A 57443-nucleotide genomic window follows, 5' to 3' on the forward strand; every position below is an offset into this window, starting at 1 on the left:
ACCCCGCCCCTCCCCCCCGGACCGCCGATCCCGACCCGGGGGCAACCGTTCCGACAGTTTTTCGCACCCCTCCGCCCCATCCCCCTGCGATTCTCTATCACTTCGTACTTGAAACATCCCTTCCCCCCGTCTCGTACCCCATCCCGGCCTCCCAGAACATGACCCCCGAACCGTCACCCCCGGCCCGGGGGCAACTATTCCGATCGCTCTAGTCTGGCCGCAGGCATGAGCAAAGGCTGCCCCGATGTCCTCACACCGGACGATCGGCGCAGCCTCAACAGCGCGCACCAAAGCTTCCCTCACGCCGGGCGCAGCGAGACCTCCCCGGAGAGCACCCGGTGCAGGCAGCCGTCTGCGTCCCGCACGAGCAGGGCCCCGTCGTCGTCCACGTCCTGGGCGACGCCTTCCAGGGTCACCTGCCCCCCCAACCCGTGCACCCTCACGGGGCGGCCCAGCGTCACCGACAGGCTACGCCAGCGGCTGAGCACCTGGGGGAACCGGCCGGCCAGCAGATCGTCGTAGGCTTGCTCGAACCGGCTCAGAATGGCCTGCACCAGGACGGCCCGGCGCACGCCGATCGCGCCCTCGAGCGCCAGCGAGGTCGCCGTCTCCCGCAGCGCCGGGGACATCTGCTCCCGCCTCAGGCCGACGTTCACGCCGATGCCCAGGACCACGAAGGCGACCCGGTCCAGTTCGGCCTCCATCTCGGTCAGGATGCCGCAGAGTTTCCGACCCTCCAGCTGAACGTCATTGGGCCACTTGATGCCCGCGGGGAGGCCGGTCATATCCCGCACGGCCTCCGTCACCGCCACGGCCGCCGCCAGCGTGATGCGGGGCGCCTCGTGGGGGGGCAGGGCCGGGCGCAGCACCAGCGACATGGCGATCGCCGCCCCGGGCGGGGTAAGCCACGACCGACCGAGGCGCCCCTTGCCCGCCGTCTGCTGGTCGGCCAGCACCAGCAGGCCCTCGGGCACGCCTTTCCGGGCAAGGTCCTTGGCCAGGTCGTTGGTGGAGCCCACCGTCTCCCGGTACTCGATGACCCGGCCCAGGCGCCGGGTGGTGAGGCCGGCGCTCACTTCCTCAGGCGTGAGCAGGTCGGGCCGGGCGATCAGCCGGTAGCCCTTGCGGGGGGCAGCCTCCACCTGGTAGCCCAGGGCCCGCAGCGCCTCCACATGCTTCCAGACGGCAGTGCGGCTCACTCCGATCCTGCGGGAGATGGCCTCTCCGCTCACCCAGCTGTCGCCCGCGGCGGCGAAGAGGGCGAGCAACTCCGCAGCGGTGTCCGTCGGCATGGTGCGATCCCCCCGGGTGCGTCCATCTGGGTGAAGTTTACCGCACCACCGCCGGGGGATCAACGTGCGGGGTCGGCCGCCGGGTGCGGACGGCGGGGCCCTGGGGCAAGGGGAGCGGCGGGCTGCCGGGTATACCCGACCCCGGCCCGGGCAAGGAACCGTGGGCTGCTGGATGCCCCGTACCTCGGACCCCCGGGCGGAACAGCCACAGCGCACGGTAACCCCGTCCTCATCCCCCCGGGCGGAACAGCCACAGCGCACGGTAACCCCGTCCTCCCCCCCCGGGCGGAACAGCCACAGCGCACGGTAACCCCGTCCTCATCCCACCGGGCGGAACACCCGCAGCGCACGGTGACCCCGTCCTCATCCCACCTTATCGGGCACGTGCAGCACCGCCACCCCGTCACTCCCGGTCCCGGGGCTGGCCCTTTGAAAGCGCAGGGCCAGCAAGCCGTCCTCATATGACGCGGCGGCCGCCGGCCGGACAGGGGCCGGCAGCGTGACGAGGCGCGAACAGTACCCGGTAAAGCGCTCGCGCTGTAAGTACAGCCCGTCGGGCAGGCGGTCGGGGAGGTACGCCTCGATGAGCAACTCGGTGGGGCCCACGAGGCTCACGCTTACCTGCTGGGGACTCGTCAACCCGGGAAGGACCGCCTCCACCACGACTTCGTGGGGCGTGACGTAGATATCCAGCGGCGGCCCCGTGCGGGCGGCGGTCCGGGCGGCGCCGCCGGCTCTCCCCCGGGGCTGCGGAACCTTTTTCGGCGGGGTCCCGGCCCGCCCCAGCTCCCGCCAGAGGTCAGCGCTGATCGCCTCGCCCAGGGCCTCCAGCTGCTCTGCGATGCGCTCGATGGCGCTACCCGTGTCGTTCAAGTCTCCCCGCCTCCCTCGGCTGCCAGTGCAGATGGACCGCCTCGGCCCGCACGCGCATGTCCAGGGTGAGCACGCCGTCCTGAAGCGACACGGCGACCTGGCCGGCGTCCACCGGCAGGGGCAGGTGGACCGTCCGGGAGAAGGGGCCGTAGGTGCGCTCGCCCAGGGCGAGGCTCTCCCGGGGCAGCGGGTGCCGGTAGGCGACCGTGCCCTCCAGCAGCACCTGCCGGTCACCCACGATGCTCACCCACAGGTCGGAGGGCCTGACCCCGGGCACCGCGGCCAGCAGGATCAGGCGATCGCCCCGGCGGACGAGGTCCACCGGCGGTCCGGCCCGTTCAGGGGGTGGTCCCTCGTGCATGGTTGTCATCTCTCTCGCTCCCTTCGGCCCGGGGCGGGGGCCAGACCTGCACGCAGCGGGTGGAGTCGTGCGGCGGCGGATTGTGCGCCGGCCCGGGCGGCGGGGACTTGGCCTCTGCAGCGGCGGGATCGGGGCGTGCCAGCGCCCGGCGGCGGCTGACCACGCTGTTGGGCAGCGCCCGGACGGCGCTTCCACCCGGTGGCGGTGCGGGCTTCACGCCCCCCTCCGCTCCTGGCGTCCCCAGTGCTTTCGCACGAGACGAACCGCCTTGAGCCGGTACGGCCTTGCCACCCTGCCGCTCCCGGTGCGCGGCGGGCGCCTCCTTGCGACTCTGGCGCCGGGACTGGCCCTCTTCGCCCGAAGCCCGCCCCCCGCTGGTCGGCGCCGCCTGTGCGGCGGAGGTACCCTCGCGGCCCTCGCCTCCGCCCCCTCCCCCGTTTCGGGGCGTGGGCGGCGCCAGCCGCAGGCTGTGCGTGATCCCGATGTTCAGTTCGCCCGCCAGCTCCTGCACGTCGATATCGCCCAGGTGGAAGGCCAGCGTCCCGACATCCAGGTGCTCCACCTGCATCTGCACCGGCGGGCGCGCCACCATCGCCTCGAGCGCCGCCGCGAGGCGGTCCAGCGTCCTGACTGCCTCATCGAGCTGCCGCAGAAGCTCCGGCACGTTGGGCAGCCCGGGGCCGCCCTCTGGGTGCGACGGACGGTGCCCGCTCATGCCGTCCCTCCTTCGGCCCCTCGCCGCCGCGGGCTGCCGCCTCCTGGTGGTCCCACCGGAAGCGGAAGGTGGCGGGGTTCGCCGGGCCCGCGGCGGCGACCGTCCCGGCCGAAAGGGGCACGCGGACGGCGCTTCCCGGCATGGTGCGGTTACCGGAACGTACCCCCGGACCCGGCTGGGTACCGGCCCCGGTACGGACCCCGACGCCAGGGCGTGTGACGGCTCCCCGCGATAACCCTCCGCCCGGTCGTGCAGCCGCCGCCTCGGGGACCCCCGCATCCGGCTGCACACCCGGCTGGGCGCCTGCGGCGGAGGGGGCACCTGCAGACAGCGAGTAGATCAGCCCCTGGTTGATCCACGCCGAAGCCCAGTCTCCCTGGATGCCGATGAACTGGTTGCTGCAGCCCCCGCCGCCGTCACCGCCCGCAACCCGGGAGAGGCCGAAGTTCACCGAACCCCCGCTCAACCCGTTCACCTGCATCAGGCCCACGTTCGCGGCTGCGGAAGCGTATCCGGGCGACCAGCAAGGGAACGGCAAGCCGGTCACCCCCCAACCTGGAACCCTGTGATGTTGGCGTAGGGGGTGTCGGACCAGTCCGCGTCGGCCAGGAGCCCGTACCAGACCCCGCCCCAAGAGCCGTCGCCCAGGAAGTCCAGGAGCGAGTTGCCCTTGCTGTTGCTGGTGGGGAACGACACGTCCGTGACGCCTGTGCCCACCACCCCGCTGGTACTCACGCCGTTCACCTTGAAGGCCCAGATGTTGATGACCGGCGCCGAGTAGCTGGGACCGAGGTTGGGCGGCACGGCGGGCGCAAAGCCGTACATCACCGACGGTCACTCCCAGCGGCCGGACCCTGTGCGGACGGGGTCAGGCCCCAGGCGCCGGCGTCGATGCCGTCGTCGTCGCCGATCCACCCGAACCCCACCGCGGCCCGGCCCAGGTCGCCCGTGACGACGCTGGCGCCCACCGTGCCCTTGCCCGACGACCCGGCGCCGCGGATGACGGTCCGGCCCACGGCGACCACGCCCGCGACGTCTGCCACCTCCACAACCCCGAAATGCAGATGATCCACCCGCCATCACCTCCGCCGACTGCGGCCCCCGCCGCTATCTCCACACTATGCGACTCGGGCATATGGTGTCTGGAAAGGGGGAAGGCGCGTGACCGTCGAGTTCCACATCCACATGATCAAGGTGAACGGCATCGAGTCCTCGTCGGCCTTCACCATCGGCACCAATCTGCTGATCGGCTTCGGCAGCCAGAGCAAGTCGCTGAGCGGCGGAAACTCCATCACCGGCGACAGCGGCCGAGCGCCGAACCTCTTCAGTGCCATCGACGACCGGGACTACATCGACACCCCCTTCTGGCAGGTGAGTCCGGGCGTGGGCGACCCCGGGATCGACCTGGCGTGAGCCGGCGCCAACGAGAGCGGAGTCCGCCAGCGCCCGGCACGGCCGCCCACCCGTCCGACCGACCCGCGCGAGCAGGAGAGCCATCGTCGACCACGCGGCGTGGGCTCTCCGCCGCGCCCCCCGGAAGCCCTGGCCCCGAGGCGCCGTTTGTAGTACACTTGGCGGGTAGACATTTCAGCATTGGAGGATATGTATGCAACCTGTGTTCGAGCGCTGCGCCGCCCAGCTCAGGGCACACCAGTACGCGGCGTGTATCGAGCAGCTCCGCGCACTGGCCCGCACCGCCCAGACTGCAGACGAGCTGCTCGTCGCCGCCCGGGTGGCGAGTGCGGCGCTCTGCTATGGTCTTGAGCTGCGCCTGGTGCGGCGTGCGGCCCGCATCGACCCTTGCCCCGCCCAGGTCACGCTCTACCTGGCGGCCACCTACCTCGAGCGCGGCCGCTACCTGGAGGCCGAGGAGATCCTCACCCCCTGGGTCGAGTCCGAAAGCTGGACCCCGGCCCAGCGGTCGGAGGCGCTCGGCCTGCTGGCCGCCTCCTACGCCGCACGTCGCCGGTTCCGGAGCGCCGCCGGGGCCATCGAGCGCGCTGCCCGGCTGGCCGCCCAGGCGGGCCCGGAGGCCGAAGGCGAGCTCACCTACATCCGCCTCTCCCTCCTCGCCTACGAGCACCGCTGGGAGGAGTGCGCCGAAGGCGTCTCACAATACCTGGAAGCGCACGGCGACGACCCCCGCCCCTACTTCCTGCTGGCCCTCTGCCTGGAGCACCTGGGCCGGGCAGACGACCTCCTGCGGACGCTGGAGACCGCCTGCGACCAGTTCCCCGAGCACCCGCGCCTCCTCCTGCAGCTTTCGTCGGCCGCCTGGACCGTGGGCCGCACCGACCAGGCCGAGCAAGTGCTGGAGCGGGTCGCGGCCATTCTCCCCAGGCACCGCGCCGCCCGCATGCTGCGCCGCGCCCGCGCGATGATGCATGAGCCCGGCAAGCGCCTTCCGGTCCCGCCCATGGTCCAGGGGCACAACCACTGCTTCCCGGCCTGTCTGGCCATGGTCCTGGCCTATTACGGCCGGCCTGCGGATCAGCGCGCCGTGGGCAGGGCCGTCATGAAAGGGCAGTCCGGCACGCCGCTCTTCCGGGCCCTCCGGTACCTGGAACAGGAGGGCTGGGTGGCCCGCACCTTCCGGGCGACCCCCGACCGCGTGAAGGCCCTCATCGACCGGGGCGTGCCGCCCATCCTGGGGATCGAATGGGCAGGCGGGGCGCACGTCCACATCTGCGTGGGCTACGACGACACGTGGCTCTACATCCAGGACCCGGGTTCTTTCAGGCGACGCCACCTGCGGCTGACCGGCTTCGACGAGGTGTACGCCCACTCCGATTACTGGGCCCTGGCGTTCGTTCCGCCGGAGTCGGCCGCCCTGCTGGACGTGCTGCCGCCCGAGGACGACGCCGCCATCCGTCGGATGCAGTCCTGCTGGGAACACCTGTCGGCAGGGCGCCGTGAGGAGGCCCGGATCCTGTTCGAAGCGATCGACCAGGGCGAGCTCACGCTTGCCCGGGCCCTCTTCCGCCTGCGGGTCTGGCCCCGCCTGGGCTCCCGCACCGGGGCCCTGGCTGCCGCAGACTGGCTGCTGGCCCACTATCCCCGGCACCGGCAGATCCGGCTGGAAGTGGCGCAGCACCTGATGCACATGGACGAGGACGACCGGGCGGCGGCCATCGTCCGGGAGCACCCGGGCCGGCTGCAGTCCGAGGCGCTGGTCATCCTCGGATCGGCCGCCCGCAGGGAGTCACTCGAGGAGGCCCGCCGGCTCTTCCGCAAGGCGGCCATCGCCGACCCGCACAGCACCACTCCCCTGCAGTGCTGGGGCCAGGTGGAAGGCCAGGCCGGCAACCTGGAGCGGGCCGAAGCGCTCTTCCTGGCGGCCTACGAGATGGAGCCCTCCCCCGGAATCGCCGCCGACCTCGCCCACCTGCGCCACCGCCAGGGGCGACCTGCGGAAGCCGTGGCGGCCTTCCGCGCGGTCCTCCGGGAGGAGCCGTTCTACCCCTGGGCCTGGTGGATGCGCGCCGAGGCCCACTGGGCGCTGGGGCAGTACCGGGCGGCCGCCCGCTGCCTGCGCATCGCCATCGCCCAGGAGCCCGACGGCGCACACCTGGTGGACAGGCTGGCCGACCTCTACCGCGACACCGGCCAGCTCGAGCGAGCCGTCGCCCTCCTCCGCTCGAGCCCCCTTCTGGCCACCTCGGCAGACCTGCAGTATTCTCTGGCGGTCCTCCTAGGGGCGCAGCACCAGTGGCCCGACGCGCTGGCGGCGGCGCAGAGCGGGATGCACCAGTTCCCGGATGACTGGCGGTTCGGCCCGTTCGCGGCCGAAGCGCTGCGCATGACCGGCCGCCGGGACGAGGGCCGTGCCCTGCTCTCCCGGCTCGTTCGCGAGCGTCCGGACCACGCCTACATCCGGGCCCGCTTCGGTCGCTTCCTGCTGCTCGAGGGCGAGGTCGACGAGGGCATCCGCCAGATTGATCGGGCGCTGGAGCTTGATCCCGACTGGAAAGACCCGCTGGACTGGGCCCTTGCGGCCGCGGAGAAGCTGGAGCAGCCCGTGCCGCTGCTCGACTACCTCACCTCCAGGCTGACCCGTGAAGGGGACCCCAGGCGCCTGGCCGAACTGGCCCGGGCCTGGGTGGAGCACGACGCTCCCCGTGCCCGGCAGCTGGCCTTGGCCGCGTGGGGACAGGCATCGGCCCCGGCGGAGGCCATCGGCAAGGTCGGTGAGGTGCTGTACCTGGCCCTGGACCTGCACGCTGCCCTCAGGGCGCTCCGCGAGGCGCTGCGGCGGCAGCGCGTCTACCCCTGGGCGTGGTGGCGCCGGTCCCACGTGCACTGGGCACTGGGGCAGCGCCGGGCCGCCCTGCGGTCCCTGCGCATGGCCGTGGCGCAGGACCCCCACTCGGACGTCCTCCTGAACGAGCTGGCCGGACGCTACCAGGAGCTGGGCCAGGCGGAAAGGGCGGTGGCCCTCCTTCAGGCGAGCCCCCTCACACCCGGGTCGTTCGACCTGCGACACCGCCTGGTCGAACTGCTGCTCGAGTGCGGCCGCCACGAAGACGCCCTCGCGGCCACGGAAAGCGCCCTGCGGGAGATGGGCGCCCCTGGCCGGTTCGGGCCGCTGGCCGCCTCCGCCCTGGTACGGCTGGGACGGGACGAGGAGGCGAGGGCGCTGCTCACGCGCCTCTGCGAGGAGGCCGAGGCGGCCGTCGACGGCCTCGGCCTGGGATCGCTGGCCGAGGAGTGGCTGGAGCACGACGCGGCCGAGGCGGTCCGCTGGGGGCGCAGGGCGGCCGAGCTGCTGGGGGAGGACCCATCGGACCAGCTCGCGTTCGCCCACCTGCTGCTGGAGGCCGGCGACCGGGACGGCGCAGAGGAGGTGCTGGAGCAGCTGGCCCGTACGTCCCCGTCGGCCCCGGTTTTCCACGCCCTCTCCCAGGTCGCGGCCAGACGGAGCGACCCCGACGGGCAGGTTGCCTGGCTCCACCGGGCAGTGGACGCGGCGGCCAGTCCCGAGGAGGTGCGCCGTTACGCCGACCAGCTGGGCGACGTGCTGGAGGAGCGGGGCCAGACGGCCGAAATCACGGCGCTGATGAACCGGATCGAGGGCCGGGTGGACGAGGCCTGGCGGCGCACGTACCTGGGGTACGCCGCCGAGCTCACCGGGGAGTACAGCGAGGCGGTGGCGCACTACCAGGCGGCGCTGGCCATTGACCCGCTGTTCCGCTGGGCCCACTTCCGCCTGCCGCTCGCCCTCCTGCGGCTGGAGCAGTGCGACGAGGCCATCCGTGCGGCGGAGGCCACCGTCTCCCGGTGGCCGGGAGACGCCGCCATGCACTGGCTCCTCGGCCGGTGCCTGCTCCAGGCCGGCCGGCGGGATGAGGCGGCCTCCCGTTTCCGGTCGTCTTTGCACCTCGATCCGAACGCGGCGCAGCCGCGGCGGGGGCTCTGGGAGGCCCTGCAAGATGGCGGCCCTGCCGTCCTGGAGGAACAGCTCGCAGGTCTGCCCGCTGTCGCGCGGGCCGTCGCCCTCTGGTGGTTCGGCGAGTGGTGGCGGGAGGAAGGCGACATGGAGAGCGCCGTGGCCGCGTGGAAGGCGGCCGCGGCAGCCGACCCGGCCGACCCCGACCCCCACATCCGGCTGGCGCAGGCCGCACTGGAAGCCGGCGACCAAGAGGGCGCCTGGCACCACGGGGTCGAGGCGCTCCTTCGGGACTCCACCCTTCCCGACCTCCTCGCAGACCTGCTGGAGCGGACCGACCCAGCAACCGCCGCCGCGGCACTCTCCGCCGCGGTGGAACGTGTGGGCGACAGTCGCCGCAACCTGCGCGCCGGTCTGCTCTACCTGGTAGGCGAGTGCTGGCGGAAGATGGGGCGGTTCCGGGAGGCCGTTGCCACCTGGGAGCGGGCGGTGGCGGATTACCCCTTGCAGCGGGGTGCGGCCTGGCGGCTCGCACAGGTCTACCGTACCCGCAACGCCTGCCAGAAGGTGGTCGACCTGCTGGCGCCGCTGGACGAGGAAGGCCGGTTGCCCACCGACAAGGAGATGCTGCTGGTCCAGTACCTGGAGTGCGCGCTGGCCTGCGGGCGCCCGCGCCGCCCGCACTGGCGCCGGCTCATCCGGGAGCGGATGGAGACCGTGCTGGCCCAGCTGCGGAGCGGGAACCTGGGACTGACGGCGCGCCTCAACGCCCGGGGGGAGCTCATGGAGTTGGGGCGGCTCTACGCGCGGCTGGAGGTCGAGTTCGGCAATCCCCAGGCCGCCCGCTACGGCAACGTCGCCGAAGACGACCTGCTCTTCGCCGTTCGGCTTGCGGCCTTCCGCTACCGCACCCGGAGGCGGCCCCCGCCCCTGGACGTTCGCCCCGGCGAGTCGACGGAACCCGCCGCTGCCGGGCCGATCGGGGGGCGGACGGGCGCGCGGAACCTGTGGAATCGGAACTTGGTGGCCCCGGCCCTGCTCCTCCTCGTGGTCCTGGCGCTCTGGCCCGGGACGGTTCTGCCGAAGGTCTTGCTGGTGCTCGCTGCGAACGTGCTGGTGCTGGTGTTCCTGATGAGTCTGTTATGACGTGCGGCCGCGGCTGCACCAGGTGCGGCCGCGGCAGGGGGAGAGCCACCCGGGATGCGGTGCGCGGGCACGGCGATCGCGGCGGTTGCGGGCGTCTTGCCCTTGACCATCATCCCGTTGGTCCGGGCGCTCCGGCAGTGAAAGCCGGCTCCCGGCGAGCCCGGGATAGGCTACAATAAGGGCGAACTGGCGATACAGGAGGAATTCTCATGCTCACAGAGTTCAAGCGGTTCGCCCTGAAAGGAAACGTGCTCGACCTGGCTGTCGGCGTGGTGGTAGGTGCAGCCTTCAACCAGATTGTGAACTCCCTGGTGAACGACCTGCTGATGCCGCCCCTCGGCTTCATCGTGGGCAAGGTAGACTTCTCCAGCCTCTACCTCAACCTGAGCCGCACGCAGTACGACTCGCTGGCCGCGGCCCGGGAGGCCGGCGCCCCCGTGATCGCCTACGGCGCCTTCCTCAACAGCGTCATCAACTTCCTCATCGTTACCTTTGCCGTCTTCCTGCTGGTCCGCCAGGTGAACCGCTGGCGTCCCACGCCCCCGCCCGAGCCGGCGAAGACGAAGGAGTGCCCCTACTGCCTGTCCACCATCCCCCTCAAGGCCGTGCGCTGTGCCCACTGCACGGCTGACCTGGGCCAGCCGCCCCAGGAACCTGCGCCCGCAGCGGTGCGGGAGTGATCGCCATGTCCTTGCCGTGCCAGGTCTCCGGACCGCCGACTGCCCCCCCGATCCTCTTCCTCCACGGCGGCGGGGTGAGCGGGTGGATGTGGGAGCCCGTGGTCCGGCGCCTGGAGGACCGCTTTCGCTGCCTGGTGCCGGACCTGCCCGGCCACGGCCGGCTGTCCTGCGACCGCTTCTCCTTTGCGGGCGCCGTCGACCGCCTGGCCGAGTTGATCCGCACCGGGGCCAGCGGCGGGCCGGTTCACGTGGTTGGCCTCTCGTTGGGCGCGCAGACGGCCCTGCACCTGATCGCCCGCCACCCCGATCTGGTGGGCCGCGCCGTCGTCTCGGGGACCCTCACCCGCTCCCTGCCCGGTGTGGGCCCTTACCGGTTCGTACTGCGGCTCACGTTTCCCCTGGCCCGTCGGGACTGGATGATCCGCGCCAACGCCCGGCAGCTCGGCATCCCGCCGGCCTACATGGGGCAGTTTCGCACCGACACCCTGCAGGCCTCCGCCGCGGGGCTCGAGGCGGTCGTGGCGGAGAACATGTCGTTTCAGCTGCCGCCGGCGCTGGCGACCTCGCCGGTGCCGCTCCTGGCCCTGGTGGGCGAGCGGGAACTCCGGCTGCTGCGCACCTGCGCGCGGCAACTGGCGCAGACCTTGCCCCGCGCCCGGGCCTGCCTGGTCCCCGGCGCCGGCCACACGTGGTGCCTGCAGGACCCGGACCTCTTCGCCGGCGTGGTAGCTGCGCATGTGGCGGACGAACCCCTGCCGACGGATCTGGTTCCTCTGGCATGAGGAACCGGGGTCTGAGGCCCGTGGATGGATGCGCAAAAGCCCTCCGCCCCGTGCTCCGGGGCGGAGGGCCTTGTTGTGAACAGCCTACGGTTCGATCTTCGTCCCCAGCACCTTCAGGAACTGGGCGATCCAGGCCGGATGGGCGGGCCACGCCGGGGCGGTCACCAGGTTGCCGTCCGTGTGGGCCTGGTCCACCTCGATGTTCACGTACTCGCCGCCCGCCAGCGCCACCTCGGGGCTGCAGGCCGGATAGGCAGAGCAGGCCTTGCCCTTCAGGACCCCCGCCGCCGCCAGGAGCTGCGCCCCGTGGCAGATGGCGGCGATGGGCTTGTTGGCCTCGGCGAAGTGGCGCACCATCGCCAGCACCCGGTCATTCAGCCGCAGGTACTCCGGCGCCCGACCGCCCGGGATCACCAGGGCGTCGTACGACTCGGCCTCCACCTGGTCGAAATCAGCGTTGAGCGTGAAGTTGTGGCCGGGCTTCTCGCTGTAGGTCTGATCACCCTCGAAGTCGTGGATGGCCGTGCGCACCTTCTCCCCCGCCTTCTTGCCGGGGCAGACGGCGTGCACGGTGTGGCCGACAGCCTGCAGCGCCTGGAAGGGAACCATCACCTCGTAGTCCTCGACGAAGTCGCCGACGATCATCAGGATCTTCTTCGCGCTCATGCGATCGACCCCTTTCGTGAGAGATGATCCTGGGCGTCTTACGTCTTTCGCCACAGAGGGGGGCCTGCCCTTCCGGTTTCTCGCGAAATTTTTCTCAACTCGCGCGCCGCACCACAGGGGCTGCCGCCAACGGGCTGCGCACGCGCCCGCCGTTCAGACGCTCCCCTGCTCCAGGGCGTGGCGCGCGTTCCCGAGGGGCCGCGACCCCCACCCCGCCGGTCGCCATCCCAGCCAGATCGCCCGGACACCGCCCGGATTGCATCACGATGCGGCCCCGCTCTCCGTCCCGCCCTCCCATGGGGCGGGGTCACGGAGCATCGGGGCCGCTTCCCGCTTCAGCCTGCGCCGGGTCCGGATAGCCTCAGAGCGCCTGCGGTCACCGCTCGCTGGGGATGGTGCAGCTGTAGTCCTCCGGCGTGATGCGCTCCGGCGCGTCTCCCCGCTTCCGGATCACGATGCGCCACTGCGCCGGGCCGGTCTTGGCGAATGACTCGATCACGTGCCCTGCGCCGGTGGCCCATCGGGGGAGCGACTCGGTGGCCTGGTTGCAGTCGAAGTCGATCACCAGCCGACCGCCGGGCTCCACCAGGTTGATCTTCTGCTTGGCGATCACCAGCGGGTAGGGGCAGGGTTCCCCCAGCACATCCACCACGAGTTCCTTCACCACGTCGCGTCCCTCCTTGCTCAGTCGCCGTGGGCCAGGCCGGGCAGGGCGGCCTGCCGCGCCTCCGCCCGACGGGCGGGCAGCACCAGGAACAGGTATGCCCCGAGCCAGGTGCCGAGAATGGTGAACAGGGTGGCCGTCCAGCCGTTCAGCGAGAACTGGGACACCGCCGTGAGGCCGTTGCCGATGTTGCAGCCCCGGGCCAGGGTGGCGCCGAAGCCCATGCCGAGCCCGCCCACGATGTGCTGCAGCAGGCGGGCGGGACCCGGGGCCCGCAGGCGGAACTCACCGGCGGCCCTGGCGGCGATGAAGCTGCCCACGGGGATGCCCAGCACCAGGAAGCTGCCCCAGTCCAGGGCGGAGGCGTCGCCCGAGGCCACCAGGAACCGGAGGAGCCCGGCGGTGGGACCGGTGATGCCCAGGCCGGCCATCCGGCCCGTGCTGATGGAGGTCAGCCAGGCAATCACCGCCACGAGGCCGACCGCGAGGCCCGTCACCGGCCAGGACCAGCCCCGGCCGAAGACCGCCCGCCAGAGCGGGTGGCGGCCCTCCTCCACCGGGGTGCGCCAGGCGGGCGCCGGGGCCCGGCGTGCGCCGATCAGGAAGGCGAGGGAGACCAGCCACAGCGCCGCCACGAGCAGCCACGGACTCACCCCCAGCGCCCCGTAGAGGCTCGTGGAACCGTTCAGCGTGACCATCGGGCCCTGGATGCGCTGCACGATCGGCGTCAGGGCACCGCTGCCCCGGCTGGCGAGGGCGCCGATGCCATAGAACACGGCAGCCACCAGCGAGCCCACCATGCCTTCCCCGATGCGGTAGTACGTCCCCGAGGCGCAGCCGCCTGAAAGGATCAGCGAGAGGCCGAAGATGAGTCCGCCCACGCCCGCGGCCAGCCACTGGAATGGATCCTGCCCGAACTGGATGATGCCCGCGGCGTGCAGGGCAAAGACGCCCGTCGACTGGACGGCCAGCGAGAGCACGTAGGCCTTGAACAGGGTGGCGTCGCGGGTGAGGTAAAGGTCCCGGAACCCGCTGGTCATGCAGAACCGTCCCCGCTGAAGCACGAATCCGAACAAGACCCCCGTCAGTCCCCCGGCCAGCAGAGTCCCTAACATGCAGTACCCTCCCCCAAATTCCGAGTACACCGATCTGTTTTATTAAGATCGTCGTTGAAGTGGATTCTACTGTTTCCCGTGTACTCTGTCAACAGTGATTTGCGGGTCCGCTCACCTGTAACGGAAGCGCGTGCGGTTAGCGGCCGGAGGAGAACGTCAGTCTCGGTAGCCGGGCGTCCAAGTTCCGCACGGCACACGCCTGCGTACATCGGAACGCCGTAGGCCCTTTGGGGGATTCCTTCCATTCCTGCATAGGTATCAACTACCATTCGGATCAAAGTTTCATGAGTACGAAAGTGTAGCAAAAGTTCATTGCACTGTTAACTGCGTAGCCATTACACCGTGTTCAGGTCGAACCGGGTCAGGTATTGGCTCGCCTGATCCCTCACGAAGAAGGGCGACCCGGGTACGATGTGACGGGTCGGCTCCTGCAGCCACCCCCTGCACCGCAGGTCAGCTTGCGTGCAGGATCTGGCACACAACCCGACGCCGACGGCACCCAAGTAGTGGCCACCGCATCTGGGCGCCCTGTGCTGCTCTCCATCGAGCCCGACGTCTGCCGGGTCGCCATCGTCCCGGTGACAAAGCTGAGCGGCCCACTCGTGGAAAGCACTGAGCCCTACCGCTTCGAAGGCGATGTGGTGGTCGAGGGTGACGTGAGCGGCGGAGTGACGCTCCAGGCCGGCGGATGGATCTGGGTGAAAGGTTCGGTCCACGGTGCAACGCTGGAGGCCCGCCAGGGCATCTGGGTGGACCGATCCGTGAAGTGGGCGCGCCTTACCACCCGGGCGACGCGTATCTTGCTCATGCAGTTCCAGCAGCAGGTGCAGGCGATCCTGACAGACCTGACGCAGATGTGCGAGTACGCCAAGCAAATCGTTGGCCATCCTCGCTACGCCGAACTCACACGGTCCCGGTCCTTCGGCGAGGTCATGCTCCTGCTGGCTCAGCAACAGTTCGGTCCCCTGCAGCGACGGATTCGCAGCGCCCGCCGGATCCTCGCGGGCCTCAACATCCAGGAAGCGCAGGTGAACGCGGAGGCCGTCCTCAACGCCCTGGAGCACGCGCTGTACACCGGTGCCCTCCCCTCCATCGCGGAGATCGTTCAGTTCACCGACGCCCTGGCCGAAGCCGCACATCGGACCATCGATCTCCTGGGGGCCGGCGGCAGAGATGCCCCGGTGCATACCTACGTCCTGATTGGCTCGGAGGTCGATGCGGACGGCGACGTCGTGATCCACGGGTCCGGGGCAGAACAGAGCGTGATCCGGGCTAGGGGAAGCGTACAGGTGAACTACCTGCGTGACTCCCGAGTCAAGGCAAGTTCCGCCGTCACTGTGGAGACCGTGGCTGCGTCCCTCAACGACTCCCTCCTTCTGGAGGTCGAGCCCGGTGGCCGGATTCGTGTGGGCACAGCCACTGTGCCCACGCCGGTCCGTATCGGTGACTGGTCCCGCACCCTCGCCCAGCGGGTACGAAACGTTCAAATCGAATCCAATTACCAGGGCGTGATCAACGTGACCCAGTCCACATCACCCAACCAGGGCGGTGACCCGTTCTGCCCACCCGACCTGCCCCAGTACGGGATGGGAAACTCGGTTGACAGCTGAGGCCGAGGGAACAGGAACTGGCCACTACTGCTACCGAAGGAGTGTCGTAGAGTGCGAAGGCGTGTCTGGCCCCGTTCACGTGACATCGACGCGGCAGCCACCCGTCAGGCCCGGGGTGCCGATGCGATGCTGCGCCTGACAGTGGATCGTCTGGAGTCGGCAGCTGAGGAAGACGCCAGCGACGTGGCCGTGCGCGCCGCCATCCGGGAGGTCGTGCAATCCGAGGATCAAGTGACTCGACGGGCGCACGGCAGGTTTGAGGTCGTGTTGCAGAGCGTCGACCTGGACGGTGCGCGCCGTGTCGGGGAAAGGTTGCTTGAAGCCCTGCGAACCTCTCTGGCCGGCATTCCGGGCATCACCCTGTCCATCTCCATCGAGTTGGCCGTGCTCTCTGGAGAGGCACAGTCAGACCAGGTGGTCGTCCTGGCGGATGCAGCGCCGTCCATCGGCCAGGACCACGCTGCAACCGCTGCTGACCCTCCCGCCGGTCCCGAGAGCCAGGACCAGGACGTGTGGAGGCGGCGCATCCAGTCGGCCGCTGCGACCAACCGTCTCGTTCTGCACTATCAGCCCGTGATCCGGCTGGCCGACGGTTCGGTCCAGTACTGGGAAGCCCTCCTGCGGATGAAGGACGATCACGGGGGGCTGCTCCTCCCGGGGGAGTTCCTCCCCTACGCGTTCCGTTTCGGCCTGATGCCCCATCTGGACCTCTGGGTCGTGGAGGCGGTGCTCCAGACCCTGGCCGGCCATCCCGGCCTGTGCGTGGCAACCAACCTGTCGCTGCAGACCATCAGGCATGACGACACGATGGAACGGATCGAGCAGGCCGTGCGCGCCCGACAACTCCGGTCCGGTCAACTGATGTTCGAGGTGGCAGAGGTCGCCACAGAAGCAGACGTAGAACGGGTTCAAGCCTGGGGCAGACGGCTGAGGAGCCTCGGCTGCTGGTTCGCCCTCGATCACTTTGGTCTGGACGGCGCCACCTCGCTGGAGCGGCTGCGCAGGATTCCGGTCGACGTGGCGAAAGTAAACAGCGGTTATCTGCAGCAACTGCTGGACGAAGCCGGGCGCGCCAGCTTCGTCGAGGCCGTTCGCGCGACTTGCCGGTCAGCGAACATCCGGTTGGTGGCCAGCTGCGTCGAGTCGGAAACGGCAGTCGAACGGCTTCGGGCAGCGGGTATCACCTTGGGCCAGGGCTTCTTGTGGGGACAGCCCGCACCTATGGAAACGGTGGCGGAGAAGCTGTCATCGGCCCCCGGCGCCGGCGGTGTTCACCCGTCGGATTAGCCCCAGATTGCGTCGTTCCACAGATGACGGAACCCCTGCCGGATCCACCGGCAGGGGTTCCGTCACACCGTCGATCAGTTCTGCAGCTTCTCCTTGACGACGCGCCCCTCGTCCTCGGTCTGGGCCGGCTCGTCGCCGAACAGAGCCGCCAGCTTCTCCTCGGCACGGCTCCGGGCGGCGGAGGCCTTCAGGTTCCGCATGCGGGCGTCGATCGAGTTGCTGCCCAGCTCGGCGATGGCCTCCTCCTTCGCCAGCTTGCTCTGGATGAGCTCCTCGGCCTGCTTCAGCCCCTCGTTGATCTTGCCGGCGCCGCTCTCGGTGGCGAAGTTGGAACGGAGCTGGTTCATCTCCTTCTTCAGGTCGGCCAGATCGGCCTGGACCTTCAGCTGCTCGATCTGGCTCATCTTCTGGAACATCTCGGCCTGGAAGTTCTCGAACTCGCGGCGGGCGTTGTCGGCCTCGGCCTTGATGGAGTTGTAGGCCTCCAGGGCGGTGTTATAGGCCGCCTCCAGGTGCTCCTCCTGGATCAGCAGCTGAAGGGCCAGCTCGCGGTCGTTCTGCCGCTTGGCCTCCTGGATCAACCGCCGGCAGTCCTCCAACTCCTTCTCGGCCTGCTTCAGCTTGGCCAGGGCGACCTTCTCCCGGGCGATGATGTTGGCGGTGGTCGTGTTGTAGCGGACCTTGGCGGCGTTCAGCTGGTTCTTCAGGTCCTCCAGCATCGCCTTCGGGTTCTTCTCTTCCAGCCCGCCGATGAAAAGGGAGAAGAAGCCGCGAATCAACCGGGCCAACCGTGCGAAGAAGCCCATTACCCTCATCCTCCTTCAATCTTGCTTAGCGAAAATGCATCAGCTTGTAACGCTGCACCCGCTCCTCCAGGGCCTTCCGGTCGTCCAGCAGGTCCCGGAACTCGGGCGGAAGCACATCCTTGTCGTCGCACTCCAGGATCGCCAGGTCGGTCATGAACTGCACCTCGGCCGTGGAGGGACGAATCCGCTCCAGGGCGCCCTCGAGATCCGCGTTGGTGATCTCGTTCCGCCCGGCGTCCTCGGCCAGTTCCCAGGCCTTGAGCACCACCGCCTCCAGTTCGGCGCCGGTGTAGCCCTCGGTCCGGCGGGCCGCCTCCTCCCAGTCGGGCTCCCCGGCCATCCCGTAGCGACGGTGCACGGCCTGCAGGATCGCTACCCGCTCGGCCCAGCCCGGCAGCAGGAACGGGATCTTCCGGTCGAAGCGGCCGGGACGCTTCAGCGCCGGGTCCATCAGGTCGGGCCGGTTGGTGGCCGCCACGAAGACGATGCGCCCGCGGTTCTGCGGGTTCGACATGAAGTCCAGCATGCGGGCGAAGAGCCGCTGCTGCACCCCCGAATCGCCGCCGTTCCCCCGCTGGAGCAGCTGGTCGATCTCGTCGATCAGCACCAGGCAGGGCGCCAGCGACTGGATGCCGAGCAGCGCCTTCTCCAGGTTCTGCTCCGAAAGGCCCACGTAGGGTCCGAGGATCTTGCCGAAGTTCAGCTTCACGCCGTTCACGCCCGCCTCGGCCACCAGGGCGTAGAAGAAGGCGGACTTGCCCGTGCCCGAGGGGCCGGTGAGCAGCACCCCCAGCGGAACCCGCCGGTAGTTGCCGGTGCGCAGGGGCACAACGATGTTCTTGGCGGCGAAGAGCTTCGCCTCGGTGAGACCGCCCAGGGCGGTGAAGTCGAAGCGGGGCTCGACGACCTCCAGCACGTCGCCGAACTCGGCCCGGATCAGCGACTCCTTGCGGTCGCGGGCGAACTCGAGGGTGATGGGCTGCCCGGTGGCCTCGGCCCGGAGGCCGATGTCCTCGATGAGGATGCGGGAGAGGCCGGCCGTGGCGTTGGCCAGCTCGCGGGGTTCGACCGCCAGCTGCAGCCCCCGCTTCTCCACCATCGACTCGATGTACAGCAGGCGGGCCTCCAGGTCCGGCAGGGGCACCATGATCGACTCGATCTTGGTGGAGGCGAGGCGCAGGTGCGGGTGCAGCTCGGCCAGCGACCCGGCCAGCAGCACCACGGGGCTGCCCATCCGGTTGAGCCGCACGTCGGTTGCCCACTTCTTGACGAACGTGAGCGCCCGCAGTTCCTCCTGGCCCATGTTGGCCAGGTCCTCCACAGGCAGAATCGTCTCCGCCTGCTCAATCAGCACCGCTGCGGGCTCGCTGTAGATCAGCTTGTCGAGCAGGGCGAAGGCCTGGCCCGGAGCGACGGGAAGGCGCACCTCCTCGTCGGGCCGCACCCGCTCGCCCGTGAGGATGCGGATGAACTCCTCCCGCATCCCCGGCCAGGAGAAGGTGATGCCCTCGGCCCGGTTGTAGATGGCCACCACCCGGCGGGGCTTGCCCTGGGGGGCATAGGCGGGGTTCTCCAGGAAGTCCTGGATCACCACGTCGCGCACCCGCCGATTATCGGGACCTGCGTAGTCGTTCACGTTGAAGTGGAGCACGAAGAGATTCGCGATCGAGCTCTTGTACTTGAAGATGAGTTCTTCCAGCCACGGCGGGCGCATCCACCAGCCTCCCCTCACCCAACAGGCGCATTCGTTACACTAGATCGGGTAAGCGTGCGAAAAGGTTCACGAAGGAAGGCAAGCCGTGAACCCCATCCAGGTCCGCAGAGCACCGGGCGCAGGACGGCGGGCAGTCAACCCTGTGCATCCGCACGGCTGGCCTGCGCCGTTCCGAGGCCAACGGCTCAGCGGCCAGTTGCACCGTACGAGGTCCGGCAGGCGTCGGCTGCCTGACTGCTACGCGACCGAACCTCCATGCCGCCGGCGCCAGGTGCGCACTGCCACCCGGTTGGCAACCCCGGCGGACACCACCGCGGCCACCAGCCCCTGGCCGATGCCCACGAAGGCCGGCCCGTACGACTGCTCCCGCAGCGCAGGCAGCGCCATCAGCAGGTTCACCGCGAGCCACAGGTCCAGCGCGCCGCCCAGCAGCAGGCCGCCCACGGTGCCCACCCCCAGCGCCCACCCCCGCCCGGGAAGCCGTCCTGCCGCCCGTCCGATCCCGGCGCCGATGGCCACCGCGAGCGCAAGCACCACGGCGAAGCCCAGCCAGTAGTACGGGCCCGGATGCGGACCAAGGAACAGGCCCGAGCGGTCCATCACCGCAAAGGAGAGGTTCGCTTGGGGCAGGCCCGGGTACTCGGCCACGTACTCGCCGTCCTCCCGCCGGAAGTCCAGGTTGGCGGCGAAGTAGTACCGGCTGCCCTCCGGCGCCGCGACCCGGACCTCCAGCGGGCCGAAGGAGGCCCACCCCCGTGCCGGCAGGACCAGGTACTGGTAGTGGTGCACCCGGAGCGCGTAGCGGGTCCGGTCCCAGGCTGAGGGTTGCTCGTAGCGGACGGTCAGCTCCCCGGTGGCGCCCGCCGGCAGGTCCACGGTGAAGCGGTAGTAGCTCACCACCGGGTCGGTACCCACGAAGGCGCCGGGGGTGTAGGGCTCGCCGGTGACCGGATCCATCCACACGTCCACGGTGCCCCAGGCGCCGGCCATCTCGGCCCGCTCCTCCGGCGTGAACTGCGCCAGGTCCACCGCCTCCACCGCCAGGGGCTCGCCCTGCCAGGAGGCCGTGAGTGCGGCGGTTTCCCGGCCTTCCTGCACCACGAAGATGAAGGGCTGGTCGTCCAGCGCCGGCCCCCGGTTGGCCAGCGTGTACCGGGCGGTGACGGTGGCGCGGCTGAAGTCCGGGGCCAGGTCGAACCGCAGAATCTCGCCCAGCACGTGCACCTGGTCGCTCTTTCCCGGCAGCAGGGGACCGCCGGTGTTGCCCGAGAACCGGGGCGGACCGGCGTTGGCCCAGGCGACGGCGGTGGGGAGGCAGATCGCCAGTGCGAGCAGCGGGAAGAACCATCTGAGCCGGCACCTGGTTAGACGCACCATGTGCGGGCCCTCCCTTCACCATTCTTGACCGAGATTGGCGACAGATATAGAGAGCACGCTTCCGGGCAGGACAGGTGATCTGACGGGCCGTCGGTCCAGCACGCCTGTCAGCTCACGAGGATGAAGCCGAACTCCTCGCCCAGCCGCTCCTTCACGGCCTGGCGCAGGGCCTGGTGCTCGGGCTTGTGCAGTTGCGGGTCCTCCGCCACGATGCGGGCGGCCTCGGCCCGGGCCCGCTCCAGGATGGCCAGGTCCTGGATCGGGTTGGCCACCTTCAGGTCGGGCATGCCGTGCTGCCGGGTGCCGAAGAACTCGCCCGGGCCGCGCAGCTCCAGGTCTTTCTCCGCGAGTGCGAACCCGTCGCTGTACTTCTGCATGATCTGCAGCCGTTCCCGGGCTTCGGGCGTCTTGGGATCGGCGATGAGCACGCAATACGACTGGTGGCTGCCCCGGCCCACCCGGCCCCGCAGCTGGTGCAGCTGCGCCAGGCCGAACCGGTCGGCCCCCTCGATGATCATCATCGTCGCATTGGGCACGTCCACGCCCACCTCGATCACGGTGGTGGCCACCAGCACCTGGATCTCACCCCGGCGGAAGGCCTCCATCACCGCCTCCTTCTCCGCCGGCGGCAGCCGGCCGTGGAGCAGACCCATGCGCACCTCCGGGTACTCCGCCCGCAGCCGCTCGTACCACTCGGTGGCCGCCTGCGCCTGCAGCTTGTCCGACTCCGCCACCAGCGGGCAGACCACGTAGCCCTGCCGCCCGGCGGGGACCTCGGTGCGCATCAGGTGGTTGTACACCTGGCGGCGGGCCGCCTCCGGCCGCCAGTAGGTGCCCACCGGTCGCCGCCCCGGGGGCAGCTCGTCGATCACGGAAACATCCAGGTCGCCGTAAAGCGTGAGCGCCAGCGTGCGGGGGATGGGCGTGGCGGTCATCACCAGCACGTCGGGCACCACCTCGCCCTTCTGCTGCAGCCGGGCCCGCTGGCGCACGCCGAACCGGTGCTGCTCGTCGGTGATCACGAGGCTCAGATCCCTGAAGTTCACCCGGTCCTCGATGAGGGCATGCGTCCCCACGGCGATCTGCGCCGCGCCCATCTGGAGCAGCCCCAGGTTGGCGTCCCGCTCCTTCTTGGTGAGGCTGCCCGTCACCAGCACCACCTGCACCCCCAGCGGGGCGAAGATGCGGCGCAGGTTGAGGTAGTGTTGCTCCGCCAGGATCTCGGTGGGGGCCATCAGCGCGCCCTGGTGGCCGGAGTCCACCGCCTTCGCCAGAGCGAAGACCGCCACCATGGTCTTGCCGGAGCCCACGTCGCCCTGGATGAGCCGGTTCATCGGGCGGGGCGACTCCATGTCGGCCGCCACCTGACGGATCACCCGCTCCTGGGCGGCGGTGAGCCGGAAGGGCAGGCTCTCCCGGAGCCGGCGGGTTACCTCGCCCTCCGGCCCGTGGGCGATGCCCACCTGCTCGACCACCGTCTGCCGGCGCACCAGGTGCAGGCCGGTCTGCAGCACCAGGAGCTCCTCGAAGGCCAGGGTGGTGCGGGCCCGCTCCTTCTGGGCCTCGGAGTCCGGGAAGTGGATCGCCCGCCAGGCCTCGGCCATGGGCATGAGCCCCTGCCGCTCCCGCACGGCCGGGGGGATGGTGTCGGGCATCAGGTGGGCGGCGGTCTGCAGGGCGAAGTGGACTGCGCGGCGGATGTCCCGCGGGTTCAGGGAGCCGGTGAGCGGATAGACCGGCACGATCCGGCCGGCGTGCAGCGGGTCGGAGGCCGACTCCTCGTCGATGATCTCCCATTCAGGGTTCACGATCTGGACCTGCGCCCCCCGCCGCTCCACCGGGCCGGCGAAGAGGACCCGGGTACCGATGGGGAAACGCTTGGCCTGCCAGGGCTGGTTGAACCAGACGCCGGCGGCGGTGCCGGAGCCGTCGGAGATGATCACCCTGGTCAGGTTGAGGTTTCCCCGCACCCGCTGGTCCTGCACCATCACCACGGTGCCCATCAGCGACTCCAGCTGGCCGTTCTGCGCCTCGGCGATGCGCTTGAAGTGCGAGTAGTCCCGGTAGGCCCGGGGCACCCGCTCGATCAGGTCGCGGACCGTGCTGATCCCCTGCTTGGCCAGGTCCCTGGCCCGTGCGGGTCCGATGCCCTTCAAGTACTGGACCGGCATGTTCAGGGGATCGCCGTAGTAGCCCTTCGTCCTGGTCTTCGAATCGCTGCCGCTCGTTGGTGTCACCCAACTCACCTCGCCCGGACTTGTTCGCTGTCGCGGTGAGGGATTCCTGTAAGTCGCTGGCACGGGCGGAGAGGCGGTCACCCCTGCCCAGGTGCGCGGGCGCCAGCCCGGAAAAGCGCGGCCACGGCCCCGCACCCGCCGGGCGAGTGCCGGCGCGCCCCCGGACGGAACAGGGGGCGGAGGCACCTGCTAGATCCGACCCTGCAGGTACAGGGTCCAGGCCACCGCCGCGATCACCGCCAGGTGCGCCGGATAGAAGGCCCGGTAGAACCAGCGGCCCCGCATCAGGGGCGGGTAGCGCACGGGCAGGATCAGCAAGAGGGTACCGACCAGGCTGAACAGCTGAATCTGCCAGTGCGGCCCGAGAAGCAGCACGACGAGCACCGCCTGCGCAACGGGGAGCACCCACTTCCACTTGACGTACCGGTACAACAACAGCAGGGCCAGGAGGTAGGGACCGTAATCCACGGGCACCAGCCAGAAAAGGAAGAAGGCCGCGGCCAGCAGCGCCCCCTGCAGGGTGCGGGTCAGCGCAGGGAGCGGGCGGTGAAAGAGGCGCTCCACCAGCCGCGGGGTGTTGTCCAGCCCGGCGAAGACCCCGATGCCGGCCAGAAAGCCGGCCACGATGTTCACGTCGGGGTACCAGAGCGCCCAGAAGGGCACCTGTGCCGCCAGGGCGATCAGGAAGAGGCGCAGGGCATAGCGCCTGCGGCTGCGGGTGAGCTCGTAGCCCCGGACGATGCCGTAGGTGTAGAGCGGCATGGCGATGCGCCCGACGATGCGCATCCACACCGCCCCGGGAAAGAACACGGCCCCGATGTGGTCCACCAGCATCGTCAGCATGGCGATCCATTCCAGCACTTCGTGGGTCCCCCGATTAGTGAGGTTTCTGTTGACAATGACTGCGTGGTGCGGTTACCCGTTCGAACCTGAACCCTGTCACGGTGGTTTCGCCACCGGATGGACGGGGACCTGCAATCCCGGCGCTAGACCAAGTCGGCGGCCGGGCCGGCATGACCGCCCGGGTCTGCTCATCGCGGGCGAACCCCGCGACGCGCCTGCGGTGCACCCGTCCAGTGAGGCAGGGGCACAGACGTCCTGCAACCCACCAGGGAGCCGCGGCCAGCCGGCCAGGGACGCGCGCCCCGTGCGGTCGCCCGGACACAAGAAGGCCGTCCCGGGGACAGCCTGGATGACCCCGGGACGGTTCCCTGCTTCACCGTTCCTCAACCGCTCACCTGCCGGTAAGCTCGGTACGAGTACACCGCCGGCACGGCCACCATGACCAGGACGACGGCCAGCCAGGTCCAGAACCCGAGGTGGGCGGGCATCAGCAGCACCAGAAGCGCCTGCAGCAGGCTGAGCACCACCCACAGCCGGCCGGCAAACTGATGGGCCTTCGTCCAGACCTCCTCACTCTCCAGGGTCCACGGTGTGCGGATGCCAATGAAGTAGTTGGGGCGGATCTGACCCATGGCCAGGCCGAAGCCGAAGAAGAGCGCCGTCGTGGCGAGGAAGATCACCGTGAGCGGAGAGACCGACGCGCCGAGAGCGTTCGCCAGCTGCGCCAGGTGGAGCAACAGCAGGAGCGCCGGCACGGCCTGGCGGATGATGCCATACACGCGCCCAAATGCAACGTAATTGCTCCGTTTGGGGTCCAGGAGGGGCAGGTAGAGCAACAGGAGGTAGATTCCGGTCGCCAAGATCGGCCAGTAGAGGGCGAGGAACCAGGGGCTGGCAGACCCATCCGCCGTCCCGTCCGTGCCCCAGTGAACCGCCGACTGGTCGGGCAGGCGCGGGAACGCCCAGATGGTGACGCCGATGGTCACGAGCATGAGGGCCAGGAGCGGCCAGTCGCCGGCCAGCGTGTGCCGGTCAACACGCTACGTAGACTTCTCCACCGCTCTTCCCTCCTCTTTATCACCATTATTCAGACGATAGACGCAGGCGCTTTGGTTCGCGTTGCCGGGGTTCGTCTCACGAGTTTACCCACTATCCCCGATTCCACGAACGGCGACCCGACCGCCCCTCGCCCCCGCCGCCACCGGCCCGCTCCCGGCGGGTCCGCAGAGCGTGGGAGCCTCCGATCCAGCCGATCGCCCGTGGGCAGACGCACAAGGCCGGGCGTGTGCAACACACCCGGCCAGACACTGGCAAGCGTTACTCCAGCGAGAACACATAATAGTAGAGGGGTTGGCCGCCGTACTGGACCTCGATCTCGTGGTCGGGGAACCGCTTCCGCAGGTCCTCCCCCACTGCCTCGGCCTGGTCTGCCGAGACCGCCTCGCCGAAGTAGACGGTGACCACCTCGCCGCCCACCTCGTCCACCATGGCCTGCAGCAGGTTGGCCAGCACCTCCTCCGGCTGCTTCCCCGTCAGGTGGATCTTGCCGTTCCACAGGCCGAGGATGTCGCCCTCCTTGATCTCCAGGTCGCCGTAGACCGTGTCGCGCACCGCGTAGGTGACCTCGCCGGTCTGCACGTCGCCGATCACCTGCTTCATGCTCGCGAACAGCCGGTCGCCGTCCTCCTCGTCGGGCATCCAGGCCACCATGGCCGAGATGCCCTGGGGCACCGACCGGGTCGGAACCACGTAGACCTTCTTCTTGGTGAGAGCCGCGGCCTGCTCCGCCGCCAGGATGATGTTCTTGTTGTTGGGCAGCACGAACACCTGCCGGCTCGGGCAGCGTTCGATGGCCTCCAGCAGGTCCTGGGTGGACGGATTCATCGTCTGCCCGCCCTCGATCACCTCGCTCACGCCCAGCGAGCGCAGGATCTCCGCCATGCCCTCGCCCGCCGCCACCGCCACGACGGCAGTCGGCTTCTCCTCCGCCGGCGGGTCGGCCGCGGCCTCCCCGTGAGCGTCCACCCCCGGGTTCGCCGGGTTGGCGCCGGCCATCGCGGGCGCTGCCGTCGGATCAGCCGCCGCGCCGGAATCCGCCGCCTGTGCGGCGGCCGGGGTGTTCCCCTGCACGCCCTCCGGGGCGGGCTGGGCGTTGCGGAGCAGGTCGGCGTGCTGCTCCCGCATGTTGTGGATGACGATGTCGATCAGGTCGCCGTACTGGATGGCCAGCGAGAGCACCGGACCCGGGTTGGAGGCGTGCACGTGCACTTTCGCCAGGTCCTCGCTGCCCACGACGTAGATCGAGTCGCCCCACTGCTCCAGATCCCGGGCGATCTGGTCCATCGGGATCGGCGGACCGTCCTTGTAGCGGCGGATGAAGAACTCGCAGTCGTAGGGGAAGCGGATGTCCGAGATCTCCTCGTCCACCTTGAAAGCGACCTGAGACGCCGGGGAGACGTCGTGCCGGCCCGGGGCCACGGCAGTCTGCGCCGGCGCAGGGGCAGCCTCCTCCGCGGCCTCCGCCCCCAACGCCTCGCCGGCCAGGGCCTCGTAGTAGCCGTGGTAGATCACCGTGAGGCCCTTGCCGCCGGAGTCGACCACGCCGGCCTTCTTCAGCACCGGCAGCAGCTCCGGGGTCTGGGCCAGGGCCTTCTCGGCCGCCTCCAGCGCCGCCCGCATCACCACGGCCGGGTCGCCGGTCCGGCGTCCCACGTGCTGGGCAGCCGCCGCGGCCTCCCGCGCCACGGTGAGGATCGTGCCCTCCACCGGCTTCATGACGGCCTTGTAGGCGGTGTCCACACCCTCCTGCAGGGCCCGGGCAAACTCCCGCCCGTCGACGGCCACCTTGCCGTCCAGGTACTTGGCGAAGCCGCGGAACAACTGCGACAGGATGACGCCGGAGTTGCCCCGGGCGCCCATCAGCGAGCCCTGCGCCAGGGCGGCGGCGACCTCGCCCACGGTGCGGTCGCCGGCCCGCTCCACCTCGCGGGTCGCCGAGCTCAGCGTCATGGACATATTGGTGCCGGTGTCCCCGTCCGGCACCGGGAACACGTTCAAGGCGTTTACCGCATCCTTCTCAGCCTCGAGCCGTGCGGCTGCGTGGCGGATCATCCGTTTCAGCGCCTTGCCGTCGATGGTCTTGATGCTCAACGAAGGGTGCCTCCTCATCCCCACCGGCTAGCCACAGCCGGGCTGGTTTTCTGGGCCCGAAGCGGCTTCCGCTCAGGCGTTTCCGACCTTCACGCCGCGCACGTGGATATGCACGCCCCGCACCTTCAGCCCGGTGTAGCTCTCCACCACGTACCGCACCTTGTCGGTGACGTTCCGCCCGATCTCCGAAATGCGGGTGCCATACCCCACCACGATGTACAGGTCGATCTCCACCGAATCGTTATCGACCTCCACCAGGACGCCCCGGGCCAGGTTCTCGCGCCCGAGCAGCTCCGAGATGCCGTCCTGGAGACGGGAGGACGCCATGCCGACGATGCCGTAGCACTCGGTGGTGGCTATGCCGGCCATGGTGGCGATCACGTCATCCGCAACGTAGATGCGCCCCAGCTCGGTCTGGAGCTCCTTACCCACCGGCGCTCCCCCCTTCCAAACGGCGTTACTTTCGTCCCGGGTGGGCCAAACTCCTGCCAGCGGTCCGGAACCGACGTCCGGACGCCCGTCGTCGGTCGAACCCACCTGCAGGCGCTTGTCACCAGTACAGCAAGTGTGCTATGATGTGGATTGTGCTTTAACAAAGGTGGAAGCTTTTCCTGGCCGGGAGGAGGTGTCAGGCCATGGCTCGCCTGTGCGAGGTTTGCTCCAAGCGTGTCCACCGCGGCAACGCGGTCAGCCATGCGGAGAACAAGACCAAGCGGTCCTGGTCGCCCAACGTCCAGACCGTTCGGGCGGTTGTGAACGGCCGCGTCAAGCGGATCACCGTGTGCACCCGCTGCCTCCGCAGCGGTAAGGTTCAGCGGGCGATCTAGCCCACCCGGCTTCGCCAGCAAACCCGGCCACCGGTTCAGGTGGCCGGGTTTTCGCCATTGGGGCCTCAGTGCTTGTCCGCGTTCTGGCGTGCGGCGCGGATCTCCTCCTCGCTGAAGCGGTAGACCGCGTTGCAGAAGTGGCAGGTGAGCTCGGCCCCGTGGTCCTCCTCCTCCAGCGCGGCGAGGTCCTTCTCGTCCAGCATCGCGATGGCCGCCAGCGCCCGCTCCCGGCTGCAGCGGCAGGTGAAGCTCAGGTCGCGTCGCTCGAGGATCTCGTAGTCGAGGCCCGCCAGCACGGCCGCCAGGATCTCCTCGGGCGTCATTCCCCGCTCCACCGCCAGGCTCACCGAACCCAGCTGCGCCAGGTTCGCCTCGAGCCGGTCGCGGTCGGCATCCGGCGTGGCCGGCATGAGCTGCAGCAGGTATCCGCCGGCGGCCACCACCACGCCGTCCGGGTCCACCCGCACGCCGAGCCCCACCGCCGACGGCGTCTGCTCCGAGCGGGTAAGGTAGTAAGCCAGGTCCTCGGCAATCTCGCCCGAGACCAGTTCGGCCGAGCCGGTGTAGATGCCCTGCAGCGCAAGCTGCCGGGTGACGTAGATCGTTCCGGCGCCCACGGCTGCACCCACGTTCAGCTTGCCCTGTGGCGTGCGGTCCAGGTCCACGTGGGGCTCGTTCACGTAGCCGCGCACGTGCCCGCGCTCGTCCGCGTCGCAGATGATCCCCCGGAGCGGCCCGTCGCCCGCCACGCGCAGCGTCACGGACTCGTCGGGGTCTTTCAGCATGGCCCCCAGCAGTGCGGTGGCCGTGAGGGCGCGGCCCAGTGCGGCGGTGGCCGTGGGCCAGGTGTCGTGGCGGCGGCGGGCCTCGTCCACCAGGGCGGTGGTCACGGCCGCAAACGCCCGCACGTTCCCGCCGGCCCCAATCGCCCGTACCAGATAGTCAGCCATGTTCCGGTGCTACCTCCCAGAGGCAATTCCCAACTATTATAGCCAAGTGTTGACCCCGGCGGCAATGCGCCCGCCGGGGTGCCAGGGTGGGTCGATGCGGCCGGCTCGCGGTCTCTGGGTTGCCCGGTGCACGCTACGCGGCGTCCCTGCCTTCCCCCCGCTTGCCGGAGAACACTCGCATGATCGCCATTAGCATTCGCCCCAAGGGTCGCGGCAGTCGGATGACGGTGATGCGCACACAGGTGCCCCCCTTCCTGACTGACCCGAAGGCTCACCGGCCGATGAGCGTGTAGCCAAGGTAGGCGATCAGTACCCCGATCACCGCGGCATAGACGAAGCCGGGCAGCGCCGTGAGTATGATCGACACGCCCACGAGGATCAGTGCAAACCCCGCCAGCGCCCTGGGCGGCGGCCTGCGTCTCCCCAGCCCCATCCGCACGGCGACCCCTCCTCGTCCCGGCGAACCCATTCTTCACCCAACATACGTGACCCCGGGTGAAAACTTGCCTCCGGAAACGAGGGTCGGGCCAGGAAAGTCAGGCGACCGCGACGGTAAGCATGCGCCTGAGGTCGATGAGCACCACCAGCCGGTCGTCCATGCGGGCGACCCCGTAAACGTAATCCTGCCCCGCCACTGTAAGGGACGCATCGGGCTTGGCAACCGCCCCGGCCTCCAGGGTGACCACCTGCTCCACCCCGTCCACCACCAGGGCGGCGGTGAGGCTGCCCACGCTCAGGATCATGATGCGGGTGTCGGCGTCGGCCGGCCGGTCCGGCAGGCCCAGCCGCTTGCGCAGGCTGATGACCGGCATCACCTCGCCCCGGAGGTCGATCACCCCCTCCACGTAGTGCGGGGTGTTCGGGAGGCGGGTGACAGGCGTGAGGTAGCTCACCTCACGGACTACGGTGATGTCGGCGCCGTACAGTTGATCATCCAGGCGAAAAATCACGTACTGGTTCGATTCGGCCATCTGCTGCCACCTCCGCTGCTCTGCCCTGCGCCCGGCGGCGCCTGCGTCTTCGTCCCGGCGCTATCCCCGCAGCGCCGCAATAGCCGCCGCGTAGTCGGGCCGGCCGAAGACGGCCGTTCCCGCCACCAGCACCGTGGCGCCCGCGGCGATGCAGCGCGGCGCCGTGTCGGGATCGACGCCGCCGTCCACCTGCAACTCCACCCGGTCGTCCAGGCCGGCCTCCCGCAGCATCGCCTTCGCCTGGGCGACCTTGGGCAGGCACGACTCGATGAAGCGCTGGCCGCCGAAGCCGGGGTTGACGGTCATGATCAGGATCAGGTCCACCATGTCGAGCACGTGGGCCAGCATGCTGACCGGCGTGTGCGGGTTCAGGGCGACGCCGGCCTTCGCCCCGGCCTCCCGGATCTGCCCCAGCACCCGGTGCAGGTGGTCGCAGGCCTCCACGTGGACGGTGATCAGGTTTGCGCCCGCCTTCACGAAGTCGGCCACGTACCGCTCAGGCTGCCGGATCATCAGGTGGGCGTCGAAGAAGAGCTGCGACCGGGGCCTGAGCTTTGCGATCACAGGCGGCCCGAAGGTGATGTTGGGCACGAAGTGGCCGTCCATCACGTCCAGGTGCGCCCAGTCAGCCCCGGCCGCGGCGATGCGCTGCAGTTCGCCGCCCAGGTCGGCAAAGTCGGCGGAGAGCAGCGACGGGGCCACCTTGACGCGTGCAGGATCGAACACGGATATTACCACCTCTTCTTGGACTCGATTTCTGCGAGGAACAGGAGGTAACTCTCGTAGCGGCTTTCGGGAATCTCCCCCGCCTGCAGTGCGGCTCTCACGCCGCAGTCCGGCTCCGCCCGATGCAGGCAGTCGCTGTAGCGGCACGCTGCCTGGTGGCGGACGATCTCCGGGAAGTAATCCCGCAGGTTCCACTTCTCAATGTCCTGAAACTCCAGGTAGGTAAACCCCGGGGCGTCGGCCAGCAGCCCGCCGCTGCTGAGCGGAATCAGTTCCACGTGGCGCGTGGTGTGCCGTCCCTTCCGGGACTTGGCCGAGACCTCCCCCACCCGCACGTCCTGTCGCCGCGGCTCCAGGGCCCGGATGAGCTGCGACTTGCCCACCCCGGAATGGCCGGCCAGCACCGAGATCTTGCCCACCAGGTGCGGAAGCAGCGCGTCCAGCCCCCACCCCTCCCGGGCCGAAATCGGCAGCACGGGGTAGCCTACCTGATCTCGGTAAGTGCGCACGAACGCATCCACCGCCTCCTGCTCCACCAGGTCGATCTTGTTGAGCAGGATGAGCGGCGCCACCCCCGCCTGCTCCACGTGGATGAGCACCCGGTCCAGGAAGGGGTAATCGGCCTCAGGTTCGGCCAGGGTGAAGACCACCAGACACTGGTCCACATTGGCCACGGGCGGCCGCTCGAGGCAGTTGCGGCGCGGCAGCACCTTGTCGATGCGGCCCTCGCCGTCAGCCTCCAGCCGTACTTCCACGTGGTCGCCGGCCCGCACCTGGGTCTGGTCCAGGCGGAACTTGCCCCGCGGGCGGCACTCCACCTCCTGGCCGTCCACCAGCACGTAATAGATGTTGGAATGCGAACGAATCACGTAACCTAGCGGCACACTCCGACCCCACCTCTTTCACTGCAACGGATACCGCAGGCGCTCCACGTCGTTCACGTAGATGATCAGATAGGCTTCACCATAATACGTGCCGGAGACGATCACCTGCTCGCCGCCCTGCAGCTCCTCGTCGATGAGCGTCGACTCCGAGGGCTCCGTTGCGCCCTCGATCTGGTCCACCAGGACCACCTTGAAGCGAGCGCGCTCGGAGGGCAGCACCGGCACGACCAGGGGTTGCGAGAACTGCTTCCCCACCAGTTCCGGCCCGGCGGAGACCACGAGGTCCACCCGCTGACCAGGGGTCACCTGCGTACCCCCGGCCGGCGTGCTGGCGAGAACCGTGCCGGCCTCGGCGGCGTCGTGCCGCTGGTCGACGGTGCCCGCCTGCAGCCCCGCCTCGGCCAGGGCCTTCTGCGCGTCCTCCAGCTTCAGGCCCACCACCTTGGGTACGATGAGCGGACCCAGCGAGACCGTGAGGTCCACCTCGGAGCCCACCTTCACCGGGGTGCGGGCGAGCGGGGCCTGGGCGATCACCTCGCCCTGCGGACGGCTGGAGACCTCTTCCTTGATGTTGCCGATCTGGAACCGCTCGGTCCGCAGAGCGGCCTTGGCCTGGTCGATGTTCATGCCCACCACGTTGGGCACCTCCACCGTCTCGGGCCCCTTGGAGACCACCAGTTCGATCACGGCGCCTTCCTTCACCACACTGCCCGGTTCGGGCCGTGCCTCGAGGATGTAGAGCTGATCCAGGTCGCTGTAGCGCTCGGAGACGATCGTCCGCTGCAGCTTGGCCTGCCGGAGCAGTTCCTCCGCCTGGGTGATGTGCATGCCCACGATGTCGGGCACCACCACCTCGGGCACGTCGAGGAACTTCCAGAGCGCCCAGCCGGCGGCGCCCAGGCCGCCCAGCATGACGACCAGCACCGAGGCCACGATGATGAGGGTCCGCCGCCGGGCTCGGCGGGACGCGTCCGCCTCCGGATGGCGCTTCTGCCGGGTCTTGGCCCGCCGGCCCTTGACGGCCCGCAGGTCCATCGTGGGGAAGTCGCCCCCGCGCATGTGCGTCCTGCCCTCCTCGTGGAGCTGAAGGAAGTCGGCGAGGGCGTCACGCATCTGGATGGCGCTCTCGAACCGGTCGTCCGGCTCCTTTTCCATCGCCCGCAGGATAATCTCGTCCATCTCCACCGGCACCTCGGCGTTGAGCTCCGAGGGCGGCACGACCCTCTCCTGCAGGTGCTTCAGGGCCACGGTGATCGGGCTCTCCCCCTGGAAGGGAAGGGTGCCGGTCACCATCTCGTAAAGAACGACCCCGAGGGAGTACAGGTCGGACTTCTCGCCGGCCGGCTGGCCGTTGGCCTGCTCGGGGCTGAAGTAGTGGGCGGAGCCCACCATGGCGCCCGTGCGGGTGACCGTGTCGGTGGTGACCGCCCGGGCGATGCCGAAGTCGGCCACCTTGATGCGGCCGTCCTCGCCCAGCAGGATATTGTGGGGCTTGATGTCCCGGTGGACGATGCGCTGGGCGTGGGCGTGGGCCAGGGCGTCGGCGATGGCGATGCCGATGCGGGCCGCCTCCGCCACGGGCAGGGCGCCCTGCTCCTGGATCAGGGCCTTGAGGGTCTTGCCCCTCACCAGTTCCATAACGATGTAGTGGGTCCCGCCGTCCTCGCCCACGTCGTAAGTCTGTACGATGTTGGGATGCGAGAGGCAGGCGGCGTTGTGTGCCTCACGGCGGAACCGGCGCACGAACTCGTCGTCTGCGCTGTACTGGCCGCGGAGAACCTTGACGGCCACCTCCCGGCCCAGCTGCAGGTCGGTGGCCCGGAAGACCAGGGCCATGCCGCCGCCGCCGATGCGCTCTTCCAGTCGATATCGATTGCCGAGAATCGTGCCGATCAAGGGACGTTATCCCTCCCACCTGGCGGCGAGCACGGTGATGTTGTCGTGGCCGCCGCGGCTGTTGGCCAGGCTGACCAGCCAGTCGGCCAGGGATGCGGGATCGTGCCGGGCGGCCGCCTCCTCGATCTCCGCGAGGGTCACGAGGTTCGTGAGGCCGTCCGTGCAGAGCAGAATCGTATCGCCGACGGCCCACTGCAGCTCCAGCTGCTCCACCAGCAGTTCCTCCCGGACGCCGAGGGCGCGGGTGAGCACGTGCCGCTGGGGATGGCAGGCCGCCTGTTCCCGGGTGAGGTGGCCGCGCTGGAGCAGCTCTCCCGGGATGTTGTGGTCGGATGTGATCTGGTGTGCGTGCGTCCCGGTGATCAGAAACGCCTTGCTGTCGCCCACGTGACCCACATAGAGGTGCGCCCCGGCGGCGATGACGGCGGTCATCGTGGTGCCCATGCGGGCCAGGTCGGCGCGGGTCAGCTGGGCGGCGAGGATGGCCCGGTTGGCCGCGTGGATTCCCTCCACCAGCCCCCGGCCGATGGTTCCCTCGCGGGCCCACGCCTCCACCCGGGGCAGCACGTAGGCACGGAGGGTCTGCACGGCCAGCTGCGAGGCCACCTCGCCGCCGTCGTAGCCCCCCATCCCGTCCGCCACGGCCATCAGGGCGCCCCCCTCGGGCACAGCGATCTGGTCCAGCAGGTAGGCATCCTGGTTGCTGGGCCGGACTCTTCCAGGATCGGTCCGCTCGCTGAACACCAGTCTCACGCTCTCATCTCCTCATCTGCCTGCGAAGCACACGGTTGCGCAGCTGGCCGCAGGCGGCGTCGATCTCACCGCCCATCTCGCGCCGCACCGTGGTCGCAATGCCGCTGGACTCGAGGATCTGCTTGAACCGGCTCACGCGCTCGGAACTCGGCCGGCGGTACTGCGGCCGCTCGGCCACCGGGTTCATGGGAATCAGGTTCACATGGGCGAGCGACCCCTTCAGCAGGCGGGCCAGTGCCGTCGCGTGCTCGGGGCCGTCGTTCACGCCGTCGATGAGGATATACTCGTACGTCACCCGGCGTCCGGTCTTCTCGCCGTACGCCCGGGCGGCGGCGAGCACCTCCTCGATGGACCAGATCCGGGCCACCGGCATCAGCTGCCGGCGCAGCTCGTTGTCGGGGGCGTGGAGGGAGAGCGCCAGCGTGATGGGCAGCCCCTCCTCCGCCAGCCTCCGCATGCCGGGCACGATGCCCGACGTGGAGACCGTGATGTGCCGGTAGCCGATGTTGAGTCCGTCGGGCTCGTGCATCAGGCGGATCGCCTTCAGCACGTGGTCGTAGTTCTCCAGCGGCTCCCCGGAGCCCATGAGCACCACCGAACTGATGCGCTGGCCCTCGGGCAGCTCGCGCTGCATCATGATAATTTGATCGACGATCTCGCCGGCCGTCAGGTTCCGCACCAGCCCGCCCACGGTGGAGGCACAGAACGTGCAACCCATCCGGCAGCCCACCTGGGTGGTGATGCAGACCGAGTTGCCCCACGACTGGCGCATCAGCACCGACTCCACCTTTGACCCGTCGTGCAGGCGGAAGAGGTACTTGGTGGTGTTGGTCTTGCGGTCGTGCTGCTCGGCCTCCTTCTCGAGCAGGCGCAGGATCGTACGCTCGGCCAGCTGCTCCCGGAGCTTCGCCGGGAGGTTGGTCATGGCGGCGAAGTCCTTCACGCCCTTCTCGTAGACCCACTGGAAGAGCTGCCTGGCGCGGAACCGGGGCTCGCCCAGACCGGCCAGCAGGTCGGCCATCTCGTCGGGTGTCATGCCCACCAGGGGCTGTTTGCCCAGCGCGGCGAACAGCAGCGCCGGGTCTGCGATTTTCAGCGGCACGTAGCCGGTTTCCTGCAATCGGGGCCCTCCTGACCGTCAACGATTCCTCTTGGCGATACAATCCACCTTTGAGTTTAACCCGTGGACCGCCGTTGGGCAAACGTTTCGTGGGCAGGACGACACGAGTGCGCCCTGCCCACCGCTTCAGTCACTGAGCGCGATGACCGCATGCAAGACGGCCCCGTCTTCGCTTTTCAGTTGCACGTAGTGCGTGCCGCCCGCCTCGCCGTAGAGCAGCAGGACCGTCTGGCCCGGCAGGATCTCCTTGCGGTAGTGGATCTCCAGCGAGTCGAACTGCCGCCGCCAGAGATCGTCGGGCAGCACCTCGGCGGCGAGGTCCAGGTACATCGTGTTGTGCACGTGGCCGTTCAGGTCGATCATGTACCTGGGGGCCTGCACCAGCGCCCGCCGCTCCTCCGGGACGTCCTTCGGGGCCGCACGCATGAAGTCGACACCCGGGAAGTTCACGCGGTCCGGCTCGGGTTCATACCGGTCCATCAACTCCGGCGTCAGCCGAAGCAGGCTGCCGGTTTCCGTGTCCACGGCGACCCACTTGGACGTGGCCAGCGCACAGACCTCGCCATTCTGGTCAACCAGTTCGTAATCGCGCAAGGCATGGGCCCTGCTGTACCCCCGCGCCCACGTCCGGGCCACGAACGTGTCGCACACCTTGGGGCGGCGGATGACCTTCAGTTTCCAGTTCGCGACCATCCAGGCCAGGTGCGAGCGGCTTCGGTCGCGCGTGCTCTGGCCCACGGTCAGGCCGTGCAGGTTGCTGACGTCGGTCAGCGCCTCCAGGATGGCCTTGTTGGTGAGCTCGTTCCGGTCGCCGACGTCCCGAATCCCGGCAATGAAGCGCTGTTCGAAGATCATGTGTTCCTCACCTGCCGCATCTGATCTCCTGACCGAACGCTGCTGGTGTTGCGGGATCTCGTGCCTATATTTCGCCTCTACGAGTGTTCGCGGTGGACGTCATACTACTGCTCAAATCTACCACTTGAACCGCCTACACGTCAAAAATCCCCCGCCACGGCAACCCGGATGGGGGCGCAAGGCTAACGACAATCCCCCGCCGCGGCAAGCCGGGCGGGGGTGAAGTGGTATGGATCGGTGGAGATCACGGTCCTTGCGGGGCCAGCGTGGTGCCCGGCCGTCACGGGATGTGCAGTTCGCCGTCCTCCGTCAGGAACTGCCCGTCCGCGTTCGGTTCGCTCGCCGTGCAGCCTCTCAGCACGAACCCCAGCGAATCGGTGAAATCCATGGCAGTGCAGGTGTACGCGAACTGCCCCTGCGTGCCGAAACGGTCCTGGCTGTCGATGCGGACTGCAATCGAGTCCCGCTGCTGCACGGACACGTCGTAGGTGATCGGGTCACCCTCGGTGGTGTAGGCGACCGTCCGGAACAGGGCCGAACGGTTCGAGAGGTAGGCATCCCAGAGGCACTTACGCCGCTCGGGGCTCTGCCCCTCGCCGTGAACGTACTTGTCCTCCCCGCACTGCTGCAGCGGCTGTGCGGGTTCGATACCCACGAAGGCGCCGGAGCCCGCCCCGCCCGCAACCGGAACCGTGGGGGGCGCACCGGGGTCCACCCCGGCGAAACCACTGCCCGCGGATCCGACCGGCGCGGTGGGCCCCCGCCCGGACCCGACGGTCGGATCGGGATCGGGCCTGGCGCTCACGGGGGCGTTCGGATCAATCCCCGGGGCAAGGTTCCCGGCGTTCGAGACCGGCGCGTCGGGATCAAGCCAGGGCTCGGCGGCGCCATCCCTGTCGACCTGGGAAGCGATGGCAGGCTCGATGCCCGACGCCTGCGTGATCTCCCGTTCCTGCGCGTCCTCCGGCCGGCTCTGCCCCGGCGAGGCCGCGCAGCCTGCGACCAGCGCCATCACCAGCAGCGCTCCTGCGAGCGGCGCACGCCTGGTCCACTTCTTCATGGCGGTGCCCCCCTTCGCCCCCTTGGACGGTACGGACACCGCCGAGCGTTTCAAGATGGGCGTGATCCTTTTTCCGCCATGCAGGCGACCAGGGTTCGGCCCCGGCGCTATCCTTTCTTCACCATCCGCGCGATAAAGAAGCCGTCGGTGCCGTGCACGTGGGGCAACAGCTGCACGTACCCCTCGGCCTGCTCTTCCCGGGAGATCGTCTCCGGCAGGTAAGCCCAGATGTTGTCAAAGCGGAACTCGGGGTGGTCGGCCACGAAAGACTCCACCAGCTCCTGATTCTCCGCTTTCTGAATCGTGCAGGTGGAGTAGACCAGCACCCCGCCCGGCTTCAAGGCCTTCGCCGCCGACTCCAGGATGGCCCGCTGCAGCGGCACCAGCGTGGCCACGTCCTCCGGGTTCTTCCGCCAGCGGGCATCGGGCCTGCGGGCCAGGGTGCCCAGCCCCGAGCAGGGCAGGTCGCAGAGGACGGCGTCCGCCCGCTCGGGCATGGCATCGCCCACCTGCCTGGCGTCCAGGCAGACGCCCTCCACGATCGTGGTGCCCAGCCGCCGGGCGCTGTCCTCGATCAGGTCCACCTTGTGCGGGTGGACGTCCACCGCGATCACCCGGCCCTGGTTGCCCATCAGCTCCGCCAGGTGCGTGGACTTGCCGCCCGGGGCGGCCGCCAGGTCGATCACCGTCCAGCCCGGCTGCGGATTCACCACCGCCGCCACGAGCATCGACGACTCGTCCTGCACGGTGATCAGCCCCTGCTTCATCGCCTGGAGCCGGTCGAGCGAGGAGGCCGAGGTGAGGTCCTGGATGACAAGCCCCTGCGGCGAGTGGCGGGTGGGCTCGGTGCGCACCCCCTCCGCAGCCAGGGCAGCGGCGGCTTCTTCCCGGGTAGCCTTCAGCCGGTTGACCCGTACCGTGAGAGGCGGCACCTGGTTCCCTGCCTCCAGCAGGCGGACCGTCTCGTCAGGGCCGAAGCGCTCCAACCACTGGGCGACGAGCCACTCGGGGTAGGAGAATTTCACCGCCAGGGCCCGGACGGGGTCGGCGGCCTCGTCCGGCCACTGCAACTCGGGAAGCTGGCGCAGGAGATTGCGCAGCACGCCGTTGACGAACTTGGCCACCCCGGCGTGACCATACTGCTTGGCCAGTTCCACCGCCTGGTTGACGGCGGCCGCCGGAGGGATGCGGTCCATGTAGAGGATCTGGTAGACCGCCTCCCGCAGGATGTTGCGAACCCACGGGTCGGTCTTCTCCAGGGGGCGCGAGGCCACCTGGCCGATGGCCCAGTCGAGCGTGGCCCGCCGACGGGTGACACCGTAGGCCAGTTCCGTGGCCAGGGCGCGCTCCCGCCCCTCCAGGCCGCTGCCGGAGAGGTGGTGGTCAAGGGCGAGGTTGGCGTAGGCCGCCTTGACATCGACGTCATACAGGGCTCGCAGCGCCGCCTCGCGGCCGGTGCGCGGCGGCTTGGGCTTGGGACGCGGCATGGACTCGCCTCCAGCGATTGCTTGTCATTCTTTGGAGAGTGTACCGCAAGTGGCGCGGATGGGCAAATGGCGTCTTGCGCGCTGCGGAAGTCGTTTTGCGAGGGATAAAACTAGGCAGATATGTTTCACTTATATGCCGATATTGGCATGATAGACACGCATTCCAACCCCGGTCCGGGAGGTGGTGGAAAGGGGTTATTGACCGTGTTGCGTCTAGCGCCATGTCTCGGATACACCAAGTCTAAGGGGTGAGTTCCAGTTGAAGCGAATCTTCAAGGTGGGGGTTACGGTAACGCTGACTGCGCTGTTGACGGCGCCCGTGGCTTATGCCTGGACGGCTGACTACTACTGGCCTCACACGCGCGGCCAGACCTTGCAGATTACATACAAGTGGGGCGATCGCCTTGACGACGTGCCTAACTCGGTCTGGCGAAAGGTGTTCACCAACGGCATGAACCAGTGGACAACGAAAACGGGCAACAAGGTAAGGTTCAGCGAGAGCAGTTCATCCTCCAATATCCTCAATACCTATGACGACGACGATGGTAACTACGGCATATGCTACCGGTGGACGCACTGGTTGACCGGTAAGCTGACCAAGTTCGAAGCATATGGCAACGTGAATACAACGGCCGGTGTCTCGGATACGTTCAGGCAGAGCGTGGCAACGCACGAACTCGGGCATGGACTGGGCCTGGGTCATTCTGATCAGGTGGCGGTCATGAACACCGATCGAGACCGCAACAGGATCTACGTGCCGCAGACCGATGACGTCAACGGGATCCTCTCGATGTACCCGTAATGGTGCGGAGGTGTGAGTTGTGAAGAAGAAGTGGGCAACGTCCATAGCCGTGGTAGCCTTGCTGGCCGCTGCGCTGGTCGGCTATCGACTGGCCACCTGGGAAGTCGCCACGGTCCACGCCGACTATCCTACCATCACAACGTTGGAGGAGCTGACCCGGCAGGCAACGGTGATCGTTGTGGGAACCGTTGAGGAGGTAGCCGGGACAAGGAACACGGCTCGCGACCCCCTGGATCCTCAGAAGCCCCACCCGTCCCTGGAAATCGTGAGCGTGGACTACCAGGTTCGGGTCGAAGAAGTCTTGAAAGGTGCGGCACCGGCCCAGCTCCTGGTGACACAGGCAAAGTCGGCAGCACCCAAAGGCGAGTCGCATGTCCTCTTTGAAGGCTTCAAGGACCTGGCCGTTGGCCAGCGATACCTCTTGTTCCTCCGCCAAACCACCGATGGTTCCGAACGCTGGATCGGGATCGCCGAGCCCTGGCGTTTTGCACTCCTCAACGACAGGATCATCGTGGAAAGCCGGTGGGAACACGCGACCTCTTACTTCCCCGCGGCAAACGCCAACGAGTTCTTGACCCAAGTCCGCTCCTATATCAGTGCGAACTAACCCTTCCCCCGGAGTCAGCGCCCGTGTTTGGGCGCAAGACAGAAAGCTTGGCGCACGATCGTGCGCCAAGCTTGCGTTTTGCCCCTGTTCCGGTCCGGCCGGCTTACTCGTCCCGGGCCATGCCCCGCAGGACCAGCAACCGCACCAGGCTCATCACCGCCGTGGCGGCACCGGCCACGTAGGTGAGCGCGGCTGCGTTCAGCATCTTCCGGGCCCCGACGACCTCCTGGCGGGTCATGTACCCGCCGGTCTCCAGGATCTCCACCGCACGGCTGGAGGCGTTGAACTCCACCGGCAGGGTGACCAGGTAGAACAGGACGGCCGCCAGGAACAGAATGATCCCCAGGTCCGCCAGCCAGATGCCGCCCGCGCCCCCGAAGACCAGACCCAGGATGACCAGGAACGGGCCGAGGCTGTCGCCGATGCGGGCGACGGGCCAGATGAGGTTGCGCATCTGCAGCGGCGTGTAGGCCAGCTCGTGCTGAATCGCATGCCCGACCTCGTGCGCCGCCACGCCGATGGCAGCAATGGAGTTGCTGTAGTACGTCGCATCCGAGAGGCGCACCACCCGCTTCTGCGGATCGTAATGGTCGGTCAGGTGGCCCGACACGCGTTCGACGGGGATGTCGGTGAGCCCGTTCTTGTCGAGGATGTCACGGGCTACCTGCGCCGCCGTCACCCCCGACCGGGTGCCCACGCGCGACCACTCGTTGAACGCGCTCCGCACGCGGGCCTGCGCCCAGATGACCAGGATGATCGCCGGCAGCAGCAAGATATAGGTAGGATCGAACATCGGGTAAAAGCCATACGGCATCAAGCCAGGACCCTCCCGTTCGAATTCGCTGTCCCTCGGCCTGTGGCCGGAACGCCTGTCTAATTGTAATGACTATGTGAGCCGGCCCGCAGGTTCGCGCTCCCCGGCGAAATCACCCGGAAAACCGCGTGCCCACCCGGGCCCCGCCGCCGTTCACGAACGACTGGGCGTCCATCCGCCCCTTCCCGGCCGGCTGCACCTCCCGCACCAGCAGTCCGCCGTCGCCGGTCGCCACGACGAAGCCCTCCCGCTTCACCAACTCCACGACGGTCCCGGGCTCGGCGTCCGGCCTGGGGTTGGGCACCACGGAAGTGCGCCATATCTTGAGGGTTCCCTTCGGGCCGGTGGTGTACGCACCGGGCCACGGGTTCAGCGCCCGGACCTGGTTGTGCAGGTCCCGGGCCGGGCGGGACCAGTCGATCAGCTCGTCCGAGCGCTCGAGCTTCGCGGCGTAGGTCACGCCGTGCGCGGGCTGCGGGATGCGCGGGGCGTCGCCCGCCTCGATCCGCCGCACGGTCTCCAGCAGCAGTTCAGCCCCGAGCTGCGCCAGCCGGTCGTGAAGCTCGCCGCCGGTGTCGTCCGGACCGATGGGAATCCGGGCGGTCAGGCAGACGTCGCCCGTGTCCATGCCCTCGTCCATCCACATCGTGCAGACGCCGGTCTCGGTGTCGCCCGCCATGATCGCCCGCTGGATCGGCGCCGCACCCCGCCACCGGGGCAGCAGCGAAGCGTGGACGTTAACCGAGCCCAGCGGACTGATCGCCAGCGCCTCCTTCGAGAGGATCTGCCCGTAGGCCACCACCACGGTGAGGTCCGAACCCAGTTCCTTCAGCTGGGCGACCACCTCGGGGCGGCGGAGCCGGCGGGGCTGGAAGAGCGGCAGGCCGTGGGCCAGGGCCACCTCCTTCACCGGCGAGGGACGCAGCTTGCCGCCGCGGCCCGCGGGCTGGTCGGGCTGGGTCACGACGCCCACCACCGGGTAGCCCGCCTGCAGCAGGGCCTTGAGGGAGGTGGCGGCAAAGTCAGGGGTGCCCATGAACAGGATCTTCAGCAAGTCGATTCCCCCCTCGCCATCGCGGCCGCACGGCCGCCTGGCCTGTTCTAGTTCCCGCCGCCCGCGGGGGCCTTCTCCGCGGACGTCCGGCCGGCGGCCTCCGCGTCCTCCGCTGCGGCGCCGGGGGCCTCGCCGCCAGTCGCCGCCTCTGCGGCAGCCGTCGCACCAGCCCCGGCCGCGGACTCAGACGAGGCGCCTTCAGCGGCGGGCTCGGCCTCCGCGACCGGCCCTTCGGCGACCTCAGCCGACTCCTCCTCGCCCTCTTCGACCGGCCGGAGGTTCTCGCACTTGTCGGTGTAGAGGATGCCGTCCAGGTGGTCGATCTCGTGCTGGAAGATGCGGGCGAGCCAGCCCTCGGCGTCGATCCAGACCTTCTTGCCGTGCCGGTCGAGGCCCACCACCTGTACCTTCTCGTAGCGCCACACGTCGCCCACCATGCCGGGGATCGAGAGGCACCCCTCCGTGCCCTTCACCCAGCCCTCGGCCCTGGTGATTTCCGGGTTGATCAGCTGGTAGAGCTGGCCGGAGCCGTCCTGCGGGTCGACGACGATGATGCGCTTGGAAACGCCCACCTGCGGGGCCGCAAGGCCCACGCCCGGTGCGGCGTACATTGTCTCCGTCATATCGTCCAGCAGCTTTCGGATGGAGGCGTTGATCTTCGTCACCGGCTTCGCCTTCTTGCGCAACACCTCCGCCGGGTCTTTCACGATTTCGAGAATGGCCATTGTCTGATCTGCCCTCCATGTTCTCTTGCTGGTCACGTCGCCCGCACAGTCCGGGCGACCGCAGGGTCACCGGTGAGTCCAGTTCTTTCGACGTTCGGACCCCCCGACAGGGAACTCCCCGCCCGCCGCGCGTATGCGCGGCTCACGGCCCTCCCCTACAACACGCTCATCGGGTCCACATCCACGGCGAGCGTGACTGTCCGCGACTTGCGCCACTTCCCTCTGGCAGCCGCGAAGGCCGCCCGGACCTCGGCCGCCATCGCCCCGACGTCCACGCCCTTCAGCACCAGGTGGTACCGGTACTTGCCCCGCAGCTTGGCCAGCGGCGCCGGCGCGGGCCCCAGGATCTGCCCCCGGAAGCCGCCGCTGACCAGGACCTGGTGCACGTTCCGCGCCGTGTCGGCCACCTCGGCCTCGTGCTCGCCGGACAGCACCAGGTGGATCATGTGGGTGAAGGGCGGATACTCCAGCTCCTGCCGGAACTTGATCTCCTCGGCGAAGAACCGGGCGTAGTCGTGCTCGGCGGCCGCGAGCAGCGACGGGTGGTCGGGGTGGTAGGTCTGCACGATCACCCGCCCCGGCTTCTCCCCCCGGCCGGCCCGCCCCGCCACCTGCGTGACCAGCTGGAAGGTCCGCTCGGCGGCGCGGAAGTCGGGCAGGTTCAGGCTGGTGTCGGCCAGGACCACCCCCACCAGCGTGACGCCGGGGAAGTCGAGCCCCTTGGTGATCATCTGCGTGCCCACCAGCACGTCGACCTCCCGGTTGGCGAACCGGCGGAGGATGGCCGCGTGGGAACCCTTGCGCCGGGTGGTGTCCACGTCCATGCGGGCCACGCGGGCGTGCGGGTAGAGCTTGTGCAGCTCCTCCTCCACCCGCTCGGTGCCCGCCCCCAGGTGGCGGATGCGCTGCGACCCGCAGTGGGGGCAGACGCTGGGCAGCCGCGCGGTGTGGTCGCAGTAGTGGCAGGCCAGGTGGTCGTCGCCCAGGTGGTAGGTCATGGCCACCGCGCAGTGCGGGCACTGAATCGCCTGGCCGCAGTCCCGGCACAGGATAAACGTATTGTAACCCCTGCGATTCAGAAAAAGAATCGCCTGCTCGCCGGCCGTGAGCGTCTGGTCCAGGGCCTCGGTGAGGGCCCGGGAGAAGATCGACCGGTTGCCCGCCCTTAGCTCCTCCCGCATGTCCACCAGGGTGACCCGCGGCATGGGCCGGTCGTCGACCCGGTGCTCCAGCGAGACCAGCCGGTAGACCCCGGTTTCGGCCAGATGGTACGACTCCAGGGCCGGCGTCGCCGACCCGAGCACCAGCAGGGCCCCCTCCAGGCGGGCGCGCTCGGCCGCCACCTCCCGGGCGTGGTAGGCCGGCGGCGGCGACTCCTGCTTGTACGACTGCTCGTGCTCCTCGTCGATGATGATGAGCCCCACGTTCTCGAAGGGGGCAAAAATCGCAGACCGGGCGCCGACGACGATGGAGACCTCGCCCCGGCGGATGCGCTGCCACTCGTCGAACTTCTCCCCCGCCGAGAGCGCCGAGTGGAGCACGGCCACCTCGCCGCCGAAGCGGGCCCGGAACCGCTGGATCATCTGAGGCGTCAGCGAAATCTCGGGCACCAGGCAGATGGCGTTCCGCCCCATCTCCCGGACCATGGCGATGGCCCGGAGATATAGTTCGGTCTTGCCCGATCCGGTCACGCCGTGGACCAGCACCGGCTGGCGGAAGTCCGGCGGGGCGATCAGCTCCTGCCGGATCGACTCCAGCGCCTGCCGCTGCTCGGGCGTGAGCTCCGGCGGCGGGACGATCGTCACCTGCTCGCCGGCAAAGGGGTCGCGCCGGCGGGCCACCCGCCCGGCCACCAGCCAGCCCTTCTCCAGGGCCGCCTTGATCGGCCCGGCGATGGAGTCGCCCAGGTCGGCCAGCACCTGCGCCCGCTCGGCCTCGCCGCCCACACGGGCCATGTAGGCGACGAGCTCCGCCTGGCGCGGGGCCCTTTTCTGGAGCTGCTCCACCAGCGCCTCCACGTCGGCCACGTTCAGCCGGTAGCTCGTGATGGTGAGCGTGCGCACCTCCTGCCGGCGCGCCTCCGGAGGCAGGAGCAGCCGGAGCGCCGCCGGAAAGGTGGAAAGGTAGCGGTCGGCGGTCCAGCGAGCCAGCTGCACCAGCGGGGCCGGGATGGGCGGAATCTCGGGCAGGAGGCCCGCGATTTCCTTCAGCGTCACGCCCTCGGGCGCCAGGTCGGCGGGACCCACGTAGAGGCCCACCAGGCGCCGGGGACCGAAGGGCACCCGCACCCACTGGCCGGGCTGGAGGCGCCCGGAGAGGCTCCGGGGCACCAGGTAGGTGAAGAGCCTGTCCGTCCCCTCGGCCGTCACGTCCACGGCGACCTGGGCCAGCTCGGCGCCAAGTCTGGTGCCACCATCCATCGGCCGCTGTGCGTCCATGTCTGCATCGCCCTCCGCCGGGACCCCGTGCAGGGGGTCCCGGTCACGCATCGCTGCGGGCTCCCAGCAGGGCCGCCGCCCGGTCGAGGATCCGGTCGGCGACCTCCCGCTTGCTCATGAGGGGAAGCTCCTCGAGCCCATCCGGGAAGACGAAGGTCACCCGGTTGGTCTCGGTGCCGAAGCCCGCGCCCTCCTGCGTCACGTCGTTGGCCACCACAAAGTCGGCGTTCTTGCTGACCAGCTTCTGCCGGGCGCTCGCCACCAGGTTCTCCGTCTCGGCGGCGAAGGCCACGGTCACCTGGCCGGGCCGCTTGCGCCGGCCCAGTTCGGCGATGATGTCGGGGTTCTTCACCAGGGTGATGGTGAGCTCGTCCCGCTCCTTCTTGATCTTCTCGGAGGCCACGGTGGCCGGCCGGTAGTCGGCCGGTGCGGCCGCGGCCACGGCGATGTCGCACCCCGGAAACTCCCGGAGGCATGCCTCCAGCATCTGTTGGCACGACTCGACCGCCACCGCCCTCACGCCGGCGGGCGGCTCCAGGCTGGTGGGACCGTGCACCAGCACCACCTCGGCCCCCCGGGCGGCTGCGGCCGCGGCAACGGCGTAGCCCATCTTCCCGGTGGACCGGTTGCCGATGAACCGAACCGGGTCGAAGGGCTCCCAGGTGGTGCCGGCCGTCACCAGCACGCGGCGCCCGGCGAGGTCCCGCGCGTGCGCCGCGGCGGTCTTCGCACTGCCGCCGTCGGCGGCCCCCGGGCCAGCTGCCCCCAGCAGTTCCAGCGCCTTCTCCACGATCTTGACGGGCTCCGGCAGGCGGCCCTTGCCCATCAGCCCGGAGGCCAGACGCCCCTCCTCGGGCTCCATGATCGTCCAGCCCAACTCGGCCAGGATACGCAGGTTGCGCTGCGTCAGGGGGTTGGCGTACATCTCGGCCTCCATGGCCGGCGCCACCAGCACCGGACAGCGCACGCCCAGAGCCGTGACGGTGATCCAGTCGCCGGCGTGGCCGCCGGCCAGCCGGGCGATGGTGTTGGCCGTGGCCGGTGCGATGATGAGCAGGTCGGCCCGGTGCGTCAGCGTCACGTGGTCGACGTGGCCGTGAATCTGCTCGCCCATCAGGTCGACCTTCACCGGGTTGCCTGAAATCGCCTGGAACGTGAGCGGGGCCACCAGGCGGGTTGCCGCCTCCGTCATCAGTACGTGCACCTCGGCCCCCAGCTTCACCAGCCGGGAACAGATCTCCACCGCCTTGTAGGCCGCAATTCCACCGCTGACCCCGAGCAGGACCGTCTTTCCTTGCAGCATCGCCGACCCTTCCTTTGCGGTCAACTCGCCGAACACAGTAGGAAGAGGGCGCCCGGGGCGGGCGCCCTCTGCGGGCGAACTGTCACGAACCTACCCCAGCGGGGTGGGCTTGCCGCGCTCGAAGAAAAGCTTGCCGGCGGCCAGTTCCTCCAGTGCGATGGTCACCGGCTTGTTGGACTGGGATTCGACCATCTTGGGCTTGCCATCCTGGAGGTCGCGCGCCCGGCGCGCCGCCAGGATCACCAGCGTGTACTTGGAGTCGACCAGTTCCATCAGCTGATCAAGAGAGGGCTTGATCATCCTTCAGTAAAGCGCTCCCTTCTCCAGCAGAGTCTGGATCAGCGCCGCGCCGCCCCGGGCCGTCCGGGCTTTCTCCGCCATGATGATGGCCCGGAGTTCGGCCACGGCGCGGTTCAGGTCGTCGTTGACGATTACGTAATCATAAGTGAGGCCTTCCCGGATCCACTCCGGGGCCTCCGCCAGTCGCCGGGCCACCGCCTCGGGCGTCTCGGTGCCGCGTGCGGCGATGCGCTGCCGGAGCGCCTCCATCGAGGGCGGGATGACAAAGACGGAGACGGCGTCGGGGTAGTGCGCCCGCACCGCCCTCGCCCCCACCCGGTCGATGTCGAGGATCACGTCCTGCCCCCGGGCGGTCACCTCGTCCACGAAGGCCCGGGGGGTGCCGTAGTAGTTGCCGTAGACCTCGGCCCACTCCAGGAACTCCCCGGCCTCGATGCGGCGCTGGAACTCCTCGCGGGAGATGAAGTAGTACTCCACGCCGTCCACCTCGCCCGGGCGTTTGGGCCGGGTGGTACAGGAAACCGAGAAACGGATGTCCGGGACCTCCGCCAGCAGGGCGCGGCAGATGGTGCCTTTCCCCACCGCAGAAGGCCCCGTCACAACGACAAGGAGACCTCTTGGCTTAACGGGCATCGTCACGCTTCGCCTTCTTCATCCACGTCTTCGTCGTCGGTGCTGACGGAATCCTTGGAGGTGAGCCGGTGGGCCACGGTCTCCGGCTGGACCGCCGAGAGGACCACGTGGTCGGAATCGGTGATGACCACGGCCCGCGTCCGCCGGCCGTACGTCGCGTCGATCAGCGCACCCCTGTCGCGCGCCTCCGCGATGATCCGCTTGATGGGAGCCGACTCGGGACTGACGATAGCCACGATCCGGTGCCCGGCCACGATGTTGCCAAAGCCGATGTTCACTAGCTTGATGTCACCCACAACCCGGTCCTCCCTCTCAGTTGCTGCGTTATTCGAGATTCTGCACCTGCTCCCGGATCTTCTCCAGCTCGCTCTTGGCGGCAACCACCGCCGCGGCGAGCAAAGCGTCGTTCGCCTTCGATCCGATGGTGTTGATCTCGCGCCCCATCTCCTGCACCAGGAAGTCCAGCTTGCGCCCGACAGCCTCGTCCGTCTGCAGCGCCTGCCGGAACTGGGCGATGTGGCTGCCCAGCCGCTGCACTTCTTCCGTGATGTCCGCCCGATCGGCGAACAGGGCGACCTCCTGGGCCAGGCGCTGCGGGTCCACCGGGTTGGTGGGAGGCAGCAGCTCCTCCAGCCGGCGAATCAGCCGCTGGCGGTACTCCTCCACGACTTCGGGGGCCCGGGCCGCAGCGGCTGTGCGGAAGGAATCGATGCGGTCGAGCCGCTCGGCCAGGTCGACCGCCAGTGCGGCGCCTTCCTTCTCCCGCATCGCGACCAGCTGCGTCATCGCCTGGTCGAGTGCAGGTTCGAGCATGGCCCAGATCTGTTCGTCGGTCACGTCACCCTCGGTGACGGAGATGACCTCCGGCAGTCTTGCGAGCGTATCCAGCGAAATCTCCGGATTGCTCCCGATCTCTTCCGCTAGCTGCCTCAAAGCATTATAATACGCCAGCGCCAGATCCTTGTCAACCTTTGCCGCCCTGGCCTCTGCAGAGGGTTCCCAGACGACATAGACTTCCAGGCGCCCCCTCGTGACGCGGCTGAGGATCAGCTTCCGCGCCGGATCCTCCAGGGCACTGAACTGGCGCGGCATGCGGAAGACCACTTCGGAAAAGCGGTGGTTGACCGCCTTCACCTCCACGGTGATCTTCCCGGCCTCCCCCTCGGCCTCGCCGCGCCCGAAACCGGTCATGCTGCGTACCAAAGGCGTAGCGACCCCCTCTGGGGCGGGCGGCTGCGCCCGCCGTTCTCTGTGAGTTCTCATTTTATCACTTCGGTACTCGAAGAAGGTCTTCCTCCTGGGCAGCCCGGTTGACCGACCGGCGACGGAAACGCCGCGCTGTGAGAATCCGCCCCCTCCGCAGCCTCTCTGCGGAGGGGGCGGAACCGTTACTCCGACGGTGCGGGACCCGGGCCTCCGGTGCGCCGCTCGGCGCCGGTGGGGGTCTGCGTCGCCGGGGACTTCGGGGCCGGAGTCTGCGTCGCCGGGGTCTGCGTCATCAGGGTCTGCGTCATCGGGGCCTGCATCGCCGGGGTCCCCGTGCCCGGAGCCTGCGTCGTCGGGTTCTGCGTTGTCGGCCTCGTCAGCGTGGGCGGCTGGGGGTTGGCCCCGGCGCCCGCCGACGTGGCCCGCTGTGCGATGCCCACCAGGTCGGTCATGAACTCCGTGACCGGGCGCCCGGACCGCACGGCCGCGGTGATCTCGGCGAGCCGCCGCCTGTCGGCCTCGGTGTTCACCACCCGGATCTCGGCCACCCGGGGGCAGGCGGTGCGGATGCGCTGCACGACGGCAGCCGTGGTGGTCCCCCTGCCCGCCGCGGTCTGCCGGCGGATGGCCCGCGCGATGCCGTTGCCCGTCGCCCGCCCGGCCCCGTCAACCGTACCGGCACGGGTGGTCGCCTGGCCCGCACCGGTGGTCGTGCCCCCACCAGGGCGTGCAGCCGTGCCCGGGCGGACGCCGGTGGCGGTGCCACCCGCGGTCCCTGTGCCGGCGGCGTTGCCAGTCTGGGCGAGGGTTCCCTCCGCGCCGGCGATGTGGCCGTCTCCGTCGGTGTCAACGCCCGGCCGGCCGGTGAGGCCCGTGTCACCCACCGTGGTGCCGGCCTTGCTGGGAACGGTGTCCATCGTTCCGGCGGTTCCCGTGCCGGTGGCGTCCGGGGCGGCGGTGTTCCCCGCCGCGATGGCGTTCGACCGGACCCGTTCGGTCACGCCCGCCTGGTTGGCAGCAGGGGGGGTGACCGCGGCGCCCGCCGCCTGATCCGGCAGGGCCACCAGCGCCACGTTGCCGATGATGAGGCCGTTGGCGGCGCTGACGTTGCGGCCGGCGGCGCCGATGCCCCAGAAGCCGCCCATGTTCACCGGGTTGCCCAGGGCCGCGGCGCACTGGTCATCGTCGCCTGTGGTGGTGAAGACGTTGCTCTGGTTCACGCGGTTTCCGTTCTGCGGCTGGGCGGTGCACCCGGCGACCAGCAATGCGGCCGCCGTCGCCAGACCGACCCACTGTAGCGGTATGCGCTTCACGGCCGATCTCCCTTTCCTACAGGACTTGCGCGGCGGCGTGCGCGGGCACGCCGGCCGGCTTGACCTGCGGATAGGTTGACCGGAATCGGCGAATGCTATGCCTCCTCGATGTGCGCGTGGGCGCGCGGCATCCGGCCGAAGAGCACGAGACGCCGGATGGCGACCAGCACCTCGCCCGCGCTGGCGAGCAGCAGCACCACCAGCCACTGCCAGAGCGTGAGCGGCGCCGTACCGAAGACCGCGGCCAGCGGCGGCCAGTAGACCGCCAGCAGCAGGGCGGTGAGCGAGGAGGCGACCGCCGCGACCAGCCAGGGATTGTGCGAAAGCGGGGTCTCCCAGATGGCCCGGTGCTCGGACCGGCAGTCGAACACATGGATCAGCTGGGCGCAGACCAGCGTGGCCAGCGCCATGGTACGGGCGGGGCCGAGGACGGCCGGATCGTCGTACGGGGCGACCCCGGGCGTGCCGGGGATGGTGAAGAAGGCGATCAGGAAGGCCGTCAGCGTGCCGAGCCCGATCAGCACGCCGCGCCCCAGGATCTTGATGCCGAGCCGGCGGGCGAACACGCCCTCGTCGGGGCTGCGCGGCGGCCGGCGCATCACGTCCGGATCGGTGGGCTCCACGCCCAGGGCCATCGCCGGCAGGCCGTCAGTGACGAGGTTGACGAAGAGGATCTGGATCGGCAGGAGCGGCAGCGGCATCCGCATGATGGCCGCCAGGAACATGGTGAGCACCTCGCCGGTGTTGCAGGAGAGCAGGTAGCGGATGAACTTGCGGATGTTGTCGTAGATGCCCCGGCCCTCCTCCACCGCGGCGACGATGGTGGCGTAGTTGTCGTCGGCCAGGATCATGGCCGACGCTTCCTTGGTGACGTCGGTACCCGTCCGGCCCATGGCGATGCCGATGTCGGCCTCCTTCACCGCAGGGGCGTCGTTCACGCCGTCGCCCGTCATCGCCACCACCTCGCCCAGCGCCTTCAGGGCCCGGACGATCTGCAGCTTGTGCTGCGGCGAGACTCGGGCGAACACCCTGCACTCCTGCACGGCGTCCATCAGCTGCGACCCGGTGAGCTGGTCGAGCTCCTGGCCGGTCATCGCCCGGTCCCCGGGCCCCGCAATGCCCAGCTCCCGGGCCACGGCCAGGGCGGTGGCCGGGTGGTCGCCGGTAATCATCACGGTCCGGATGCCGGCCCGGTTCGCCGCCGCGACGGCCTTCTTCACCTCGGGGCGCGGCGGGTCGATCATCCCGAACAGGCCGAGGAAGACCAGATCCCGCTCCAGCGCCGCCGCCGCCTCGTCGGTGTCGAGGTCGGCCAGGGCCTCCGGCGACAGGCCCTCCTGCTCCCCCGGGCCGGCCGGCCCTTCCGGCCGTGTCGCCGAAGCCGCACGGCCAGCCTGGCCATTCCGCCCCGCCGGCCCTCCGCCGGGCCAGGGCCGGAACGCCACCGCCAGCACCCGCAGGGCATCGCCCGCCATGCGCAGGTTCTCGGCGAGGATGGCCTCCCGGTCGGCGTCGGTCAGGGGGACGATGCGCCCGTCCCGCAGGATGTGCGTCGAGAGCTCGAGGATCACGTCCGGGGCGCCCTTCACGTGCACGGCGTGACCGCCGCCGTCCGCCCCGGTGAGCACGCTCATGCGCCGCCGCTCCGACTCGAAGGGGACCTCCACCACGCGGGGGTAGCGCTCCTGCAGGGCGGGGAGGCGGTAGCCGCCCTTCTGCGCCGCCACCACCAGGGCGCCCTCCGTCGGGTCGCCCTGAATCGCGTATTCGCCCCGGCCGGGGGCCGCGGCCCCCAGGGCGCCCGCCCGCGCCTTGCGCCGCCCGCCGCGGCGGTCGCGCCCTGCCGGAATCAGCCGGGCGTTGCTGCAGAGGGCTGCCGACTTCAGCGCCTGGGCCAGGTCGGGGTCCTCCTGCGGGTTCACCGGCCGGTCGTCCAGCAGGAACTCGCCCGCCGGCCGGTAGCCGTCGCCGGTGACGGTGTAGCGCCGGCCGGCCACCCACGCGGTCCGCACCATCATCTCGTTCTTGGTGAGGGTCCCGGTCTTGTCGGAGCAGATCACCGTCGCGCAGCCCAGGGTCTCGACGGCCTGGAGCTTCCGCACGATGGCGCTCCGCCGGATCATCCGCTGCACGCCCAGGGCGAGGGAGACGGTGACGATGGCCGGCAGCCCCTCGGGGATGGCGGCGACCGCGAGCGAGACGCCCGCCAGGAAAAGCTGCGAGAGCCCGGAGCGGGTGAGCGCGTCCTCCCGCAGGAGGCCGGCCAGCACCACGACGGCGCAGACGGCCAGGCAGCCCGCCACCAGCCACTTGCCCAGCTGGGCGAGCCGCCGCTGCAGCGGGGTCTCCTCTTCCGCAACTTCCTGGATCAGGCCGGCGATGCGGCCCATCTCCGTCTCCATCCCGGTGGCCACCACCAGGGCGGCCCCCCGGCCCCGGGTGACGGTGGTGCCCATGTAGAGCATGTTGCGCCGGTCGCCCAGGGAGACGTCCTCCCCGCCCACCCAGGCGGCAGACTTGCGCACCGGCAGCGATTCCCCGGTGAGCGCCGCCTCCTCCACCTCCAGGCCGCTTCCCTCCACCAGGCGGGCGTCGGCCGGAACGCGGTCGCCGGCCTCCACCAGCAGCAGGTCGCCGGGGACCAGGTCCCGGGCGGCCACGGTCAGCTCCTGGCCCCCCCGCCGGACCCGCGCCGTGGGCGCGGTCAGGTCCTTCAGCGCCTCCAGCGACCGCTCGGCCCGGTACTCCTGCACGAAGCCGAGCAGGGCGTTGAGCACGACGATCACGACGATGGTGATGGCGTCCGCCGTCTCCCCCATGCCGTAGGAGATGGCGGTGGCCACCAGGAGCACGATCACCATCAGGTCCTGGAACTGCGCCAGCAGGATGCGCCACCACGGAACCGGGGGCGCCCCCTCCAGCAGGTTGGGGCCGAACTCCTGAAGCCGCTTCCGGCACTCCTCCGGGGAGAGGCCGGCGGCCACGTCGCTTCCCAGGGCGGCGGAGACCTCGTCCGCCCCCATCCGGTGCCACGGTTTCGACATGCAGGCTTCACCTCTGTCCAACCGTACGCACGAAGGCGGAGGGGTAGACCGGGGAAGCGGTGGACAATCCCGCCGCGCCCGGCGCCGGGGCCGAAGCAGAGGAAAGGGCCGTCCCCTGCAGCGTGTGCTGCTCGGGGAACGGCCTCGGCAACCGGCAGGTCCGTGGTGAAACAGCCGTATCGTCCCCCCGCCGCGCCCCGGGGGGCAAACTCGATCCGAATCACGGGACCGGCGCTCGCACTCCGCCCCGCCGATCGTGTCGCCGTCGTTCAGCACGGGACCGTTGAGGCAGAGATACTGTGCGGTGTCGAAGACCCGGCCGGCCCCCTGCCCCAGCGCCGGGCTCCCGCCCGCAGTTCAGTCCGCCGCGCCCTCGTCCGCAGCGGGGGTCGTGAGGCGCCGAAAAACCTCCGCCACGGGCACGATGTCGTCAATCTCCCCTACCCGCCCCCCGCAGAAGATGAGGCCGCTCTCCAACCGCCCCTGCTGGGCGTTCACCAGGGCGTTCCAGATGCAGTGGGAGCGCCCCTCGTCCCGGTGCAGGCAGTGCTTGAGGCAGTTGGTACAGCTGTACGTTCCCCCGTTCTCCCGGGTGCGGGGCAGCGCCTCGAAGGGGATGTGCGGCACGATGGCCCGGCTCTTGTACCCCGTCGGGCTCCAGTCCGTCACCTGGGAGCCCGTGGCGGCCAGCCACTTCGCCTTCATCGCGGGCGAGGCGGCCGACTCCTCGGTCATGGCGAAGCGGATGCCCATCTGCACCCCGTCGGCGCCCATGGCCAGGGCCCGGAGCACGTCCTGCCGGGTGAGCAGCCCGCCCGCGGCGATGATGGGCCCGGTGAAGCCGGCCTCCCGCAGGGCGGCGCGCACCGGGGGGAACAGCTCCCAGGTGGAGATCTCCGGGTCGTCGGGCCCCAGGTGGCCGCCCGCCTGGCCGCTCTCCACCACGATGCCGGTGATGCCCGGCGTGCGGGCGGCGATGCGGGCCGCCTTCACCGAGGAGATGATGCAGAAGGCCGGGATGCCGGCATCGTGCAGCTTCTTGAAGGGGCCGCGTGCGAAGCCGGCGCCAATGGCCACGTAGTCCACCCGCTCCTCGATGCAGACCTCCAGCAGCCGGTCGAAGAGATAGCCGGCGTACATCAGGTTCACGCCCACCACGCCGTCGGTGAGCGCCCTCGCCGCCCGGATCTCCCGGCGCAACTCCCCAGGCGGGATCCCCATCCCGCCGATGGTGCCCACGCCAGCTGGCCACCGCGGCCGCGAGCCGGTGCAGGGCGATGCGCACCGACATCCCGCCCTGCACGATGCAGTACCGGGCCACCTTGTTGCCCACGCGCAACGGGGGTAGGGTCATGGCGACAGCTCCTTATGTGCACGTATTAGTAGTTGGTCACAGTCTACCCCGCCGTGCGCGGTTCAGCCTCTCCCCAGAGGTCCATCTTGCGGTCTGCCTGTGGGCAGATGGCCCGGCCGACCATGGCAGGAACTGGGCTCCCGTGGTATCCTGTAAGTAGAGAGACGAACATGACGAAGGAGCCCGTACATGGCCTTTGACAGCATCGTGATGGCCGCCGTCGTGGCCGAACTCAGGGAGCGGCTGCAGGGCGGCCGGATTACCAAGATATACCAGCCAGAACCAGACGAACTGGCTCTCCTGTGCTACGCAGGCGGCGAGAACTACCGCCTCCTCCTCTCCGCTCACCCCCGCTACGCACGGATTCATCTCACCCGCATCGAGAAACGCAACCCGCCCACACCGCCCACGTTCTGCATGCTGATGCGGAAGTACGCGGAGGGCGGGCGAATCGTCCAGATCGCACAGGCCGGGCGCGACCGCATCTGCCGCATCACCATCGGCACCCTCGACGAGCTGGGCAACCCCACGACCTACACCCTGGTGGCCGAGGTGATGGGAAAGCACTCCAACATCGTGCTGGTGAACGCCCAGGGGCGCATCGTGGACGCCATCCGCCGGGTCACCGAAGAGGTAAACCGGTACCGGGAGCTGCTGCCGGGGCTGCCCTACGTGCCCCCGCCGCCCACGGGCAAGCTGGACCCGGCCCTCGTCACGGCGGCGGACCTGCCGCCTGACCCGGCGACCCCCGCCTGGCAGGCGCTCCTGGATCGGGTGGACGGCCTCAGCCCCCTCATCGCCCGCGAGGCGGTGTTCCGGGCCGGGGCGCCGGCCGACGCGCCGCTGGGTACGGTGGACCCAGAGGCCCTGGCGGAGGCCGTGCGCGGGCTCGCCGGATTCTGGGGCAGCAGCGACGGCCCAGCCGAGGCTCCAACCCCCGGCGGCTCACCCCGCGGGGTCGCCCTCATCGGGGACGGGGCCCCGGGCCGGACAGGCCAAGGCGGCTTCTCCCCCCGCCTCCTCTACACCCCCGACGGGCAACTGAAGGAGTTCCACGTGCTGGACCTCCGCCACTGGCCCGGCCGGGCCGAGACCGGCTTCGACTCGGTCTCCGACTGCCTCGACGCCTACTTCGGGCAGCGGGCCGATGAGGAGCGCTTCCGGTCCCTGCGCGGCAGCCTGGCCAGACTGCTGCGGGACGAGATCGCCCGGGTGCGCAAGAAGCTCCGGGCGCAGGAGGAGTCGCTGGCCACAGCCGAGTCCGCCGAGACCTTTCGCATTCAAGGTGAGCTGATAACGGCCAACCTGTGGCAGATCACGAGGGGACTCTCCGAGATCCGCGTGCCAAATTACTACGACCCCTCCGGCGGCGAGATCGTCATCCCGCTGGACCCCGCCCTCAGCCCCGCCGAGAACGCCCAGGCTTATTACCGCCGGTACCAGAAGGCCCGCAGCGGCCTGGCCTCCATCCGGGAGCAACTGGAGAAGAGTTCCGCCGAACTCGCCTACCTCGAGCAGGTCGAACTGGCCCTGGAGCAGGCAGAATCGCTGCCCGACCTGGAGGAGATCCGGCGGGAGCTGACCGCCGAGGGATACCTGAAGGAGCGCGCCGCCGGGCGTGAACCCGGGCAGGGCCGGGGCCGCCGGCCGGGGGACGGCAGGGAACAGCGGGCGCAGCCGCCGCTCACGCTCCGGTCCTCGGACGGGCTGGAGATCTGGGTCGGCCGCAACAACCGGCAGAACGACTACCTCACGCTGAGGCTTGCCGCCCCCAACGACCTGTGGTTCCATACCAAAGATATCCCGGGCTCCCATGTGATCCTGCGAGTACCGCCAGGAAAGCAGGTGCCAGAGCGCTCGATCCACGAGGCGGCCGCGCTGGCCGCGTACCACTCCAAGGCCCGACACTCGTCAGCTGTGCCGGTGGACTACACCGCCCGCAAGCACGTGCGTAAACCGAACGGAGCCCGACCGGGGATGGTCATATACGACAACCACCGCACACTCTGGGTGACGCCGGATCCGGACCTGTTCCCCATCCTGAGGCGGGGGTGGTCAGATGGCGGAGAGGGAACTCGACCGTGTGGTGCGGACGGTTGCGACGGCGATGGCCGTCCAGCTGGGCGTGCCGGAGGTACGGCCCGGAAAACATGAAGTCTGGTTGACTTTCGTACGTCGGAATGGAATCACCGAAGAGCGTGTGATGCCGGGGCATCGGGTGATGGTGACGGCCCAGACCGGACCCGAACTGCTGAACGCCGTGGCCCGCGCCGTGGTGCTGGCGACGTTCGGCGCCGAGATCCAGGTGGTGCGCGACCTCCCCAACCTGAGCGTCCGCCTGCTGGACCGCAGGGAAGTGGTGCACCTGCCGGGCGCACCGCCCCCCGAGAACCCGGACCAGATCTGGCTCAAAGTGACGGTACGGCGGTATGAACCGGGGCTGCTCGCGCGGCTCTTCGGAGAGCGCGTTGAGGATGTCTAGACTAAACGCAGGGAGGCGCACGTATGTCGTCTACGGTGTACCTGAATGGGGAGTTCGTTCCGTATGAGAAGGCGCTGGTCCCGGTGGAAGAGCGAGCCTTTCTCTTCGCCGACGGCATCTACGAGGTCGTCCGGGTGTACGGCGGCCGGCCCTTCGACCTGGAGCCCCACATGGCCCGGCTTGTGCGGAGCGCACGGGAACTGCGCCTCCCGGAGCCCGACTGCGAGGGGCTGACCCGGGTGACCCGGGAGCTGATCGAGCGGAACCAGATCCAAGAGGGCACGGTGTACTACCAGATCACCCGCGGCTTCCACGGCCCCCGGGCCCACGCCTTCCCGACGGGAAACGGTGCGCCGACGGTGCTGGTGCTCACCCATCCGCTCGCACCCGAAAAGCTGGCCGAGCACGAGCGGCAGCTGCGGGAGGGCGTGGCGGCCATCACCGTGCCCGAGCAGCGCTGGGCCCGGTGCGACATCAAGAGCGTCTCCCTGCTGCCCAACGTGCTGGCCAAGCAGCAGGCCGTCGAGCGGGGCGCGTACGAGGCCCTCTTCGTGCGGGACGGCTTCGTCATCGAGGGCAGCAGCAGCAACGTTTTCGCGGTGCTCGACGGCGAGATCGTCACCTATCCGGCTTGCAATTACATCCTGAACGGCATCACCCGGCAGCGGGTGATCCGCACCGCCCGGGAGCTGGGGTACACCGTGCGGGAGGAGGGCATCCCCCTCGCGGCGCTCAGCCGGTGCCAGGAGCTGTTCCTCACCGCCACGGTGACCGAGGTCATGGCCGTGACCCGGGTGGACGGCCAGGCCATCGGGGACGGCTCGGTGGGGCCCGTCGTCCGGGCCCTGCAGCAGGCGTTCCGGGAAGCGGTGCAGGCGCTGTAGAATCGTTCTGGCGAAAAGCACTCCCCGTCAGATGAGCCACGCCCCGCATGGGCGTGGCTCTCGTGTTTCCAGCGGCCGTACGTAACGCGCTCCGTGCGACCGCGGCTGCCCAATCCGGCTGCACGTACCCGGTGACGGTGGCATGAAAACGCACCCACGCACGTAGATGAAGCACGATTGCGCAGGTCACGCCGCCGAACCACCGTTACCGCCTTAACCGTCAGATATGCAAGAACAGCGCAAACCGGCGC

The 57443-nt window shown here is 69.4% G+C and carries 52 protein-coding genes and 1 pseudogene; 13 read left to right on the forward strand and 40 right to left on the reverse strand.

The features are described from left to right. Positions 1–299: 299 nt before the first annotated feature. The 6 genes from AB2385_RS07185 to AB2385_RS07210 form a co-directional block, all read right to left on the reverse strand. On the reverse strand, positions 300–1292 hold the full coding sequence (locus AB2385_RS07185) for a biotin--[acetyl-CoA-carboxylase] ligase (protein ID WP_367654274.1): 993 nt from the start codon (positions 1290–1292) through the stop codon (positions 300–302). Positions 1293–1655: 363 nt separating this feature from the next. Continuing rightward, positions 1656–2165, reverse strand: a complete 510-nt coding sequence (locus AB2385_RS07190; RefSeq protein ID WP_367654275.1) for a hypothetical protein — start codon at positions 2163–2165, stop codon at positions 1656–1658. After that, positions 2149–2535 (reverse strand): Hsp20/alpha crystallin family protein, encoded by a 387-nt coding sequence (locus AB2385_RS07195; RefSeq protein ID WP_367654276.1) that lies wholly within the window; start codon positions 2533–2535, stop codon positions 2149–2151. The genes AB2385_RS07190 and AB2385_RS07195 overlap by 17 nt, the downstream gene beginning before the upstream one ends. Further along, positions 2504–3241, reverse strand: coding sequence for a hypothetical protein (locus tag AB2385_RS07200; protein ID WP_367654277.1), 738 nt, complete (start codon positions 3239–3241; stop codon positions 2504–2506). The genes AB2385_RS07195 and AB2385_RS07200 overlap by 32 nt, the downstream gene beginning before the upstream one ends. Positions 3242–3784: 543 nt before the next feature. Beyond that, positions 3785–4069 (reverse strand): hypothetical protein, encoded by a 285-nt coding sequence (locus tag AB2385_RS07205; protein ID WP_367654278.1) that lies wholly within the window; start codon positions 4067–4069, stop codon positions 3785–3787. Next, positions 4066–4314, reverse strand: a complete 249-nt coding sequence (locus AB2385_RS07210; protein WP_367654279.1) for a hypothetical protein — start codon at positions 4312–4314, stop codon at positions 4066–4068. Before AB2385_RS07210 ends, AB2385_RS07205 begins: the two co-directional genes overlap by 4 nt. Before the next feature lie 88 nt (positions 4315–4402). On the opposite strand from AB2385_RS07210, the gene AB2385_RS07215 reads away from it, so the two are divergent. The 4 genes from AB2385_RS07215 (at position 4403) to AB2385_RS07230 (ending at position 11235) form a co-directional block, all read left to right on the forward strand. Continuing rightward, positions 4403–4654: a spore germination protein gene (locus tag AB2385_RS07215; RefSeq protein WP_367654280.1), complete on the forward strand. Its 252-nt coding sequence runs from the start codon at positions 4403–4405 to the stop codon at positions 4652–4654. Positions 4655–4847: 193 nt separating this feature from the next. Then, positions 4848–9773 carry a tetratricopeptide repeat protein gene (locus AB2385_RS07220; RefSeq protein WP_367654281.1) on the forward strand — a complete coding sequence of 1642 codons (4926 nt, stop codon included), beginning with the start codon at positions 4848–4850 and terminating at the stop codon, positions 9771–9773. 209 nt (positions 9774–9982) lie between these two features. Next, positions 9983–10453, forward strand: a complete 471-nt coding sequence (gene mscL / locus AB2385_RS07225) for a large conductance mechanosensitive channel protein MscL (protein WP_367654282.1) — start codon at positions 9983–9985, stop codon at positions 10451–10453. 5 nt (positions 10454–10458) lie between these two features. After that, entirely contained in the window at positions 10459–11235 is a 777-nt protein-coding gene (locus AB2385_RS07230; protein WP_367654283.1) for an alpha/beta fold hydrolase, read from the forward strand. 84 nt (positions 11236–11319) lie between these two features. Here the strand turns inward: AB2385_RS07230 and AB2385_RS07235 are convergent, their stop codons facing one another. The 3 genes from AB2385_RS07235 to AB2385_RS07245 form a co-directional block, all read right to left on the reverse strand. After that, complete coding sequence (locus tag AB2385_RS07235; protein ID WP_367654284.1) at positions 11320–11901, reverse strand: DJ-1/PfpI family protein; 582 nt, start codon at positions 11899–11901, stop codon at positions 11320–11322. Positions 11902–12277: 376 nt separating this feature from the next. Then, a complete protein-coding gene (locus AB2385_RS07240; RefSeq protein WP_367654285.1) occupies positions 12278–12568 on the reverse strand; it encodes a sulfurtransferase TusA family protein in 291 nt (96 codons plus the stop codon). A 17-nt stretch (positions 12569–12585) separates the two neighbouring features. Beyond that, the gene (locus tag AB2385_RS07245) at positions 12586–13680 is read right to left on the reverse strand and encodes a YeeE/YedE family protein (protein WP_367654286.1); all 1095 of its coding nucleotides are present in this window, start codon (positions 13678–13680) and stop codon (positions 12586–12588) included. 359 nt (positions 13681–14039) lie between these two features. On the opposite strand from AB2385_RS07245, the pseudogene AB2385_RS07250 reads away from it, so the two are divergent. From AB2385_RS07250 to AB2385_RS07260, 3 genes and pseudogenes are all read left to right on the forward strand, one after another. Beyond that, positions 14040–14204: pseudogene (locus AB2385_RS07250) on the forward strand (flagellar assembly protein A); the annotation flags it as partial. A gap of 6 nt (positions 14205–14210) precedes the next feature. Continuing rightward, on the forward strand, positions 14211–15290 hold the full coding sequence (locus AB2385_RS07255) for a FapA family protein (protein ID WP_367654287.1): 1080 nt from the start codon (positions 14211–14213) through the stop codon (positions 15288–15290). A gap of 51 nt (positions 15291–15341) precedes the next feature. Next, the gene (locus AB2385_RS07260) at positions 15342–16577 is read left to right on the forward strand and encodes an EAL domain-containing protein (protein ID WP_367654288.1); all 1236 of its coding nucleotides are present in this window, start codon (positions 15342–15344) and stop codon (positions 16575–16577) included. A gap of 74 nt (positions 16578–16651) precedes the next feature. Here AB2385_RS07260 and AB2385_RS07265 read toward each other — a convergent pair whose 3' ends face one another. The 8 genes from AB2385_RS07265 to AB2385_RS07300 all read right to left on the reverse strand — a co-directional run bounded on the left by AB2385_RS07265 (position 16652) and on the right by AB2385_RS07300 (position 27136). Beyond that, the gene (locus tag AB2385_RS07265) at positions 16652–17383 is read right to left on the reverse strand and encodes a PspA/IM30 family protein (RefSeq protein WP_367654289.1); all 732 of its coding nucleotides are present in this window, start codon (positions 17381–17383) and stop codon (positions 16652–16654) included. A gap of 25 nt (positions 17384–17408) precedes the next feature. Next, the gene (locus tag AB2385_RS07270) at positions 17409–19097 is read right to left on the reverse strand and encodes an ATP-binding protein (RefSeq protein ID WP_367654290.1); all 1689 of its coding nucleotides are present in this window, start codon (positions 19095–19097) and stop codon (positions 17409–17411) included. Between the two features lie 237 nt (positions 19098–19334). Next, positions 19335–20474: a hypothetical protein gene (locus AB2385_RS07275; protein WP_367654291.1), complete on the reverse strand. Its 1140-nt coding sequence runs from the start codon at positions 20472–20474 to the stop codon at positions 19335–19337. Positions 20475–20581: 107 nt separating this feature from the next. Further along, on the reverse strand, positions 20582–22711 hold the full coding sequence (gene recG, locus AB2385_RS07280; protein ID WP_367654292.1) for an ATP-dependent DNA helicase RecG: 2130 nt from the start codon (positions 22709–22711) through the stop codon (positions 20582–20584). 189 nt (positions 22712–22900) lie between these two features. Continuing rightward, entirely contained in the window at positions 22901–23572 is a 672-nt protein-coding gene (locus tag AB2385_RS07285; protein ID WP_367654293.1) for a TraX family protein, read from the reverse strand. A gap of 365 nt (positions 23573–23937) precedes the next feature. After that, positions 23938–24546, reverse strand: coding sequence for an SdpI family protein (locus AB2385_RS07290; RefSeq protein ID WP_367654294.1), 609 nt, complete (start codon positions 24544–24546; stop codon positions 23938–23940). Positions 24547–24871: 325 nt separating this feature from the next. Further along, positions 24872–26704 carry a DAK2 domain-containing protein gene (locus tag AB2385_RS07295; protein ID WP_367654295.1) on the reverse strand — a complete coding sequence of 611 codons (1833 nt, stop codon included), beginning with the start codon at positions 26702–26704 and terminating at the stop codon, positions 24872–24874. Between the two features lie 72 nt (positions 26705–26776). Then, positions 26777–27136 (reverse strand): Asp23/Gls24 family envelope stress response protein, encoded by a 360-nt coding sequence (locus tag AB2385_RS07300; RefSeq protein ID WP_367654296.1) that lies wholly within the window; start codon positions 27134–27136, stop codon positions 26777–26779. Positions 27137–27339: 203 nt separating this feature from the next. On the opposite strand from AB2385_RS07300, the gene rpmB reads away from it, so the two are divergent. Then, positions 27340–27531 carry a 50S ribosomal protein L28 gene (rpmB, locus tag AB2385_RS07305; RefSeq protein ID WP_367654297.1) on the forward strand — a complete coding sequence of 64 codons (192 nt, stop codon included), beginning with the start codon at positions 27340–27342 and terminating at the stop codon, positions 27529–27531. Between the two features lie 65 nt (positions 27532–27596). Here the strand turns inward: rpmB and hslO are convergent, their stop codons facing one another. From hslO to rsmB, 11 genes are all read right to left on the reverse strand, one after another. Next, positions 27597–28481, reverse strand: a complete 885-nt coding sequence (gene hslO / locus AB2385_RS07310; protein WP_367654298.1) for an Hsp33 family molecular chaperone HslO — start codon at positions 28479–28481, stop codon at positions 27597–27599. 271 nt (positions 28482–28752) lie between these two features. Beyond that, the gene (locus AB2385_RS07315; RefSeq protein WP_367654299.1) at positions 28753–28920 is read right to left on the reverse strand and encodes a hypothetical protein; all 168 of its coding nucleotides are present in this window, start codon (positions 28918–28920) and stop codon (positions 28753–28755) included. Between the two features lie 97 nt (positions 28921–29017). Then, positions 29018–29452, reverse strand: a complete 435-nt coding sequence (locus AB2385_RS07320) for a chemotaxis protein CheW (RefSeq protein ID WP_367654300.1) — start codon at positions 29450–29452, stop codon at positions 29018–29020. 60 nt (positions 29453–29512) lie between these two features. Beyond that, positions 29513–30178 carry a ribulose-phosphate 3-epimerase gene (gene rpe, locus AB2385_RS07325; protein WP_367654301.1) on the reverse strand — a complete coding sequence of 222 codons (666 nt, stop codon included), beginning with the start codon at positions 30176–30178 and terminating at the stop codon, positions 29513–29515. Positions 30179–30183: 5 nt separating this feature from the next. Further along, a complete protein-coding gene (rsgA, locus tag AB2385_RS07330) occupies positions 30184–31062 on the reverse strand; it encodes a ribosome small subunit-dependent GTPase A (protein ID WP_367654302.1) in 879 nt (292 codons plus the stop codon). Between the two features lie 18 nt (positions 31063–31080). Then, complete coding sequence (gene pknB / locus AB2385_RS07335) at positions 31081–32958, reverse strand: Stk1 family PASTA domain-containing Ser/Thr kinase (RefSeq protein WP_367654303.1); 1878 nt, start codon at positions 32956–32958, stop codon at positions 31081–31083. Positions 32959–32964: 6 nt separating this feature from the next. Next, a complete protein-coding gene (locus AB2385_RS07340) occupies positions 32965–33711 on the reverse strand; it encodes a Stp1/IreP family PP2C-type Ser/Thr phosphatase (protein ID WP_367654304.1) in 747 nt (248 codons plus the stop codon). Between the two features lie 4 nt (positions 33712–33715). Then, positions 33716–34771, reverse strand: coding sequence for a 23S rRNA (adenine(2503)-C(2))-methyltransferase RlmN (gene rlmN, locus AB2385_RS07345; RefSeq protein WP_367654329.1), 1056 nt, complete (start codon positions 34769–34771; stop codon positions 33716–33718). Positions 34772–34957: 186 nt separating this feature from the next. Next, the gene (locus tag AB2385_RS07350; RefSeq protein WP_367654305.1) at positions 34958–35686 is read right to left on the reverse strand and encodes an acyl-[acyl-carrier-protein] thioesterase; all 729 of its coding nucleotides are present in this window, start codon (positions 35684–35686) and stop codon (positions 34958–34960) included. A 280-nt stretch (positions 35687–35966) separates the two neighbouring features. Beyond that, positions 35967–36746: a hypothetical protein gene (locus tag AB2385_RS07355; RefSeq protein WP_367654306.1), complete on the reverse strand. Its 780-nt coding sequence runs from the start codon at positions 36744–36746 to the stop codon at positions 35967–35969. 107 nt (positions 36747–36853) lie between these two features. Next, on the reverse strand, positions 36854–38233 hold the full coding sequence (gene rsmB, locus AB2385_RS07360) for a 16S rRNA (cytosine(967)-C(5))-methyltransferase RsmB (RefSeq protein ID WP_367654307.1): 1380 nt from the start codon (positions 38231–38233) through the stop codon (positions 36854–36856). A 259-nt stretch (positions 38234–38492) separates the two neighbouring features. Here rsmB and AB2385_RS07365 point away from each other — a divergent pair, with 259 nt between their 5' ends. Then, a complete protein-coding gene (locus AB2385_RS07365; protein ID WP_367654308.1) occupies positions 38493–39035 on the forward strand; it encodes a matrixin family metalloprotease in 543 nt (180 codons plus the stop codon). 19 nt (positions 39036–39054) lie between these two features. Further along, positions 39055–39642: a hypothetical protein gene (locus AB2385_RS07370; RefSeq protein ID WP_367654309.1), complete on the forward strand. Its 588-nt coding sequence runs from the start codon at positions 39055–39057 to the stop codon at positions 39640–39642. A 103-nt stretch (positions 39643–39745) separates the two neighbouring features. Here the strand turns inward: AB2385_RS07370 and AB2385_RS07375 are convergent, their stop codons facing one another. The 12 genes from AB2385_RS07375 to AB2385_RS07430 all read right to left on the reverse strand — a co-directional run bounded on the left by AB2385_RS07375 (position 39746) and on the right by AB2385_RS07430 (position 53711). Next, the gene (locus tag AB2385_RS07375) at positions 39746–40456 is read right to left on the reverse strand and encodes a zinc metallopeptidase (RefSeq protein ID WP_367654310.1); all 711 of its coding nucleotides are present in this window, start codon (positions 40454–40456) and stop codon (positions 39746–39748) included. 112 nt (positions 40457–40568) lie between these two features. Beyond that, the gene (gene fmt / locus AB2385_RS07380; protein WP_367654311.1) at positions 40569–41510 is read right to left on the reverse strand and encodes a methionyl-tRNA formyltransferase; all 942 of its coding nucleotides are present in this window, start codon (positions 41508–41510) and stop codon (positions 40569–40571) included. 47 nt (positions 41511–41557) lie between these two features. Further along, positions 41558–42235, reverse strand: a complete 678-nt coding sequence (gene def / locus AB2385_RS07385; protein ID WP_367654312.1) for a peptide deformylase — start codon at positions 42233–42235, stop codon at positions 41558–41560. Between the two features lie 155 nt (positions 42236–42390). Further along, positions 42391–44724 carry a primosomal protein N' gene (priA, locus tag AB2385_RS07390; RefSeq protein WP_367654313.1) on the reverse strand — a complete coding sequence of 778 codons (2334 nt, stop codon included), beginning with the start codon at positions 44722–44724 and terminating at the stop codon, positions 42391–42393. Next, positions 44717–45976 carry a bifunctional phosphopantothenoylcysteine decarboxylase/phosphopantothenate--cysteine ligase CoaBC gene (coaBC, locus tag AB2385_RS07395; RefSeq protein ID WP_367654314.1) on the reverse strand — a complete coding sequence of 420 codons (1260 nt, stop codon included), beginning with the start codon at positions 45974–45976 and terminating at the stop codon, positions 44717–44719. Before coaBC ends, priA begins: the two co-directional genes overlap by 8 nt. Positions 45977–46066: 90 nt before the next feature. Further along, entirely contained in the window at positions 46067–46276 is a 210-nt protein-coding gene (gene rpoZ / locus AB2385_RS07400; RefSeq protein WP_367654315.1) for a DNA-directed RNA polymerase subunit omega, read from the reverse strand. A gap of 3 nt (positions 46277–46279) precedes the next feature. Next, complete coding sequence (gmk, locus tag AB2385_RS07405; protein WP_367654330.1) at positions 46280–46909, reverse strand: guanylate kinase; 630 nt, start codon at positions 46907–46909, stop codon at positions 46280–46282. A 2-nt stretch (positions 46910–46911) separates the two neighbouring features. Beyond that, positions 46912–47205 (reverse strand): extracellular matrix/biofilm regulator RemA, encoded by a 294-nt coding sequence (gene remA / locus AB2385_RS07410; protein WP_367654316.1) that lies wholly within the window; start codon positions 47203–47205, stop codon positions 46912–46914. A 28-nt stretch (positions 47206–47233) separates the two neighbouring features. Next, entirely contained in the window at positions 47234–48112 is an 879-nt protein-coding gene (locus AB2385_RS07415) for a YicC/YloC family endoribonuclease (RefSeq protein ID WP_367654317.1), read from the reverse strand. Positions 48113–48297: 185 nt separating this feature from the next. After that, on the reverse strand, positions 48298–49428 hold the full coding sequence (locus tag AB2385_RS07420; protein WP_367654318.1) for a hypothetical protein: 1131 nt from the start codon (positions 49426–49428) through the stop codon (positions 48298–48300). Between the two features lie 95 nt (positions 49429–49523). Then, the gene (locus AB2385_RS07425) at positions 49524–52472 is read right to left on the reverse strand and encodes a cation-translocating P-type ATPase (RefSeq protein WP_367654319.1); all 2949 of its coding nucleotides are present in this window, start codon (positions 52470–52472) and stop codon (positions 49524–49526) included. Between the two features lie 357 nt (positions 52473–52829). Next, complete coding sequence (locus tag AB2385_RS07430; protein ID WP_367654320.1) at positions 52830–53711, reverse strand: NAD(P)H-dependent flavin oxidoreductase; 882 nt, start codon at positions 53709–53711, stop codon at positions 52830–52832. 304 nt (positions 53712–54015) lie between these two features. Between AB2385_RS07430 and AB2385_RS07435 the strand changes: the two genes are divergently transcribed. Genes AB2385_RS07435 through dat form a run of 3 tightly spaced genes read left to right on the forward strand, consistent with a single transcriptional unit; the run spans position 54016 to position 57192 of the window. Next, complete coding sequence (locus AB2385_RS07435; protein WP_367654321.1) at positions 54016–55980, forward strand: NFACT family protein; 1965 nt, start codon at positions 54016–54018, stop codon at positions 55978–55980. Positions 55981–56029: 49 nt separating this feature from the next. Continuing rightward, positions 56030–56308: a hypothetical protein gene (locus tag AB2385_RS07440; RefSeq protein WP_367654322.1), complete on the forward strand. Its 279-nt coding sequence runs from the start codon at positions 56030–56032 to the stop codon at positions 56306–56308. A gap of 23 nt (positions 56309–56331) precedes the next feature. Next, positions 56332–57192, forward strand: coding sequence for a D-amino-acid transaminase (gene dat / locus AB2385_RS07445; protein WP_367654323.1), 861 nt, complete (start codon positions 56332–56334; stop codon positions 57190–57192). Positions 57193–57443: the final 251 nt, after the last annotated feature.

Source organism: Symbiobacterium sp. (assembly GCF_040797425.1).
Classification (GTDB): domain Bacteria; phylum Bacillota; class Sulfobacillia; order Symbiobacteriales; family Symbiobacteriaceae; genus Symbiobacterium.

Coding starts and splice junctions, on each gene's coding strand:
- AB2385_RS07185 (WP_367654274.1), bottom strand. CDS start 1,292: ATGCCGACGGACACCGCTGCGGAGTTGCTCGCCCTCTTCGCCGCCGCG.
- AB2385_RS07195 (WP_367654276.1), bottom strand. CDS start 2,535: ATGACAACCATGCACGAGGGACCACCCCCTGAACGGGCCGGACCGCCG.
- AB2385_RS07200 (WP_367654277.1), bottom strand. CDS start 3,241: ATGAGCGGGCACCGTCCGTCGCACCCAGAGGGCGGCCCCGGGCTGCCC.
- AB2385_RS07220 (WP_367654281.1), top strand. CDS start 4,848: ATGCAACCTGTGTTCGAGCGCTGCGCCGCCCAGCTCAGGGCACACCAG.
- mscL (WP_367654282.1), top strand. CDS start 9,983: ATGCTCACAGAGTTCAAGCGGTTCGCCCTGAAAGGAAACGTGCTCGAC.
- AB2385_RS07230 (WP_367654283.1), top strand. CDS start 10,459: ATGTCCTTGCCGTGCCAGGTCTCCGGACCGCCGACTGCCCCCCCGATC.
- AB2385_RS07235 (WP_367654284.1), bottom strand. CDS start 11,901: ATGAGCGCGAAGAAGATCCTGATGATCGTCGGCGACTTCGTCGAGGAC.
- AB2385_RS07245 (WP_367654286.1), bottom strand. CDS start 13,680: ATGTTAGGGACTCTGCTGGCCGGGGGACTGACGGGGGTCTTGTTCGGA.
- AB2385_RS07265 (WP_367654289.1), bottom strand. CDS start 17,383: ATGGGCTTCTTCGCACGGTTGGCCCGGTTGATTCGCGGCTTCTTCTCC.
- AB2385_RS07270 (WP_367654290.1), bottom strand. CDS start 19,097: ATGCGCCCGCCGTGGCTGGAAGAACTCATCTTCAAGTACAAGAGCTCG.
- AB2385_RS07275 (WP_367654291.1), bottom strand. CDS start 20,474: ATGGTGCGTCTAACCAGGTGCCGGCTCAGATGGTTCTTCCCGCTGCTC.
- AB2385_RS07290 (WP_367654294.1), bottom strand. CDS start 24,546: ATGCTCGTGACCATCGGCGTCACCATCTGGGCGTTCCCGCGCCTGCCC.
- rpmB (WP_367654297.1), top strand. CDS start 27,340: ATGGCTCGCCTGTGCGAGGTTTGCTCCAAGCGTGTCCACCGCGGCAAC.
- hslO (WP_367654298.1), bottom strand. CDS start 28,481: ATGGCTGACTATCTGGTACGGGCGATTGGGGCCGGCGGGAACGTGCGG.
- AB2385_RS07320 (WP_367654300.1), bottom strand. CDS start 29,452: ATGGCCGAATCGAACCAGTACGTGATTTTTCGCCTGGATGATCAACTG.
- AB2385_RS07350 (WP_367654305.1), bottom strand. CDS start 35,686: ATGATCTTCGAACAGCGCTTCATTGCCGGGATTCGGGACGTCGGCGAC.
- AB2385_RS07355 (WP_367654306.1), bottom strand. CDS start 36,746: ATGAAGAAGTGGACCAGGCGTGCGCCGCTCGCAGGAGCGCTGCTGGTG.
- rsmB (WP_367654307.1), bottom strand. CDS start 38,233: ATGCCGCGTCCCAAGCCCAAGCCGCCGCGCACCGGCCGCGAGGCGGCG.
- AB2385_RS07375 (WP_367654310.1), bottom strand. CDS start 40,456: ATGCCGTATGGCTTTTACCCGATGTTCGATCCTACCTATATCTTGCTG.
- def (WP_367654312.1), bottom strand. CDS start 42,235: ATGGCCATTCTCGAAATCGTGAAAGACCCGGCGGAGGTGTTGCGCAAG.
- priA (WP_367654313.1), bottom strand. CDS start 44,724: ATGCGTGACCGGGACCCCCTGCACGGGGTCCCGGCGGAGGGCGATGCA.
- coaBC (WP_367654314.1), bottom strand. CDS start 45,976: ATGCTGCAAGGAAAGACGGTCCTGCTCGGGGTCAGCGGTGGAATTGCG.
- rpoZ (WP_367654315.1), bottom strand. CDS start 46,276: ATGATCAAGCCCTCTCTTGATCAGCTGATGGAACTGGTCGACTCCAAG.
- gmk (WP_367654330.1), bottom strand. CDS start 46,909: ATGCCCGTTAAGCCAAGAGGTCTCCTTGTCGTTGTGACGGGGCCTTCT.
- AB2385_RS07425 (WP_367654319.1), bottom strand. CDS start 52,472: ATGTCGAAACCGTGGCACCGGATGGGGGCGGACGAGGTCTCCGCCGCC.
- AB2385_RS07435 (WP_367654321.1), top strand. CDS start 54,016: ATGGCCTTTGACAGCATCGTGATGGCCGCCGTCGTGGCCGAACTCAGG.
- AB2385_RS07440 (WP_367654322.1), top strand. CDS start 56,030: ATGCCGGGGCATCGGGTGATGGTGACGGCCCAGACCGGACCCGAACTG.
- dat (WP_367654323.1), top strand. CDS start 56,332: ATGTCGTCTACGGTGTACCTGAATGGGGAGTTCGTTCCGTATGAGAAG.